This is a genomic window from Pseudomonas sp. GW821-FHT01A09, assembly GCF_058986725.1.
In genome coordinates, this window is the sequence record NZ_JBYSWB010000028.1 from 1 (window position 1) to 57,671 (window position 57,671).

Here is a 57,671-nt window from a genome sequence, read left to right on the forward strand (position 1 = left end):
CCCCCCCCCCCCCCCCCCCCCCCCCCCCCCCCCCCCCCCCCCCCCCCCCCCCCCCCCCCCCCCCCCCCCCTCGCTACGGTGGTGTGCATTGATCCGGAGTCGCTTCATCGTGCTTAAAACCCTGCTCAGCTCCATCGCCCTGCTCGCCTGCCTGGCCGGGCCGGCCGTGGCCGATACGCCGCGCGCCGGTGGCACCCTTACCGCCATCGTGCAGCCCGAACCTACGGCGATGACCAGCGCCATCAACAACACCTATGCCAACGGCGTGGTTTCGAGCAACATCTTCGACGGCCTGGTGACCTACGACGCGCAGTTCAACCCGCAGCCGTCACTGGCCACCTCGTGGGAAACCTCCACCGACGGCCTGACCATCACCTTCCACCTGCGCCACGGCGTGAAGTGGCACGACGGCCAGCCGTTCACCTCCGCCGACGTCAAGTTCAGCCTCGAAGAAGTCTGGAAAAAACTCCACGCCCGTGGCCGCGTGACCTTTGCCGCCGTGCGCGAAGTCGACACCCCGGACGACTACACGGTGATCCTCAAGCTCGATCATCCTTCACCGGTGATCTTCAGCGCGGTCAATGCCGTGGAGGCGCAGATTCTGCCTGAACACCTGTACGCCGGCACCGACATCGCCAACAGCCCCTACAACGTCAAGCCCATCGGCACCGGCCCGTTCCGCTTCAAGGAGTGGCAACGCGGGCAGTTCATCAGCCTGGAAAAGAACCCCGATTACTGGGACGCCGGCAAGCCGCTGGTGGACAAGCTGATATTCCGTATCATCCCCGATGCGGCCTCGCGCGCCGCCGCCCTGGAGACCGGCGAGGTGCTGTACGCGCCCTACAACCCGGTGCCGCTGGCCGATGTGCAACGGCTCAAGGCGCTGCCGGACCTGGCCGTCGACACCCATGGCTATGAATGGCAGGCGCCCTACTACTTCATCGAGTTCAACCTGCGCCGGCCCGAACTGGCCAACCTCAAGGTGCGCCAGGCCATCGCCCACGCCATCGATCGCCAGGGCCTGATCGATACCGTGTGGTACGGTTTCGGCAAGCCGGCGGACAGCCCGATCATCTCGGCGGTGACGCGCTTCCATGCCCCGGACCTGCCGCAGTACGGCTTCGATCCGGCGCTGGCGGAAAAACTCCTCGACCAGGCCGGTTACCCACGCCATGCCGACGGCGTGCGCTTCAAGATCACCCTCGATCACCAGCCGTTCAACGACACCTTCGCCAACACCGACGAGTACCTGCGCCAGAACCTCAAGCGCGTCGGCATCGAGGCCACGGTGCGCAACCAGGACCTGCCGAGCTTCCTGCGCAAGGTCTACGGCGAGTATGACTACGACATCGATGGCGGGCAGTTCTCGGGTTACTCCGATCCGCAGATGGGCGTGCTGCGCCAGTACTGGTCGAAGACCGCCAAGGCCGGGATTCCTTGGGTCAACGCCTCCAACTACCACAGCGCGCAGATGGATCAGGTGATCGAGGCGCTGCAGGTGCAAGGCGATGGCCCGCAGCGGGTGGCCAGCTTCCATGAATTCCAGCGTATCGCCCAGACCGATCTGCCAGTGCTGCCGCTGTTCGAGATGCAGAACTTTTCGGTGTATTCCAAGCGCCTGGGCGGCGTCTCGCAGGCCCCCGATGCGGCCTTGTCGTCGCTGAAGAACGTATGGATCAAGCCATGAAGACACTGGAGCGTACCTGCAATATCGACGACCTGCGGCGCCTGGCCAAGCAGCGCCTGCCGCGCGGGGTGTACGAGTTCGTCGCCCGCGGCACCGAGGACGAAGTGGGCCTGGGGCACAACCGCGCGGTGCTCGACAGCATCAAGATCAAGCCGCGGGTGCTCACCGATGTGAGCCGCCGCGACACCTCGACGACGCTGCTCGGCAGAGGGCAAAAACTGCCGCTGATCGTCGGCCCCACCGGCGCCGCCGGGCTGCTCTGGTACCAGGGCGAGGCGCAACTGGCGCGAGCTGCGGCGGCGGCCGGGGTGCCCTATGTGCTGGCGATGTCGTCGATCACGCCGCTGGAGGAGGTGCGTGCGGCCTGCGCTGGACAGCTGTGGTTCCAGCTGTACCTGTCGCCGGAACAGGAAATCAGCGATGCCATGATCGACCGCGCGCGGGCGGCCGGATTCGATGCGCTGGTGCTCACCGTCGACACCGTAGTGTCGCCCAACCGTGAATACAACTCGCGCAATGGCTTCAGCGTGCCGGTGACCGTCAACCGGCGCAATGTCTTCGACTTCGCGCTTCATCCGCGCTGGACTCTTGGGGTGATCGGCCGCTACCTGGCCAATGGCGGCATGCCGCGTTTCGAGAACTATCCGCAGGGCATGCGCAACAGCGTGGCCGGGCGCCAGAAGCAGCGCTGGGCGCCAGTCAAACGTGACGAGTCGGCGGACTGGCGCGCGGTCGCCCAGGTGCGCAAGCGCTGGTCCGGGCCGCTGATCATCAAGGGCATCGGTTGCGTCGAGGACGCCTTGGCTGCGGTGCAGGCCGGGGCGGACGCGATCATTGTCTCCAACCACGGGGGGCGCAACGTCGACAGCGCGGTGAGCCCCACGCAATTGCTGCCGCAGGTGGTGGCGGCCGTGGCCGGGCGTTGCCCGGTGTGGGTAGACAGCGGCTTTGTGCGCGGCAGCGATGTGTTCAAGGCACTGGCCCTGGGCGCCGAGGCAGTGCTGCTTGGCCGCGCCACGCTGTATGGCCTGGCAGCCGGTGGCGAAGCGGGAGGCTTGCGCAGCTTGACGTTTTTCCAGGAGGAGCTGGACCGCTGCATGGCGTTTGCCGGCACGCCGGATCTGGCGGCGATCAACGCCCATTGCCTGCAAGACTTCGGCTTGGTTTATCGATGATGGCGATCATGACTGCCCCTTCGCAGGCAAGCCTTGCTCCCACAGGTGTACCGCTCAATCCCGTGGGAGCCTGCCGCCGAAGCAGTGGCGCATAGGGGTGAGTGATTGAAACCAGCATCCTGTAGCGAGGGGGCTTGCCCCCGATGGCAGTGTGTCAGCCACATTGATTTATCTGACACACCGCGATCGGGGGCAAGCCCCCTCGCTACAGGGTTGCTTTTGTTCAGATGGCGGCGAAGCCGCGTTGCAGATCGGCAGTCAGTGAGGTCAGGTCTTCCAGGCCGATATGCAGGCGCACGACCGCCCCCTGTGTCGCTACCGCAAAGTGCCGGTCGCCCAGATCGGCGAGGGTCACCAGGCTCTCATACCCGCCCCACGAAGCCCCCAGTCCGAACACCTGCAGCGCGTCGATAAACGCCTCTGCCCGTGCCAGCCCCGGCTCGGCGAACTCGAATGACAGCAAGCCATTGCTGCCCGCGCAGTCACGTTTCCACAGCTCATGCCCCGGATGGGAGACCAGCGCCGGATGAAACACTCGGGCCACTTCCGGCCGTGCCTGCAGCCACTGAGCCACTTCCAGCCCCTGACGCTCATGCACCTCCATGCGACTGGCCAGGGTCCGCGCACCGCGCAGCACCAGCCAGGCGTCATCCGGGCTGACGGTATTGCCGAAGGTGTCGCTCATTCGCGACAACGGCGCAAACGCCGCTTCGGTGGTGCACACGCTGCCCATCACCACATCGCTGTGGCCAGCCAGGTACTTGGTCAACGCCATGATCGAAATGTCGGCGCCCAGCGCCAGCGGCTGATACAGGTAGCCGCTGCCCCAGGTGTTGTCCACTGCCAGCAAGGCGCCCTTGGCCTTGCACAGCGCCGCAATCGCCGGCAAGTCGGCCAGCTCGTACAGCAACGAACTCGGCGACTCGGCATAGACCATCCGCGTGTTGGCCTTGAACGCCTCGGCCAGCCCCTGCCCGTCGGCCCGGTAATAATCGACCTCGATGCCGAAGGGCAGCAGAAAATCCCGCGCCAGGCGCCGCACCGGTCCATACACGCCGTCGGTGATCAACACATGATCGCCAGGGCGCAGATAGGCCAGAAAGGCCTGAGCGATCGCCGCCAGGCCCGTGGCGAACAACTTGCTGCGATAGCCGCCTTCGAGATCCGTGACCAGGTCTTCCAGCGCATAGGCCGTGGGGTTGCCACGGGCGCCATAGCTGAGCACCCGCTCCTGATCGCGCCGGGCACGGGCGTCACGCATCTGCGCCAGGTTGTCGAACAGCACGGTGCTCAAGCGCACCAGCGGCGGGTTGACCCCTTGCGCACCGGCGCCGCGAGGCCCGCGACCGCCATGGATCAAACGCGTACGCAAGGGTTGCTCAGTCATGCTGCACCCCGTGAGCGGTTTGCAACGGTTTGAAGCTGGCGATTTCCTCGGCGGTCATCTGCGCGATCAGGCCGGTTTCCCATGCCAGATACTGGCGCGCAGCCTCTTTGTTGCCGGCATGCCGATCATGGACGAAGAAGAGAAAATCGATGCACTGCGCGTCAGTCAGCGACAGGTCGTTTTCGACCTGTGGCAGATCGAGTTTTTTCCAGCCCAGCAACAACCGTGCGCCCTCGCGCTGGGCCGCTGGCAGCTCGCTGGCGGCCAGTTGCGCTAGCCGTGGATCGTCCGCCAGCAGCACCAAGGGCCGCGACTCATCGGCGACCTGCTCGGCCAGCGAGGGACGAATCCCCCACTGCGCGCCCTGCAGGTGACGCTGGCGATAGTGTGTGCTGGGGCGCAGGTCGATGATCCGCGCGGCGCCCAGCTCGGCCGCCGACGCGATCGGCAGATCCACCGCCACATCAGCCGAAATCGGCAACGCCAGACCGCTATCGAGGCCAGCCTCCAGCACATAGGCTTCATGCCCCAATTGCCGCAGCCAGCTGGCCACCACCGGAGCTCGCACGCCATCACTGTCGAACAGCACGATGCGCGCCTTGCGCACCCCCACATACAGGTCAGTGCCCTGAATCAATTGCCCGCCCGGGGTGTGCTGAGCACCGGCGAGGCTGCCCGCCGCGAATTCCTCCGGCGTGCGCACGTCGCCGAGAAACAGACTGCGCTGGGCATCGTCGGCCCATTCACGCACCTGCTCGGCGCTCACCCACTGCACCCCGCTGCGCTCGCCCAGTTGCCGAGCACGCTGCAACTGCTCGACGGTCACGCCATCGCGTTGCGGGTAGTGCTGCTGATTGCCGTGTTCGAGCGTCTGATCCGCGAGAAACCAGCCTTGGGTGCCGTTTTCCAGGGCATAGACCGGGTTCTTGATGCCCAGGTTGAGCAGCGTCTGGGCGCCGATGATGCTGCGAGTGCGGCCGGCGCAGTTGATGACGATTGGCGTCTGCTGGTCACTGACCAGATCTTCGAGGCGATAGCTCAGCTCGCCGTTCGGGCAGCACACGGCGCCCGGGATGTTCATCTTGCGAAACTCGTCGAGCGGCCGGCCGTCGAGCACCACCAGCGGCATGCCCTGCTGCTGCCATTGCAACAGCTCGGGCGCGGTCACCCGGGGAGTGTGACAAGCATGCTCGACGATCTCGCCAAACGCCTTGGAAGGCAGGTGCACACCGGCGAACAGCTGATTGCCGGCAGCCTGCCAACCCTCGGCGCCGCCTTCCAGCGCCCAGCTGTTGTGGTAGCCGAGGCTGGCCAGGCGCGCCAACGCACGCTGGGCCAGCGCACCGCCGTCCTGGTCATAGACCACCAGCCGCACATTGACGTTGGGGGCCAGGCGCGGTGCTTCGATTTCCAGCCGGCTGTAGGGCAGATTAACGCCGTAGAACAGATGCGCTTCGCCGTACTGGCCGTGCTCGCGCACGTCGAACAGGGCGATTTCCTGTCCGTCGAACAGCCATTGCTTGAGTTGCGCGCAGGTAAGGGTCTGGCTCATGAAAGTACCGTCGAAACTGAATGGAAAAAATTGTTACTCAAGGACCAGCGAACGCTCGCCAGCCGCCACCGTGGCGCCACTGGCATAGGCACGCTGCACCGCTGGCCGCGCCTTGAGGCGCTCGCGCCAGGCGTGAATATGTGGGTACTCGGCCAGCGCGATGCCTTGGCGCGCCGGCTGGATCCACGGAAAGATCGCCATGTCGGCGATGGAATACTCGCCGGCCACGAATGGCTGCTCGGCCAGGCGCCGCTCCAGCACGCCGTACAAGCGCCTGGCCTCGCCTTGCAGCAGCTCGAGGGCAAACGGGATCGGCTCCGGCGCCTTTTCGCGAAACACCTGCAACTGGCTCAGGTACGGCGTCACGTGACCGACCTGCCAGAACAGCCACTCCTGCACGCGCTGGCGCGCGACGCTGCCGGCGGCTGGCACAAAGCGCCCGGCCTGCTCGGCCAGGTAGTTGAGAATGGCCCCGGACTCGAACAGGCTCAACGGCTCGCCCGCCGCCCCATGATCGACGATGGCCGGGATCCGGCCGTTGGCGCTGATGCGCTGAAAGCTGTCCTGACGCTGTTCGCCGGTGCGAATGTTGACCGGAATCAGGCGGTACTGCGCGCCCAGTTCTTCCAGCAGGATGCCGATTTTCAGGCCATTGGCGGTGGGCCAGTAGTAGAGGTCGATCACAGTCCGTAGGCCTCGATCGACGGGGTCATCTGCGACTTGTTGTAAAGCACCACGGTACCGTCGTCCTTGACCCCGTAGCGGTTTTCCAGCGACTCCAGCGGCCGACCGTACAGGTGGAAGTGCAAGGTCGCATGCTCACCGTCGACGCGGATGCCGTGCAGGTCTTCGCCGAGGAAGGAGATCGAGGTACCCGGCTGCACTATCACTTTTTGCTCCAGTTGCAGATCGGCGCGGGTCGGATCGCTGCCGTCGTCGGCGCGGCGGAAGACTTCGTTGAGTTCCTGGCCTTCGATCGCGACGATCACCGCCCAGGTCTCGTGGTTGTGGGGGATGGTGCTCTTGCCCGGCAGCAGCGAATTGACGTACAGGGTCGGGGTTTCGCCGTCGTCGTTGAGGCGATAGCGGAACTGCGTGGTGCCCTGCGCTTCGGTGGGCGCCGGGAAACGCTCGAAGTTGAAGAGTTCGCGGCGTGCGGCCAGGCCTTCGAGCAGGCTGACGATCTCTTTCAGCGCTTCGCGGTCGACGCCGCGTTGATGGATCACCCGGATTTTTTCAAGGAACGATTGCACAACGGAGTCAGCGGACATGATGAGGTCTCTTTTGGCAGGCTGTTGGTTGGAAACGCACGGTCAAACGGAGATGCTGTAGCGGCTCAGGTTGCTGAACACATCGGGCCCGGGCTTGGCGTGGCGACGGCCACTCTCGCCCAGGGCATGACGCAGAAACCCCTGAGTCCGCTCGTTTTGCGGGTACTGGAAAATCTGCTCGGCGCTGCCGAACTCGGTGATCAGGCCGTTTTCGGTGAAATACACCACGTCGCTGATCTCTTCGGCGAAGCGCATCTCGTGGGTGACCAGCACGCAGGTCATGCCCTCTTCGGTGAGCTCGCGGATCACCGTGAGCACCTCACCGACGGTCTCCGGGTCGAGCGCCGAGGTCACTTCGTCGAACAGGATAAGCTCCGGGCGCATGGCCAGGGCGCGGGCGATCGCGACCCGTTGCTGCTGTCCGCCGGACAATTGCCCTGGATAGGCATCGGCCTTGTGCTCCATGCGCACCTTGGCCAGCAGTTGCCGGGCTTCGCGCTCGGCGTCGGCGCGGTTGCGGCCGAGCACCTTGCGTGGCGCGATCACCAGGTTCTCGAGCACCGACAGGTGCGGGAACAGGTTGTATTGCTGGAAAACGAAACCGACCCGCTTGCGCAGGCTGATGAACTCGGCCTCGCTGCTCAGACTGTGCACTGCGGTGTCGGCGACCCGCAAGGTGCCGGCCTGGGGGCGCAGCAGGCCGGTGATGCAGCGCAGGATGGTCGACTTGCCCGAACCCGACGGACCGATGATCGACACCGCCTGGCCGCGCCGGACATCCAGATCGATGCCCTTGAGCACGCGGTTGTCGCCGAACGCCAGTTGCACGTCGCGCAGGCTGATCAGGGGTTCAGAAGGCATAGCGGCGCTCCAGGCGTTGGGTCAGTCGGGAAATCGGATAGCAGTACACGAAGAACAGCGCCAGCAGGCTGAAGTAGATCAGCACCGTGAAGCCGGTGAGGTTGACCGTATTGCTGGCGATCTGCGCGGTGTCGATGAGGTCGTGCACGCCCACCAGCGACGACAGCGCCGTGCCCATGGTGACCACCGCGTAGAGGTTCATCCACGGCGGCAGCATGCGCTTGAAGCACTGCGGCAGGATGATCGAACGGAAAATCTGACCGCGATCGAAGGCCAGCGAGCGCGCCGCTTCCCACTGGGTGCTGGGAATCGAGGCGATGGCGCCGCGGAAGATCTCGGCGACGTTGGCGCTGGCCGGCAGCGCCAGGCCGACGGTAACCTTGAGCCAGTCAGGGAACGGCAGGTACTGACCGGCCACGTGGATCTCGAAGGGGAACACGTAGGTGGTGAAGTAGATCAGCACCAGCCACGGCGCGTTGCGAAACACCTGCACCCAGACCTTGGCGGCCCAGCGCAGCGGTTTGAGCGGCGACATGGCCAGGGCACCGATCAGCAGCCCGGCCAGGGTGCCCAGGGCGATGGCGGTGATGCTGATGAGGATGTTCTGCAACAGGCCGATGCCCAGGGCCGGCGACCATTGCCACAGTGCGGCGAAGATTTCAGTGACCATAGCCAGGCATCCTCAGGCGTGTTTCCAGGGCGCGACCGACACAGTTGACCGCGAAGCTGAGCAAGCCGAAGAAGCCCAGCAGAAGGATCATCAGTTCGATGACGTTGTCGCTCTGGGTCCAGATCATGATCGAGGCGTAGGTGACGTCGTTGACGGCGATGGCCGAGGCCACGGCGGTCATCTTCACCAGGTCGATGAGGTTGTTGACCAGCGCCGGCAAGGCGAAGCGCAGCGCCAGCGGCAGCTGCACGTTCCACAGCAGCTGACGACGATCGAAGGCCAGCGAACTGGCGGCTTCGAGGGTCACCGCCGGCACCGCTTCGATGCCCGCGCGCAGGGATTCGGCATGGAACGCGCCCTTGTGCAAGGAGATGACGATCACCACCCAGGCGAACGGCGTCAGCGGGTTGGCCGCGCCCACGGCCTGGGTCAGCAGCATGTTCAATACCAGAAACGCGCAGTACAGCTGCACCAGCGTCGGGGTGTTGCGGGTCACTTCAATGAACACCCGCGCCGGCACTGCCAGCCAGCGCCGGCCGCTGGTCAACGCCGCCGCCAGGGCGACACCCACCAGCAGGCTGCCGATGATGGTCAGCAGGCACAGCCACAGCGAGGTTACCGCCCCCTCCACCAGGCTGCCGCGCTGGTAGGCGTCGAGCAAAAACTGATAGTTGAGGCCGAGCTTGGCGGCCCCATCGACGAACCCTTGCATCATGCAGCGGCCCCGCGCAGCCTGGCGCAGGCGCTGGCAATACGGTTGCCGGCCTCGACGACGCTGTCAGTCGCGGTCGCGATGGACAGGCGGAACCACGGCGACAGGCCGTACGCACTGCCCGCCACTGCGGCCACGCCCTCCTCCAGCAGCCAGTCGACCAGGTCGCCATCGCTGCCGATGAGCTGGCCGTCCGGGGTGCGGCGGCCGATCAAGTCGGCGCAGCGGATAAACACGAAGAAGCCGCCTTCGGGCTTGAGCACCTGCAAGCCTTCGACACCACTGAGCGCCTGCACCAGCAGGTCGCGGCGCTGACGATAGGCGGCCACTTGTGGCTGCAGGAAATCCAGTCCGCTCTCGAAAGCCGCCAAGGCCGCAGCCTGCCCCACCGACGAAGCCCCCGAGGCCGACTGCGACTGCACCACGGCCATGGCCTGGGTGAGTGTTTGCGGGCCGGCGCCGAAGCCGATGCGCCAGCCGGTCATGGCGTAGGTCTTGGAGACGCCACCGACCAGCAGGCTGCGCGCCTTGAAATCAGGGGCGACGTTGAGCAGGTTGAGCGGCTGGCCGCCGTCGAAGCGAATGTGTTCGTAGAGCTCGTCGAGCAGCACCAGCACCTGCGGATGACGGCGCAGCACCACCGCCAGCGCCTCCAGTTCGGCGGCACTGTAGACGGCGCCACTGGGGTTGCTCGGGCTGTTGAGGATCAGCCAGCGGGTGCGTGGGCCGATGGCGGCTTCGAGCTGCGCCGGGGTCAGTTTGCAGCCTTGCTCCAGCGGGCATTCCAGCAGGATCGGCACGCCGCCGTTGAAGCGCACGCTGTCCGGGAAGGTCGGCCAGTACGGCACCGGCACCAGCACTTCGTCGCCGTCATCCAGGGTCGCGGCGAAGGCGTTGAAGATGATGCCCTTGGCGCCGTTGGCGACGACGATCTGCCCCAGCTCATAGCTCAGGCCATTCTCGTCTTGCAGCTTGCGCTGGATGGCCAGGCGCAGGGCCTTGACGCCCGGCGTCGCGGTGTATTTGGTGGCGCCGCGCTCGATGGCGGCGTAGGCGGCCTGCTTGATGTGCTCGGGGGTGTCGAAATCCGGCTCGCCGGTGGTCAGGTCGAGGATGTCGCGACCCGCTTCGCGCAATTCGGTGACCCGCGATTTAGCCGCGGCGTTGGCCGACAGCGTCACCCGTCGGACCCGTTGGGACAGTTGCAGACTCATGAGGCCTCCAGCGGCAGCACTTTGCCGGGATTGAGCAGGTTGTGGGGATCGAGGGCCTGCTTGATGCGGCGCATCAGGTCGAGCTCTACCTGGCTTTTGTAGCGCGCCAGCAGGTCGCGCTTGCGCTGGCCGACGCCGTGCTCGGCGCTGATCGAGCCGCCAAAGGCGTGGGCGCTGTCGTGCACGTATTGGCTGAGTTCGGCGTAGTGAGCCATGTGCTCGGCAACGCTGGACGTCAGTGGATGAGCAACGTTGTAGTGCAGGTTGCCGTCGCCCAGATGGCCGAAGGTAAAGTTGCGCACGCCGGGAAAGTGCTGCTGCAGCAAGGCGTCGGTGTGCTGGACGAACTCGACGATGCGCGAGACCGGCAGCGAGATGTCGTGCTTCATGTTGCGTCCGGCCCGGGCCTGGGCCTCGCTCATGTTCTCGCGCAGCTGCCACATGGCCTCGCTTTGGGCCAGGCTCTGGGCGATCACCGCGTCTGCGATCAGTTCGCTTTCCAGCGCGCTGCCGAGCACTGCTTCAAACAGCGTGCGGGCGCTGTCTTCGGCTTGCGGATGGGACAGCTCGATCAGGGCGTACCAGGGCTGCGAGCGTTCACCGAACGGCAGCACCGCGTCGGGAAACTGCTGTTGCAGCAGGGTCAGGCAGGCCGCCGAGAGCAATTCGAACGCCGTCAGGCTGGCACCGAAACCACTGCGGGCATGGGACAGAAAGCCCACCGCCGCGGCCAGGTCCGGGAAGGCGACGAAGGCGGTGCAGCGCGATTCCGGCAGCGGAAACAGCTTGAGGGTGGCGGCGGTGATGACGCCCAGAGTGCCTTCGCTGCCGATGTACAGGTCGCGCAGGTCATAGCCGGTGTTGTCCTTGCGCAGACCACGCAGGCCGTGCCAGATCTGGCCTTCGGCGGTGACCACTTCCAGGCCCAGGGTCAGCTCGCGGGTGTTGCCATAGCGCAGCACCCCGGTGCCGCCGGCGTTGGTACCGAGGTTGCCACCGATGGTGCAGCTGCCTTCGGCGCCCAGGCTCAAGGGGAACAGGCGCCCGGCCGTGCGGGCGGCGGTCTGGACATTGGCGAGGATGCAACCGGCTTCGACGGTGAGCGTGTCGTTATCGGTATCGACCTCACGAATGCGGTTCATGCGGTCGAGCAACAGCAGCACCGAGCGGCCGCTGTCGTCCGGCGTGGCGCCGGCCATCAAGCCAGTGTTGCCGCCCTGCACCACCACCGGCGCCGAGTAGGCCACGCAAGCGCGGACCACGGCGGCCACCTCTTCGGTGGAGCCTGGATGGACGATGGCGGCGACCCGGCCATGGTACTGGCGGTGCTTGTCGCTCAGGACCGAGAAGCTGCTGTCGTCGGCTTGCACGTAGCGCTCGCCGAGCAGCGCTTGCAGGGTGGCGAACAAACTCATTGCGCAGCTGCCTGCAATGGCGCGGCGTCCTTGTATTTTTCGTGCAGGGCCAGCAGCGCCGCCGAAGGATGCATGCCGGTGCGGTTGCCCAGCTCGATCAGCCAGCCGGAGCGGTGCCAGTCACGCACGATGGCGTCGATCCGCGCCTGGGTGTCGTGCTCGCCCTTGCGCACCCAGATCACCGAGTCGGACGGAATCAGGTCGGTGGGCAGCGGGATTTCGTAATCGGCCCATTCGGCGTTGTCGAGCAGGCCATGCATGGTCGGGCTGACGTGCACCGCGGCCACGCAGCCGTTGCCGCGCAACGACAGCAGCGACTCGGACTGGCTACGGAAAGCCTTGATCTGCGCGCCGTACTGTTGTTGCAGCGGCTCGATGAAGTTGCTGCCCTGGGACACGCACACCGGCTTGCCCTTGAGGTCGGCCCAGCTCTTGATGCCGGCACCTTTGCGGATGATCGCGGCGCCGCCGACCTGCTCATAAGGGGTCGGGACGTAGTCGAGAATCTGCGCGCGCTCGTCGGTGTACTGCATGTTGGCGATCAGCACATCGACCTTGCCCTGCTGCAGAAACTGCACGCGGTTGGGGGCCAGCACCGAGACCGTCTCGGTGGCCACGCCCAGGCGCTTGCCCAACTCCTTGGCGAGTTCGACGTTGTAGCCTTCCTGCTCGCGGGTCTGCGGGTTGATGGTGCCGAATGGCGCGCCGGTGAGCATCACGCCCACGCTGATCTGCTGACGTTGCTGGATCTTGTCGAGGGTGGCATCGGCGTGGGCGACGCTCAGGCTCAGGCCGCAGAGCACTGCGAGGGCGGCGGCGATTGGGGTTTTCATCATCAGGTCCTTAAGGGAGTGATCAGGCGCCTTCGGCGCTCAGCTCTTTATGCAGCTTGACCAGCGTTGGCGAGGCCGGGGTGATGTGATTGCTGCTCTCGTGTTCGATCAGCCAGCCGCTGCGGTGCCAGCCTTTGACGATCGGGTCGAGGCGCGCCTGGGTGTCGGTTTCGCCGGGGCGGGTCCAAATCACCGAGGGGGCCGGGTTGAGCTCTGGGGTGATCGCGCGGTAGCCCTGCCATTCATCGCCACGGGCCAGCAGCGGGTTGATCAGCGTGGCGTCGTGAACGGCAGCCACGCAGTTGTTGCCGCGAAATGCCAGCAGCGATTCGGCCGAGCCCTTGAAGGCTTTGAGCTCGCCGCCCAGCTGGGTGATCGCCGGGATGTAGCTGCTGCCTTGGGAGATGCACACCGGCTGGCCCTTGAGGTCGGCCCAGGCGTGATACGGGCTGTCGGCGCGTACCAGTGCGGTACCGCCCACGGTGTAGAACGGCGTCGGCACATGGCCCAGAATCTTGTCGCGTTCGGCGGTCCATTCCATGTTGGCGATCAGCAGATCGACCTTGCCCTGTTGCAGGAACTGCACGCGGTTGGCCGGCAATACCGAGACCAGCTCGACCTCGACGCCCAGCTGGCGTGCCAGGTCGTTGGCCATGTCGACATTGAGCCCGACGGGCTTCTGGGTCGCGGGATCGATCGCCCCGAACGGCCCGCCCGAGAGCAGCACACCCACCACCACCTTGTGGCGCTCCTGGATCTTGTCCAGCGTGGCATCGGCATGGGCAGTCACGCTGACGCTCAGCGTCACGGCAGCGACCAGCGCACCCAACACCTGCGTACGAGCCTTGAACGGTAACGACATGATGAATTCCCCTTACCTGCCGCAAAAGGCGGCGCAATGGTGGGGCATGCTAGGGAGTTGGCGTGAGGTAAGGAAATTCAAATATCTAATATTGTTATAACTTAAAAATCAGCGGCCAGCGCGACTTGGCTTAAATCGACGTAAACACGGGACTCAATCTTTATCGCCAAGGCGCTTTACTTCGAAATACATAATGATTTTTAATGCTTTCGCTTGGAACCCTTAACCTTTGTGGTGCTTTGAACCGGCGTAGCGACAACGACCATGACCCAATCGACCCTTGAACTCGAACTCCTGCGAACCTTCGTCGCCGTGGCCGACCAAGCCAGTTTCGGCGCGGCCGGGCAGCACCTGGGGCGCACGCAATCGTCCGTTACCCAGCACATGCAACGCCTGGAACAGCAGATCGGCGTCAGCCTGTTCCATAAACAAGGCCGCCAGAAAGCTCTGACCGAGGCCGGCCGCCAGTTGCTGCGCCATGCCCGGCAGATGCTCGCGCTCAACGACGACATCCTCGATCGCCTGCGCGACAACAGCCTCAGCGGCATGCTGCGCATCGGCTCGCCCCACGACATCGCCGACACCATACTGCCGCCGATCCTCAGCCATATCGCCCGCTCGGCGCCCAACCTGCGGCTGGAAATCGACGTCGGGCGCAGCCCCTTCCTGATGGACGACCTGCACCGCGGCAAGGTCGACATGATCATCTCCACGCGCACCGATCCCGCCCTGCAGGGCTTCGCGCTGCGCACCTCGCCGGTGTGGTGGATCTGCGCGGCGCAGTATCAGCACGACCCACTGCAACCCCTGCCGCTGGTGCTGGTGGATGAACCGAGCATCTACCGGCGCATTGCGCTGGAGGCCCTGGAGGAACACGACATCGCCTGGCGCCAGGCGTATCTGGCGTCGAACCTGATCGGCATCAAGGCGGCGGTGCGGGCCGGGCTGGGCGTGACGGCACGGAGCATGGAGATGGTCGGCCCGGACATGCGCGTGCTCGGCGAGAGCGATGGCTTGCCGCGCCTGCCGGACGTGACTTATTACCTGTGGGTGCGGCGCAATGCGGTGAATCCGCTGGTGCAGAAGGCGTATGAGTTGATTCGGGGCAGTCAGGGTTTGTAGGCGTTGGATCGGCGGAGGTAATGCACACGAGCCCAAGGACATCAATGCCGTTAAGCCCTGGTGAGATTGGCAACGCAGGAAGACAGCATCATTAAAATATAAAAAACAATCACGCTCTTCCTGCCATCGTAGGTTCTTTTTCGCAGCCTGCATAACAGCCAATACAATCCGTGTAACACCGCTAAAGCAATCGCTATTCTAAAAGCGGTCAATAGCGCCTCATACCAATCATTAGACATAAGGAATCCACCTTTGACTGAAGCCACTGACGATTTTTTGCCGAGTTTCACCGGATGCTCTGGCTCGTCGGTTCGAGACAGCAAATAGTGGATAGCTCCTTATCCCATCCTGACCGTCCACAGTACCCCCTTCGGTAATCACACGGACTCCACCAGATACAATTCGCAGCATTCCGCTTTCGGGCATCATCACACCAACGACCTTCGCCTTTCGAGTGCAACCTTCCCAACACATAAAGGTCGCTGCCATTACAATTATTATCATTGCCACAAGAACAACCACAGGATACCCCAAGACCGATAATTCAAGACCCTGCCGTATTGAACATCATGCCGCCGTAGAATTTCAAGTTCAAAAAACAAGCTGTTTCGGATCAAATCCGTTGCCATATTATTTCTCTCTAAATCTATCGAACGCTCACAAGATTTCGCCACACGCCCGAGTAAGCTCCGATGCCGAAAGTTATCAAACCATGGAAAATCCGAAAGCATTAAAATGATAAAAAATATTTCCGCACCCAAATGATAGGCGTTTCGAACTGTGGATTTACACAACTTACGAATCAACCATCATCCAGTCTTTACATTACTTACAAATAAATCTATTGCAATATTGAAACTGCCTTTATTTTTGCTGGACCTGATCCGGTAAAGGTCCCAGATGGATAAAAGTGAACGCGCTGTTGCAGAAGGCCTATGAGTTGATTCGGGGCAGTCAGGGACTCTGAAGCCCTACCCCCATCCATGTGCCTCGGCAATGAAGTGCATCACCGCACTGGATCGCTCATCGATACGGGAAATCAGCGACAGCTCGCTGACCATCTCCGGCTGCGGCAGCTCGATGAAATGCACGCCCGGCATGCTCAGTTGCGCCAGGGTCTGGGGCACGATGCTGATGCCGATCCCCGCCGCCACCAGCCCGGGGATGCTCATCAGCGAAGGCACATGGAGGATGTCCTGAGGGTGCAGCTGATACTGTCGACACGCTTGCAGGGTATGGGAGGTCAGGCCGATGCCGGTCGGGTCCTGGAGGAACACGAAGCGCTCGCCACGCAGGCTCGCCAGCTCACCACTGAAGCCGTCCATCAGGCCATGGTTGTCCGGCACCAGCAGCACCAACGGGCACTGGCTGAACCTGTGGGTGCGCAGGCGTTCGGGCAGGTGATCCTTGAACACCCGGGCGAAGCCCAGGTCCAGCTCATGGCCCAGCAACTGCTCGAACTGCGCACGGATGCCAGCGTCCACCAGTGATACCTGCACCCCTGGGAACGCGGTGAAGTAATGGCGCAGCAGTTGCGGCAGGTTCGGCTCCAGCAAGGCGGAGTGATAGCCAAGCTTGATCTCGCCGACCTCACCTCGCCGGGCCTGGCGCGCTGCCGCCACCGCCAGATCGCTCGAGGCTATGGCCTGGCGGGCATGCGGGGCAAAGGCATGGCCCGCGGCCGTCAGCACCACGCCGCGGTTCTGGCGCTTGAACAGCACCAGCCCCAGTTCTTGCTCGAGGGTGCGGATCAATTGGCTCAGCGCAGGTTGCGCGACGCCGAGCTGCTCGGCGGCGCGGCTGAAATGCTGCAGCTCGGCCGCTGCGGTGAAGGCCTTCAGATGTCGTAGTTCCATGAGGCTCTGCTATAAGGCGGGCTTATCGATTTATCGGGTTTTCGATAATTATATTCTACTCTCGCAGGCGTACTGTCTACTCAGGTCGACAGCCCGCCCAGCGCCGCTATCGTCACCGTCATAACAACAATAACGAGGCCCAGCATGAGCACTTCGTCCGCAACACCCCACGACTCGCGCATGTCGCGCAAGGCCGTGACCGCCGCCACCCTCGGCACGGCCCTGGAGTGGTTCGACTTCACCCTCTACGGCGCCGTGTCCGCGACCATCCTGCCCAAGTTGTTCTTCCCGGCCATGGAGCCTACCGCCGGCCTGCTGGCCTCGCTCGCGACCTTCGGCGTCGGCCTGGCGGCGCGCCCCTTGGGGGCGATCACCTGCGGCTACCTGGGCGACAAACTCGGCCGTCGGCGCCTGATGCTCGCCACGGTGACGCTGATGGGCCTGGCCTCGGTGCTGATGGGCCTGTTGCCCACCTACAACCAGGTCGGCGTATGGGCTCCCATCCTGTTGGTGGTGCTGCGCATCATCCAGGGCTTCGCCCTCGGCGGCGAATCCACTGGCGCACAACTGATGGCGCTGGAACACGCCAGCCCTGATCGCCGCGGCCGCTACTCCGGGCTGCTGGGCATCTGCTCGCCGCTCAGCCAGATCCTCGCCAACGCCGTGCTGCTTACGCTGGCCGGGCTGCTCAGCGCCGAGCAGTTCGAGAGCTTCGGTTGGCGCATCCCCTTCGTGATGAGTTTCGTGCTGGTGCTGGTGGCCATCTTCATCCGCCTCAAGGTCGATGAAACTCCGGCCTTCGTGGCGCTCAAGCAAACCCCGATCAAGAAGGAACGCAGCCCGCTCAAGGCAGCGCTGGGCAGCCATCGCAAGGCCATCCTGCGCCTGATGTTGTTCTTCTGCTCGCCGGCGGCGCTGTTCTACTTGATCGTGATCTTCACCCTCAGCTACCTCACCAAGCACCTGGGCCTGAGCCAGTCGCTGGGCTTCAGCGCGCTGATGGTCGCCAACCTCTGCGCCATCGTCGGCGCCCTGGCCGGCGGCTACCTGTCGGACCGCTGGGGCCGGCGCAAAGCCTTGATGCTGGGCTCATGCATGACCCTGGCGATCATGCTGGTGTACTTCCCGATTCTCGACACCCGCAACACCGTCGCCATCATGGCGATCATGGGCCTGTTCCTCGGCTTCACCCAATTTCAGAGCGGCATCCAGCCGGTGGCCTTCGCCGAAGCCTTCCCCACCCAGGTGCGCTACTCCGGCTCGGCCCTGGCCTACACTGGCGCCAATCTGCTGGTCGGCGGGCCGATGCCGATGGTCGCGGTGTGGCTCATGAGCCAATCGGGCAACTCGCCCTGGCCGCTGGTGGGCCTGTGCGCGGTGATCAATCTGCTGTCCCTGGCGATGATCGCCATCGGCCCGGAAACCCGCGGCGTCGACCTTGATCGCGTCACCGAGCAGGCACCCGCCACCCCCCTGAACCTGTCCACCTCCACCATCGTCGAGCAGCCATGATGAAGACCGTGTACATCCTCAACGGCCCCAACCTCAACACCCTCGGACGCCGCGAGCCGCATATCTACGGCCACACCACCCTGGCGCAGATTCAGCAGCTGTGCGAGCGCACGGCCGATAGCCTGGACCTGAGCTGCGAATTCCGCCAGACCAATCACGAGGGCGTGATGGTCGACTGGATTCAGGAGGCGTTCGAATGCGGCGCGCCGCTGATCATCAATCCGGCGGGGTTGTCGTTTCATTCGATCCCGGTGCTGGATGCGCTGAAGCTGATAGAGGCGCCGGTGGTGGAGTTGCATTTGTCGAATATTCATGCAAGGGATGAACTGCATCGGCATTCGATCATGTCGACGGTGGTGGATGGGGTGATCTGCGGGATGGGGGCCAAGGGGTATGGGTTGGCGTTGCGGGCGGTGGCGGGGTTGTTGGAGGAGTGATGGAGAAACCAACAAGAAAATTAGTCATTCCGCGGGCAAGGTGGTGGGATTGGAACACCGCCCTGCCTTGGCTATGTAGAGACACTCGTGCTAGCAGCTGAAGGAATCGACCTATTTCATTGACTTTTATCCTTGTTGGAGGTCGATGCTCGGCGAGAGCGTGGACGAATTGTCCTTACAGGCCGTTCGCCAGGTTTGAGTTTGTAGCGGTCAGCGTTGGCGAGCAGCCGTTCGTGGGTTTCCGGTGGGTAGTCATCCAGCGTGGTCACGGGCGGGATGGGTTTGCCGGGCATTCCTGCTTCGCGGATGATCTTCGGCCAGCGTGGGCGCCAGCACAGCATCAAGCTGACCCAGTGCGCGGTGCCGATGATGACGAAGATGGGCGAGATCAACAGCAGCGCCAGTTTGATTGGCCACCTGCTGTTGCGGATGAAACGGCCGATGCCTTCGAATTGGGCGGAAAATGCCTGGATCGGGGATGGCAGATGAGTACTTATGCGCGGGCGGGGTATGGATTCAGGGCCGTCCTCCATATAGCGGCGGATGAACTCCCATTCGTCACGTAGCTCGCTGCCGCCTTGGCCCAGTTTGCCGACTAGTGCCATTTCCATGTGCGGGAGACCGGTGCGGCTCGGGTGCCACACCAGGCCTAATCGCATCCCATTGCTTAACGCGTCGTCAGCTGGATCAATGGCGGTGCTGCCCGTTGATTTCCATGGGAAGGTGACGATGCCACCGCAGTATTTTGGTCGGTGGAGGTGGACCTGCTGGGTTATTCTGTTAAAACGGATTAGAAGGTGACGACTGGTAAGTAATTCGAGGCGTGTAATGTGGAATCCATATTTTATGTACAAGTAAGAAACAACGGAACCTATCAATAGCATGAACATGGTTAGCATGATCGTTACCACGCTAAAGTCAGGTGCCCGGATAATATTTAGACACATGAATGTATAGGTTATGCTCATCCATGAATTTACCATGGGGACTAGTCCTGCGAGGACAAAAAAAGTAATGAACCCTCTTTTCTCTTCTGAGCCACCGCAGCGCATTTCCATGTATGCGTTATTTAGCGCAAATACAGGACCTCGCGCTTGAGGGCTATTACTTACAGAATTGAAGTGCTGTTCAGTATCCAGATCTCCTTCATAGATATCTTTCTCAAGGTGCTTGTTTCGTGGCGACGTCGTGGAGTCTGATTCCTCCCGCTCGGCAGCTGACATCCTCTGCAGCCACCACCAACCCCATTCCATGAGATACATTAGATGACCCCTTTCAATGCGGCAAAAAGCGTAGGTAGCTCTTCGTCTTCTGGGTAGATAGACATGCCACGATTTAGCCTATAAACAGACGCCTTGCACCATTTTTCCAGTGCGTCGTCGTCTAAAATCCAAATTATCAATGTGACGGTCAACCCGATCCAAAAAGCACCCAGTACGATTCGTGCAAGTATTAAACGTGCCACTTGAGTCCCTAGCTTTCCGCCAAGGTGGCTTAGGCCGGAGGCCAATACCTGAAAGAGTCTGGTCTTTGTTTTGTTTACCAGGTAATCAAAAAAAGGTTTGGCAATTGCTATGGCCGTCCCCATCTCCGCTAATGATAGCGTTACAGTTGCCATCGCACGGGCATAATATGCAGTTGCTAATGTTTCGGTACGGTTTGTAGGTTGGTTGTAACTAATATTTATGAGTTCTTTACGATGCCGCTCTCCATCCGCAAAATCCCACCAAGCAAAAACCATCCCTCCCACCCCCGCAAGCCCAGCTCCCCAAAGCTTCAACCGCCCCAATACGACCTCCGCCCCTCTACCCGTCAAGTTATTCGCCCCCGACCGCGCGATCACCTGATCCACATAGCTTGCGCCTAACTCGAAACCGGCCCCTGCCATCGTGAAGCCCATTGCCGTCAGTTCGCTGATCATTCGGGCGTCGCCCTCGGGCAGCTTGCGAGCCTTGAATGCGATCAGCATTCCCTCGAGCAGGCACAGCAACGCAGATACCCGAACCTTGTAAAAATCACTCTTGTGAGCGCCCATCACGCTTTGCGCCCACGCCTTGTCCAGAAAGTAGGTGGCCTGGCGATGGGTGCGATTCGAGTTCAAGATCTTGTCACTGCGGGCGGCGTCGGTCAGGCGCACACCGACCGCCTTTTCGCTGACCGAGGCGATCAGCATCCACCGCAGCCCGTGATGCAGCACGCGGTCCATGCTGTTGGGGGCAGCTGTACGCAGCACTTGTCTGCCGAGCACGGTGTACCACGCATACAGGCCGATACTGGGCGTTGCACTTTGGCTTTGCAGATGTTCATAAAGGGTGTTGATACGACCGAACGCATTTGCTGCGGCGTGCATTCTACCGTCGACGAAAGCGGTCGGTTCATTGGCTGGCTACCTTCTTTGCCTTCGGCACCCGACGAAATCCTGAGCGAGTTTCCTTAACGGGACGTTCGCCAGGTTTGAGTTTGTAGCGGTCTGCGTTGGCGAGCAGCCGTTCGTGGGTTTCCGATGGGTAGTCATCCAGCGTGGTCACGGGGGGGATGGGTTTGCCGGGCATTCCTGCTTCGCGGATGATCTTCGGCCAGCGGGGGCGCCAGCACAGCATCAAGCTAACCCAGTGCGCGGTGCCGATGATGACGAAGATGGGCGAGATCAACAGCAGCGCCAGTTTCATTGGCCGTCCGCTGTTGCGGACGAAACGGCCGATCCCTTCGAACTGGGCGGAGAATGCTTGGATGGGCGATGGCAGGTGAGTACTGATGCGCGGGCGGGGTATGGATTCAGGGCCGTCCTCCATGTAACGGCGGATGAACTCCCATTCGTCACGTAGTTCGCTGCCGCCTTGGCCCAGTTTGCCGACTAATGCCATTTCCATGTGCGGGAGACCGGTGCGGCTCGGGTGCCACACCAGGCCCAATCGCATTCCGGCGCTTAGCGCATCTTCGGCGGGATCAATGGCGGTGCTGCCCGTTGCTTTCCATGGGAAGGTGACGATGCCGCCGCAGTATTTTGGTCGGTGGAGGTGGACTTGCTGGGTTATTCGATTGAAGCGAATCAGGAGGTGGCGACTGGTAAATAATTCGAGACGGGTAAATTTTAAGCCATACTTGGTATAAAGATAAGCAATTGCCGCCCCTATAGATAACATATACAGAGTAAGTAGAAGCGATACTAGCGATCGGATATCGGGCTGTATGATATCCTCATGAATAAAGCTGTAGGTGATCTGTCCCCATGCGTTGGCTATTGGACCAAGCCCACCAAGGGTCATCAAGGTTATTAACCCCCGTTTTTCCTCTGAGCCTCCGCAGCGCATCTCCATGTGAATGTCATTGAGCAGAAACACACAGCCCCGTGTGCGAGGATTATCGCTCACTGAGATAAAGTGCTGCTCAACCTCAAAATCGCCCTCATAGAAATCTTCTTCGAGAAGTTTGTTGGTCGGAGAGGTCGCAGCATCTGACTTCTCTATTTCGACCGCAGACATTTTCTGAAGCTGCCACCACCCCCACTCCATTAAATACATCAAGCCACCCCGCTCAATGCGGCGAAAAGTTCTGGCAACTCGTTTTCCTCGGGATGCGGATCTACGCCGAGGCCAAGCCTATAAGTAGAGCGCTTGCACCATCTCTCTAAAACATCATCATCCAAAATCCAAATAATAAAGCTAAGGGTAAGTCCAACCCAGAAAGCCCCGAAGACTATTCGAGCGAGAATCAGTCTAGCAACTTGAGTGCCTAAACTGCCGGCAACCCGGCTCATCCCCAAGACGAGGCGACGTACAAATGGGGTACCGGCGCTTTTCGCCATGTGATCGAACAACGGTTTAGCTATAGCTATCGCAGTCCCAATCTCCGCGGCAGACAGCGCTACAGTTGCTATTGCTCGGGTGAAATATGCTGAACTCAATGTTTTTGACCGATGTTTATTGCCTCCTTGCGGTTGTCGGCGGTGCTGAATTCCGTCTGTTAAATCCCACCAGGCCAAGATCATGCCACCTACCCCTGCGAAGGTAGCGCCCCAGAGCTTTAACCGCCCTAAAACGACTTCCGCCCCTCTGCCGGTTACGCTATTCGGCCCATAACGAGTAAGCGCCTGCTCAACATAGGTGGCGCCAAGTTCGATGCCGGCAGCCACTGTGGTCAGACCCGCCGCGACCATTTGGGCTTTGACCCTCGCATCGCCGTTCGGTAGTTCCGTTGACTTGAACGCGGCCAACATCCCTTCGAGCAGCAAGACCAGCGCGGCGGCTCGGACTTTATAGAAATCACTGGTGTGAGCCTGCATCAGCGCTTGTGCCCAGGCTTGATCCAAATAACGCGCAACGGGTCTGCCGACACGCTGCCGATCCGGCATCTGGCCAGCCAGCGCAGCTTCGGACAAGCGTACGTCCAGCGCGTTTTTATGCACCGTAGCCATCAGTATGCAACGTAGCCCATGGTGCAAAACATGATCCATGCTATTGGGCGCCGAAGTGCGCAAGACCTGGCGGCCTAACGCGGTATACCACGCATATAAACCAACGCTGGCCGATGCATTTTGGCTTTGCAGTTGTTCATACAGGGTATTGATACGTCCGAATGCACTCGCCACGGCATGTGCCCGACCGGTAATCGCTGCTGGAATTTCCACTGACGAACTCTTAACCGGCTGCGTTTTCGCCGTCTCGATCAAGGCCGCTACTTCCTCCCGAATATCATCCTGATTGGCCGTGATCCCGCGCATCGCCAGATTATTCGGACTGGCCGGATCGCCGCGCCACCATTGATCCAGCAAGGTCGAACCCGCTACACACAGTTCCATGCCGATGATGCAGCGGCCGGTCTGTTCGGCGAACGCCAGGCCGCTGATCAGGTCGGTGCTGTCGTAATGCTCCAGCGCTCTGAGCAAGCGCTCGCTGCGTGCCCAATAGACATGGTCGCTGGCCCGGGTGTCCGCGAGGGCTTCAGCTTGTGTCAGGACCTGGTCGAAGTAGTCGAGTTGATCGTGCATGCCTTTGATATCGACCAGCGTGCCGTACTTCTTGTCGAACTTGTCCTTGAACTCCCCGGCCTTCAGACGAGCTTCTACGTGTTTTCTGGTCTCGCGCTCGAATTGCTCCAGGTGCGGCTTCATGCGTGCGTCGTGTTCTTCGTCGGCCTTTCGCGCTATATCGGAAAAAGCATATATCTCCAGCGGCATCTGCGGTTGCAGGCGAATGGTTTCGGCCATGACCTGACGTTTGACGATCTGCTCTGAGACCATCTCCGGGTACATCTTTTCCACTTCGAGAAAAGACTGCGCGACCAGCAACTTGCGTTCATTGTCGACGCCGGGCTCCACCGAACGTTGCAGCCACTGTGTGCGTACGTCGTCGATCGCCGCGTTGCGCCAGGCATTGAGTTCCTGAGTGATGCCGATTGCATCCTCGATCACGATGGCGGCGCCGCGCGGCTTGATCTTGCCGACCTCGGGCATCAACGCGTGATGGGAGGCGCTCATCGAAACGATCTGGTCGGTGTTGAAGGGTTGCGAGCCGAGCAGAACCTGCAGCGGCGCATCGTTTTGCGCTTTGAAATCGGCGATCCACGACAGCTGATCGTGCTTGAGCACATGAGGCTGCGGCGGTGCATCGGAGGGTTGGATGAATCGTTCGATGTCGATCGACTGCAAGGTTGAGCGGTAGCCATCGTCGAGCAGACGATAATTGTCGAGCATGCGTGCCGTCAGGGGTGACGGACTATAGAGCGGACGCAGTTCTTCGATGTCGTCCAGGTCGTACAGTGTGATGGTCCAGCCTTGGCCGCGAATGATCTCGTCCAGGGTCGCCGCGCTTGGCACCGGTTCCCAGGGCTGATCGGGGCTGATGTACAGGAGCGAGCCGTTCGGGGCGATACGCCAGGCACTGTGCCATTGGTGGGCGGGTTCGCTTCTGCGTTTGACCAGCAGATAGAGGAAGCCTTCGCGCAATGGGCGGATGGCGTAGCTCGACTCGGTCAGCTCGCCGACGTCCTGAAAGGGTTTCAAATGGCCAGGCAGCTGCGGCAGGCGGGCGCGCAAGGCCGGGCTGCCGCCGATGGCGGCGTAGCGTAGCGGTAAGAGCTCGAAGCGGCGGGTGCAATCGACGGCGGGGCTGTTGCTCAGCGCGGGTTTGTAGCTGGCGTTGAGTCGTTTGCATAGTTCGAGGGTTTCGAAAAGATCATTCATGAGAAAGTCTCAATGGTGGGTGCGCATGAAACGTAGATATGGCTGACGTCGCATGGCCGTTTCTATCCTTGTAGAGATGTACGACTGGGCGATCTGGACCGCATAAATCATGGCAAGGGTGTTGTTATGAACGGCGGCGCACAGGGGCGCGATTCCGAGGGAGGGGATGGTAAATGCAGAGGAGAAGACCGGAAACGATAACACTTATTGCAGTTGTAAAAACGGATTAAAAACCTTTTAAATCATTGAGTTAAATTTATTTCAGAATGCGACATCGGTCAGATCTTTCCTACACTGCACCGTCTTCCTGAAATGAGGTTTCGTCAAAGTGGATGAGTCTGTTCAACATCGGTTCAGGGCCATACGCTGATCAATACGCAGCCAGATCATCACCTCAAATCCATAAATCGCAAGCTTTGCGGCCTGAACCATACCCTTTGATCTCCCTCCTCATCCCGCGTGACGTCCCCGACCACCAGTCACTCAACGACCAGATTTGACAGCATGCGAAATTCGGGCGGACGAGCACCTAAATCACCATAGCGAGCGTTTTTTTGGGGGCGCATTGCCATTTTGGCGGCTATGTGCGAGAGACCTTGGTTTGCAGTTTTTCTTGATTCACGTTCCGCTAACCTGCGCACCGCGGCCCCTATTCGTAGAGCCGCGAACCGCTGCAACTCGCTAAGTAGTCTCGCACTCGCCCACTCAAGCAACATGCTCACCCGCCACGCCCAGCAGCTGCAGCGGCTCGACATTCGCCGCCCCGGCAAAGACAAAATTGTCCGCGCCCAGATGCTCCTTCAAATCCCCGCTCAAGCGCACCTCGAACAACCGCCCCTGCGCATCCGCATCCAGATCGCGCAAAAAGGTGCGGCCGGAATCCTGCACCAGCTTCAACGTATCGCCGTGCCCAGCGCCGAGCCCGGTATAGCCCATCGCGGAAAAATCCAGGCGGTCGTCGTACACCGAAAACCCATTGATGGTGTCGGCGAACACCGAGCTGCCCTGGCGAAAGCTGTCACTGACGTGGGTATAGGCGAAGGTGTCGTCACCAGTGTCGCCGTTCATGACATCCGCGCCACCACCGCCGATCAACGTATCGTCGCCGACACCGCCATCGAGGTGGTCGTTACCCTCCCCTGCGCGAATCCAGTTGTCGGCGGAGTCACCGGTGAGAGTATCGCGGCCAGCGGTGCCATAGAGATTGTGATCGAGCCAGGTCGGCAGCACGCTGGGCAGGGTACCCAAGGGCTGAGCGAAGAGGATGCTGTCCTGGGACAGCTCGAACTGATGATCCCCCGACAGCAGGATCTCGAAATGCTCGCCTTGCGGGTTCTGCTCCAGGGACTTGAGCACGGTCTTCTCGCCGTCGGCACTGACGCTGACCTTGAGCGTGTGCCCGTGGCCGTCGCCCAGGCCAGTGAAGCCCAGCGCCGAAACGTCGAGCTGATCGCCCAGACTGGCATCGAAATCCGTCACGGTATCGCGCCCTGCAGTGCCGCCAGCGGCGCTGGAGCGCAGGCTGTCGCTCAGCTCGCGATAGACGAAGGTATCGGCACCGGTGCCGCCCTGCAGACGGTCGCCACCACCGTCGCCATACAGCCGGTCATCGCCGCCAAGGCCCTGCAACGTGTCGCGTCCGCCAGCGCCGTAAAGGGAATCGGCGAGCGTCGAACAGCTCAGTGAATCGGCCGCCGCCGTGCCTTCGGACAGTTGCTGCAGATTGGCCTCGGTGAAGTCGCGATGATCTCCGAGCAGCACCACTTCGAAGCGATTGCCCGCCGCGTCGACGTCCAGATGCTTGAGATAGGTGCGATCCAGCGCCTGGTCGTAGCTCAGGCGCAGGGTATCGCCATGGCCGTTGCCCAGGTGGCTGAAGCCCAGGGCCGTGAGATCGAGACGGTCGCTGGTGACGTCGAAGTCGGTGATTCGGTCGGCGTAGCTGTGGCTGGCATCGCGGTAGCTGTCGGTCAGGGCGGCGAAGCGCACCACGTCGGCGCCGCCACCGGTGGTCAGCAGGTCTATGCCGCGGCCACCATCGAGCACATCGGCGCCGGCGCCGGCGTTCAGCTGGTCATTGCCAGCGCCAGCAACGAGTTGGTCGCGGGCTACGCTGCCGTTGAGGGTGTCGGCATGGTCGGTGCCATACAGGCGGACGAAGGCGACGTTATTGCCTTTGACGCTGTGTTCGCCGACCACCACGACCGGCAGGACGGTCTGGCTGATGATGTTATCGGTCACGGCGTTGTAATCACCGGTGTCGACCGCGACGGTGATGCCGTAATAGCTGTTGTGGCCGCCGGTCACCACGTTGTGGCGGACGGTCACGTTGTTCGCCGTGGTGACGGGGTTGCCCGTCCAGCCACTGATCTCGATTTCGGAATAGGAAAACTCGTCGTAGTCGTTGCCGTACACCTGGTTCGAGATAATCACACCGTCGCTGCTTGCATCGCTGAGGATGCCGTCAACGAGGTTGTCGTGAATGTCCATCGCGCTGATCTGGAAGCCATGCACCAGCACCGCGTCGACACCATTGTTGGTGTTGCCCACGGCGCTGCCGCCATCGATGAGGATACGGCTGGTGGCAGCGGCGCTGCTATCGCCCTCGCGCAGGACGTAGCCGTCCACGCCGTTGGCGATGGCATCGCTGTCGAGCACCTTGAGCTCGCCGCCCAGGTCGTAACCGCTTTCGCTATTGCCGGACGCAAGGGAATCATGGATGAAGCTGTCGACCTGGCCATCGGCGCGAAAGCCTGCGCCCCAGTTCAAGCGGGCGATGCTGTCGCTCACGCTGAATCGATGCCCCACGCTGCGCAGATCGAATCCATCGCCACTGGCATTGACCACCTCGACAGCGCTCAGGGTCACGCCGTCGCTGTCGCCACTGACCCAGCCCTGCACCGTGCCGCTGTTGTGGGCGCGATTACCGTCGATGGTCAAGCCGCTGACGCCGATGGCATCACCCGCGCCCTGCACCACCGAGGTCGCCCCAGCGGAGCCATTGGCGAGCTTGATGATCGTCTGGCCGATGCCATCGCCGGCCAGCGCGGTCAAGGCCTTGAGCTGCAGGGCACTGCCGGCCGCGGTAGCGCTGACGTTGTACGTACCACTGGACAGGTACACCTGCCCGCCTGCGCTGGCTGCCGCCGCGTCGATGGCGGCCTGGATCGCCGCCGTGTCGTTGCTGCTGCCGTCGCCTTTGGCGCCGTAGTCTTTCACGTTGTAGACAGCCATGCCGGTCTCCTTCCCGCACGGTGTTCTGATGGGGGAAAGGCGAACGGTGGGCGGGTGTTTCAGGCTAGTTCAGTCTTGGCCGGTGAAGGGCACGGACGCTTGAGATGTGATCAACGGTCTGCCCGCACTCACCCGGCGGGCGCCATATTCGCCAGAATCAACAACGCCCCCATCACCGTGATCGCCCCACCGATACGCGTCGATATCTGCGCATACGGCAGCAGCTGCATGCGATTGGCCGCCGTCAGGATGGCGATATCCCCGGTGCCGCCCAGGCCGCTGTGGCAACCGTTGACGATGGCGGTATCGATGGGGTACATGTTCAGCCGCCGCGCCACCACCAACCCGGTCAGCACCAGGGTCAACACCGTGGTGGCGATGGTCAGCACATTGCCGATATGCAGCGCCGCGGTAAGCTCGCTCCAGTGGGTGACGGCAATGGAGTTGGCGAACAACAACGGGTAGGTCACGCAGGTGGTGAAGAACTGGAACAGCACACGCGCGCCGCTTTCCAACGACGCTGGAATGATGTTGGCCAGTTTGAGCAGCACGGCGAGGAACAGCATGCACACCGGCCCCGGCAGCCCGAACAGTGCATGCAGCAGCACCCCGGCCAGATACAGGGTGATGGCGCACATGCCAGCGGCGATCACTTGATTGACCGTATGGCCGTCGAACTGCGCTTGGGTCGGTTCGTCGGCAGGTTGGATGTCGGCGTTTTCCGCCATCTGCAAGCGACCATTGCCGGTCAGCGCCGGATAACGCTTGCCCAGCAGATCCAGCGCGCCGCACGCGAGGATGGCGCAGAGGTTGCCCAGCAGGATGATCGGCAGCAGCTGCGCAAGGATCTTGCCGGAGTCCATGCCGAGGATTTCGCCATAGCCGACCGACAGCGGAATCGCGCCCTCGCCCAGCCCGCCACCCATCACCGGCACGATCACGAAAAACAGCACCTGGCGCAGCTCCAGCCCGCACAGCAGCCCGACCGCGACACCGGCGATCAGCGCCAGCACCGAACCCAGCAGCAAGGGCACGAAGATCTTGGCGAAGCCTTTGACGATGAGGTTGCGGTCCATGGTGAAGATGCTGCCGACCACCACCGCCGAAACGAACAGGTAAATGAAGTTGCTCGACTTGGTGAACGAGGTGACTGGCGTGATGATCTCCTGGGGCACCCAGCCCAGGCTAACCAGGTACGACGGCAGGAACGCCGAGACGATGGCCGCGCCGCCGATCTTGCCGAAGAAGGGCAGGCGCTTGCCGATCTCGCCGCAGGTGGCGCCGCCCAGACCGATGATGGCGATCATGGTCGGCAGGTCGGGCTTGAGCTCGTGCTCGATCAGCAGGCCGACGACCAGGCCGACCAGTACCAGGTAGACCGGCAAGGGGATGAAGCTGATGCGGATGTTCATCAGCCGTTCGAACAGCGCAGCCTGTGGCGGCGCGGCGGCCAGGGTGTCGACGTTGTGCATGGGAACCTCATCTTATTGTTGTAGAAGGTGCGGGTAGTGCTTCAGTGCGACAACAGCCCCGCATGCCGTGCTTGTGCCAGGAGCATCTGGGCGCGACGCACGAACGGCGCGTCGATCATCTGGCCGTCCACCTGGTAGGCGCCCACGCCAGCACGCTCTGCGTCAGCGGCGGCGGCCACGACGCGCTGCGCCTTGGCGATTTCATCGGCATTGGGCACGAAGGCTGCGTTGGCCAGGGCGATCTGCGAGGGGTGAATGCACGACTTGCCCGCGAAGCCCAGGCGTCGGGCATAGGCGGCTTCGTCACGATACCCCTCGGGGTGATTGATGGCCGCGTAGGCGGCGTCATAGGCGGCGACGCCGGCCTCGCCGGCCGCCAGGCGCACGCTGAGCTGGATCTGCTGGATGACGCTGACGGCATGGCGGTCGATCCCGAGGGGCTCCAGCAGGTCGGCGAAGCCCAACTGCAAGCCCATGACCCGGGGATGGGCGGCGGCGATGGCGGCGGCCTGACGCAGGCCGCGAGGGGATTCGATATTGGCCAGAATGCTCAGCGGCACCTGGCGGTCAGTCTGGCGTTCAAGCTGCTGCAAGGTATCGGCCAGCTTGAGGATCTGCTCGGGGTCTTCTGCCTTGGGAAGGTTGATGATCTGCACATGGGTGGCGACCAGCGCCTCGAGGTCCGCCAGGTAGTGGCGTGAGTCCTGGGCGTTGATGCGCACCACCAATTGCTTGCCGGCGCTCGGCGCCTGGCTCAGGTAGCGCGCCAGCTGAGCCCGGGCATCGGCCTTGGCGCTTTCGGCCACGGCGTCTTCGAGGTCGAAGCTGATGCCGTCGGCAGCCGAAGCCATGGCCTTGGCGAACAACTCGGGGCGTGAGCCCGGGACGAACAATTTACTGCGCATGGGGCACCTGTGTTTTCGACGGCGCCCCCTCAAGCCTGGGTGGCACCGCGCCTGGCGATGGGCGCTGCGCCCCCATACCCGGCATTGTTCTTGGAAACCGCGGAACGGGGTCCGGCGGCAGGAGCCATAGTGCAAAAGCTTAAAAGTTAGTTAAAGTGCGTATTTCTAGGTTCAGAATCCAGAATTTATTCACTATGGACACACGCTATCTCGACAGTTTCCTGCACGTGGCACAGCTCGGCTCCACGGCGGCCGCCGCGCGCAAGCTCAACCTCACACCCACCGCCGTAGCCCAACGCATCAAGGCGCTGGAGCATGAGCTGGGCCAGACTCTGCTCAGCCGTGCCGGGCGCAACATGCAGCTCACCGCCGCCGGCGCCGCCCTGCTGGGCCCGGCTGGCGAACTGTTGCAGCGCACCCGCGACCTGCGCGCCATCGCCGCCCTTGACAGCGTGGTCGGCGAACTGCGCATCGGCTGCATCAGCTCGGCCATGGCCTATGTGGTGCCCGGAGTGCTGGCCAACCTGATCGACAACTACGAGCACCTGCATCCGCATGTCGAGCCCGCCGTGTCGACCGAGCTGTACCGCAGAGTAGTGGCGGGTGATATCGATATCGCCCTGCTGGTGCTGCCGCAATTCGACCTGCCCAAGGAGTTCATCTGGCGGCCGCTGCGCAACGAGCCGTTCGTGGTGCTGGCACCACTCGCGCTGGCGCAGCAGGACGCGCACGAGGTGCTGCGCCGCGAGCCGTTCATTCGCTACCACCGCAGCTCCTGGGGCGGCGTGATGGCCGACCGTTACCTGTTGCAGAACGGTATCCAGCCCCGGGAACGCTTCGAGATCGACACCCTGGACGCCATCGCCGCCATGGTCCGTGGCCAGCTGGGCGTGTCCCTGGTGCCGCAATGGCGGCCCCTGCACGGTCAGCTCGACGGCCTGGCGCAGATCGCCCTGCCTGGCGCCGGACTGCACCGCCCGATCGGCCTGGTGTGGAAGCGCAATTCGGCCAAGGAGCGGTTGATCGAGGTGTTCTGTGAGGTGCTGTTCGCGGAATCGACCGCCTGATAAGTCCAGTTTTTATGGACTCTCAAACCAGTAAAAAACGTTTTTAATTCCTTCTTGCGCCTCACAGAATGACCCGACGTAGCGCTGCGACCTTTTCGCTGCAGCGCTGATAACAAGATCGGAGATTCTCCATGCCTTCAGCTGTTCAGTCTGCATCCGGCCCCCTGGCCGGCATCACCGTTCTCGACCTCAGCGCCTACATCGCCGGCCCCTACGGCTGCTCGCTGCTGGCCGATCAGGGCGCCCGGGTGATCAAGGTCGAGCCGCCCAGTGGCGACAATCTGCGCAAGTACCCTTCGACCCTGACCAGCGAAAGCCGCGCCTTCCTCGGGGTCAATCGCAGCAAGGACGGCGTCGCCCTCGATCTAAAGAATCCCGGCGGCTTGCAGGCACTGCTGCGGCTGGTACGCGAAGCCGATGTGCTGGTGCACAATTTTCGCCCCGGCGTGCCACAGCGTCTGGGCATCGGCTATGCCGACCTGCAGGCCCTCAACCCGCGGCTGATTTACTGCGCCGTCACCGGTTACGGTGAAAACGGCCCGCTCAAGGCCAAGGCCGGCTACGACCAGGTGCTGCAGACCATGACCGGCATGTGCGCGGCCCAGGCCAAACCCGGCGGCGCGCCGGAGGTGCTGTACGGCTCGGTGGTGGATTACTATGCGGCGGCCATGGTCGCCAGCGGTGTGGCCTCGGCGCTGTATGAACGCGAGCGCACCGGGCTGGGCCAGGAAGTCGGCGTGTCGTTGCTGCGCAGCGCCCTGGCGATGCAATCGGCGCGACTGGTATGGGCCGACAGCGAACCCCGCGAGCTCGACCGGGACATGCGCTCGGGCGGTATCACCGGTATTCACCCAACCCGCGAAGGCTATCTGTACCTGTCCGCCAACACTCCGCACTTCTGGAAGGCCTTGTGCGAGAAGACCGGGCTGGGGCACCTGGCCGTCGACGAACGCTTCGACAGCGTGCGCAAGCGCGCCGAGCAGCATCAGGTGATAGTCCCGCAGTTGCACGAAGCACTGCAGCAGCACAGCGCGCTGGAATGGGAGAAGATCTTTGGCGAAGCGGTCCCCTGCGCCGCCGCGCGCCGGGTCGATGACATGTTCGATGACCCGCAGTGCCTGGCCGAAGACCTGATTGCCGAATTCGAGCATCCGCTGGTGGGCAAATACCGTGGCTTCACCCGTGCCATCGACTTCGGTCGCACACCCGGGCCACGGCCTTTCGCCGCCCCGGTGTTCGGCGCCGACTCGGACCGGGTCATGGCGCAATACGGCTTCAGTGCCGCCCAGATCACCGAGTTGCGGGCCAACGGCGCGCTGCTCTGATTCAACGTTTGCCTGCTGCAACGCTGTAACCGCCAGGGCGACCTGGCGTGCCCTGACAAACACAATAAAAGGGATAACCCTATGCACAGCACCGCCCCCGTGGGCCTCTCTGGAGGCCATCGGACCCTGCGCACACGCTTCACCGAAAACACCATCGCACTGTTCGAGCGGACCATCCCCGATCCCTTCGTGCTGGCCATGTTCATCACCTTCGTGGTCGCCGCGGTGGCCTGGCTGGTCGCGCCGACCTTCAGCCTCGAGGGCCTGCTCGGCGGCTGGTACAAGGGCTTCTTCAACATCTTCACCTTTGCCTTGCAGATCACCCTGGTGCTGGTGCTGGGCAATGCCATGGCCCATGCGCCAGTGGTGCAGCGCTTCTTCACTCGGGTGATCGCCCTGGCACGCACGCCGGCCCAGGCCGGGGCGATGATCTTTCTCTGCGTGGCCATCACCTCGTTCTTCAACTGGGGCTTCGGCCTGGTGCTCAGCGCCCTGCTCGCCCGGGAAATCGCCAAACGCATGCGCGTCGACTTCGCCTGGCTGGTGGCGGCCGGCTTCTCCGGCTGGGTGGTGTGGGCGGGCGGTCTGTCGAGCTCCATCGTGCTGGCGCAGACCAGCTCCGGCAACCCGATGAACGTGGTGGAGAAAGTCACCGGCCAGGTGCTGAGCATCAACGACATGGTGTTCACCGCCTTCAACATGGTGCCGACCCTGGCATTGCTGGTGATCATGCCCTTTGTGCTGGCCGCCTTGCGTCCCCGTGACGAAGACGCGGTGGTGCTCGACACCAGCCGCTATCCGGACCCTGCCCCCAGCGTCAAACCCCACGGCCCGCGCAGCTTCGCCAGATTTCTCGAATACTCGCCCCTGGGCAGCCTGCTGATGGGCGCGCTGGGCATCGGAGTGATCGCCGCGTCGTGGTTCGGCAAGGTGCAGCTGTCAGGCGTCAACGGCGTGATCACGGTGATGTTCACCGCCGGCGTGCTGCTGCATGGCTACCCGTTGGCCTACGCCGAAGCGGTCAAGGGCGCGGCGCGGCAAAGCGGCTCCATGCTGGTCCAGTACCCGCTGTACGGCGGCATCATGGGCATGATGGAAGCCACCGGGTTGCCGGGGGTGATCGCCAAGGGCTTCGTGGCGATTTCCAGTGCGCACACGCTGCCGTTCTGGAGCTACGTGTGCTCGCTGCTGGTGACCTTTCTGATCCCCAGCGGTGGTGGTCACTGGGCCGTGCAGGGGCCGTTCGCGATTCCTGCGGCCGTGACCCTGCATGCCTCGCTGCCGGCGACTACCATGGCCGTGGCCATGGGCGAGCAAGTGTCGAACATGATGCAGCCGTTCTGGGCCGCGCCGGTGGTGGCGATGGCCGGCGTCGGCGTGCAGCGGGTGCTGGGCTTCACCTTCGTGACCTTTCTGGTCGCGGCATTCGCCTATGGCGCAGCCTTGCTGCTGCTGGTGTGAGTCTTTGCAAGCGAGAACAGAGTGATGACGACAATCCATTGGCCCCTCCCGACAAACGCCTGCGACGCGCACCTGCATATCTACGATCGCCGTTTCACCGCAGCCCACGCGGACAGTCACGTACCCAGCGGGCGCAGCCTCGCGGACTATCGCCAGGTGCAACGGCGCCTCGGCTTGCAGCGCGCGGTGATCGTCCAGGCGAAAGTCTATGGCACCGATAACCGCTGCCTGCTCGACGCCCTCGCGCAATTGCAGGGTCAGGGGCGTGGCATCGCCGTGGTTGACCCATCCATCAGCGACGACGCGTTGCAGCATCTGCATGCCGGTGGCGTGCGCGGCCTGCGTTTCAGCCTGTGGAAGGCCGCCGACCAGGTGGTGCAGGTCGAGCACATCGCCCCGCTGGCAGCGCGTATCGCGCAGTGGGGCTGGCATGTGCAGATCCATATGAGCGCCGAGCAGATCGTCGCCGAGCGCCAATTGCTGGCCAACCTACCGGTGCCGGTGGTGTTCGATCACCTCGGTCGCCTGCCGCCGGGCAGCGATGACCGCCATCCGGCGTTCGGATTTATCGCTGACCTGGTCGAGGCTGACAGAGCCTGGGTCAAGCTCAGCGGCGCTTATTTGAATACCGCCATCGGCGGCCCGGATTACCCCGATGCCTCGGTGATCGCCCGTGCCTTCGCGCAGCGGGCGCCGCAGCGGCTGGTGTGGGGCAGCGATTGGCCGCACGTGACCGAAGCCCATGCGCCGGACGACGCTCGACTGCTCGAACTGCTCGGTGACTGGGTCGGAGGTGAAGCGGCGCGCAACGCCGTGCTGGTGGACAATCCGGTGCAGCTGTATGGATTTAACTGATCTATTACACGGCCCCAATCGCCCGTTGCACAGACTTGCCAGACCTGTAGCGAGGGGGCTTGCCCCCGAAAAAATCGCACCGGAACTACCCATCCCCCTGACCCACCGTATCGGGGGCAAGCCCCCTCGCTACAGGTGTGACGGGGCGTCAGCGGCCGAAATGGCCAAAGCGCCCGGCGAAGCCCTTGGCCAACGGATACGCCAGATCGCCATGCTTGCTGGTCCCCAGCCCCAGCTCAACGAGCGCTTCAGCCAGCTTGACCGCCGCCGCCACGCCATCGATCACCGGCAGCCCTACCCGTTCGCTGACCCGCGCCGGCAGATCGGCCATGCCGCCGCAGCCCAGTACGATGGCGCCGGCACCTTGCCGATCCCGCGCCTCTAGCGCCTGCTCGGCGATGCGCGCCACCAGCAGGTCCTCACCCAGCGCCTCAAGCTCCAGCACAGCGATATCGACGCAGCGCACCGAGGTGCAATGCTCGGTCATGCCGTAATTGCGCAGCAGATGCTCGGCGATGATGCGCGTGCGGCTCAACGTGGTGACCACCGCAAAGCGCGTGCAGATCAGGCTGGCGACATGGAAGGCCGCTTCGGCGATACCGATCACCGGGCCCCGCGCCAGCTCCCTCGCCGCCAGCAGCCCGGGGTCGCCAAAGCAGGCGATCACATGGGCATCGACGCCCGCCGCCATGCCTTTGCGCACCTCCTCCAGCACCCCGACCGCAGCAATGGCCTCGTCGAAATGCCCCTCGATGGATTCCGGGCCGTCCTGCGGGCAGCAGGCGATGATTTCGGTTTCGGGCCGGGCGACGGCCATGGCGGCACGGCCAATGCTGGCGGTCATGCTGCGGCTGGTGTTGGGGTTGATGACCTGGATTTTCATGGGCGGCCCGGGCAGTGAGTCAGCGTTTGAAAAGGGTTTTGAAATCCGGCTCGACCGGCGTTTGCGGGTCGACGTGCAAGCTTGCGCGGATACTGCTCAGGTGCTCGCCCATCCACTTCGCCGCCCCGCTGCCATCGCCGCGCTCCAGCAACTCGACCAGTTCGAGATGGTCGCCGCAGTCGCAGCCGACACTGCGCCGCGAACCATAGACGGCGATGATCAGCGATGAGCGGGTGGTCAGGCTGGCGACCTGCTCGCTGAACACCTGATTGTCCGCCAGCGTCACCAATTGCACGTGAAAGCGCGCCGAGAGCTGAATCGCGCGGCTTTGCAGCCCTTCACGCTGCGCCTGGTGTTCTTCATCCACCAGCGCGCGCAATTGTTTGAGCTGAGCGGCATCGGCATTGGCGACCACGGCAGGCATCACCGCCGGCTCGATCAACTGACGCGCCGCGAACACATCCTGAGCTTCCTTGGCCGTGGGCTGCGCCACTTCCGCGCCGCGATGCAGACGCAGCGTCACCAGACGCTCCAGCGCCAGGCGCTGCAACACCTTGCGAATACCGGTGCGGCTGATATCGAACGCTTCGGCAAGGGCATCCTCCGGCAAGCGCACGCCGGGCAATAGCCGGTGCTCGACGATGGCATCGAGGATTTCCTGGTAGATGTGCTCGTCGCGGCTGCGGCTGGCGGTGGGAGCGATCGGAAACAGGTGGGCGTTCATAGGTTCGCTGACGGAGTGATGTTGCGCTGATCGTATACAACTTCATTGCCCGTTGCCATCGCCGGATCCGTTGCACCATCTCCGCGCAATAGCGCACTTATAGGGAGCAAAACGAAAATTTTTGCTTGGTAGCCAAATGATAGCAACGAAGCCAAAACTCTTTCTGTATCAAACGCCGCAGCGGGTTAGCCGCGAATGGCACGCATCCTGCCTAAATGATCGTATACAACAAAGCCTCCATCCGTATGCAATGCGCGGAGCGGCGTCTACCCAGGAGAGTGCGCACGATGAATCCACAGCTTCCCAAGGGCTACAGCCCGCGCTTGTACAACGAAGATCTCGGCCCGGTGCGGCAGGACTGGAACTGGTACAACATCTTCGCCTTCTGGATGAGCGACGTGCACAGCGTCGGCGGCTATGTGTTCGCCGCCAGTCTGTTCGCCCTCGGCCTGGCCAGCTGGCAGGTGCTGATCGCCTTGATCGTCGGTATCTGCATCATCCAGGTCATCGCCAACCTGCTGGCCAAGCCCAGCCAGCAGGCGGCCGTGCCCTACCCCGTCATCTGCCGACTCGCCTTCGGGGTGTTCGGCGCGAATATCCCTGCGGTGATCCGCGGGTTGATCGCCGTGGCCTGGTATGGCGTGCAGACCTACCTGGCCTCCAGCGCCCTGATCATCGTGGTGCTGCGCTTCTTCCCGTCGATGCAGCAGTACGCCGAGGTGTCTTTCGCCGGGCTGTCGTACCTGGGCTGGATGGGCTTTGTGCTGCTGTGGGTGGTGCAGGCCGCGGTGTTCTGGTCCGGCATGAACTCCATCCGCCGCTTTATCGACTGGGCAGGCCCAGTGGTCTACGCGGTGATGTTCCTGCTGGCGGGCTGGATCGTCTGGAAAGCCGGTTGGAGCCACATCAGCTTCACCCTTTCGGAAAAATCCCTGAGCGGCTGGGAAGCCTTCGGCCAGATCGTCATGGCCACCGCCCTGGTGGTCTCGTACTTTTCCGGTCCGACCTTGAATTTCGGTGACTTCAGCCGCTATTGCCGCAGCATGGCCGACGTCAGGCGCGGCAACTTCTGGGGTCTGCCGGTGAACTTCCTGGCGTTCTCGCTGGTGACCGTGGTGATCGTTTCCGGCACCCTGCCGGTGTTTGGCGAAATGCTTCACGACCCGATCGCCACCGTTGCCCGCATCGATAACAGCGTCGCCGTACTGCTCGGTGCCTTCGCCTTCGTTACCGCGACAATCGGCATCAACATCGTCGCCAACTTCGTTTCCCCGGCGTTCGACTTCGCCAACTGTGCGCCGAGCAAGATCAGCTGGCGTGCCGGCGGGATGATCGCGGCGGTGGCGTCGATCTTCATCACGCCGTGGAACCTGTTCAACAACCCTGAGGTGATCCACTACACGCTGGATGTGCTGGCGGCGTTTATCGGGCCGCTGTTCGGGATTCTGCTGGTGGATTACTACCTGGTGAAAAAACAGCAGATCGATGTGGACGCGCTGTTCGACGATTCACCGAGCGGGCGTTATTGGTACCACAACGGCTTCAACCCGACGGCGATCAAGGCGCTGATCGCGGCAACGGTGATCGGCATACTGTTCACCTTCATTCCGTGGTTCAAGCCGATCGCGAATTTCGCCTGGTTTACCGGGTGCTTTTTGGGTGGATGCTTCTACTGGGTGCTGGCCCGCAAGCAGGTGAAATCGATAGCGGCGCCGGCAATGGCTTGACCTTGTTCCCTTCACTTGCGCCCCGGACATTGGCATCTCGATGGCACCCGGGGCGCAGCTCACCGCGGCGCCTCTGGTGGGCTGGTTACTGCCCCTCACCGCTATAACCAAATTCCGATTCAATCTAGGCACGCAAAAATCCATAGCCTTATGATCTAAGTCGAGCCTTCTTCCGTAGCCCTCCCGTGAAGCAGTACCGCCATGATCACTAGCCATCGCCAAGCCCACCCTTCGCGCCTCTATCCCGGCGAGTGGCCCACCTGGATCGTCCTCGTCGCCGTCTACAGCGGCTGGACCGGCATCCTTGCCAGCTACCGTGCCGAGCTGCTGAACCTGCCGGTCGCCACTCTGCTGCTGGCGGTCTGGGTGGCCTGGTTCATGTCCCTGCAGCACGAGCTGATCCACGGTCACCCCACTCGCCGTCCATGGCTGAACGCGCTGTTCGGCTACGCGCCGCTGTCAGTCTGGTACCCCTTTGCGCTGTACCGCGATTCGCACCTGCTGCACCACACCGACAGCAGCCTGACGTTGCCGGACATCGATCCGGAGAGCACCTACATTTCCCAGGCCCATTGGGCCCAGGCCGGCCCGTTCAAGCGTCGCCTGCTGCGCATCCGCAAGACGTTCCTCGGCCGCCTGTTGCTGGGTCCGCCCTGGGGCGTATTGGCGCTGCTGGTCAGCGAATACAAGACGATCGCCGCCGGCGACCGGCGCCGCGCACCGATGTGGCTCGGCCACGGCCTGCTGTGCGTGGTCATGCTCTATGCCATCCAGCGCTTTGCCGGGATCCCGGCCTGGTACTACCTGCTCGCCGTGACCTGGCCGGCGTTGGCGCTGGCCTCGGTGCGTTCGTTCTACGAACACCGGGCCCAGCCCATGGTGCCCGAGCGCACGGTGATCAACGAAGGCGGCTGGTTCACCCGCCTGCTGTTCCTCAACAACAACCTGCATGCCGTGCACCACGCGCGCCCGGATGTGCCCTGGTATTCACTGCCGGCCTTCTACCGCGCGCAGCGCGAAAGCTTTCTCAGCGCCAATGGCAACTTCCACGTACCGGGCGGTTATCTGCAACTGCTGCGCCAGTACGCAGTGCGCCCGGTGGATGATCCTGCGCACCCTGCCGTCGAACCGCGCGTTGAAGTGGAAGAAGCCGCCTGATGACCCACTGGAAAGTCTCGCTGCCCATGTACGGGATCACCCCGCATTTGCGTGAGGCGAACAACGCCTTGCTCGAGGTTTTTTCAACCGCACTCAAAGGGCTGGGCTGGAGCGCACCGATCACCCTGGTCGACGCTGATTTCGCCCACATCGACGATCACTGGCTGGACCCGCACCTGCTGTTATCACAGACCTGCGGCTACCCGCTGATGACCCGTCTGCAGGGCAAGGTCAGCCTGCTGGGTCTGCCCCGCTACCGCGCCGAAGGCTTCAACGATGGGCAGTACAGCAGTCGGCTGATCGTCGCCGAGCACAGCCGCTTCACCACCTTGGCCGACCTGCTCGGGGCCGTTGCGGTGATCAACGGCACGGACTCCCACAGCGGCATGAACGCCTTGCGCCATGGGGTGGCGCCTTTGGCGGTGAATGGCGAGTTCTTTCGCCAAGTGGTCGTGTCCGGTGGCCATGTCAACAGCATCGAGTTCGTGCGCAGCGGCCAGGCTGATATCGCCGCTATAGATCCGGTGACCTGGGCGCATCTGACTGACCAGCAGCCCGAACGGCTTGCCGGAATCCGCACCCTTGGCTGGTCCGCGCCCGCCCCGGGCTTGCCGCTGATCGGCTCGCGGGCCTTGCACACCGAGCAAATCGCTCTGGTCCGCACGGCGCTGTCGGCGAGCTTGCGACAGGCGCCGGAGCTCGCCACGGTGCTGCGTATCGAGGACGTTATCCAGGCGCAGTGGCCAAGCTATCAGCGGATCATTCAGATGCAGCGCCCCCTGGCAGGGCTGCCTGGCTAAAGCCTCGATCCAGGCAAAAGCGTCACCTTCTCGTGCCGCATGGCCCCCTTTCATCCCCGGCACTGACCTGCAAATCCCCGTTTTCCACCTGCCCCATTCAGGGGCAAAAGTCCTTTCGCCCCCCGAAAACCGCAGTTTCATGCACCCTCGTGGCGCCCACAAAAACAAATAAACCCCAAATCCAACATAATCAACAAAACCCACTTGACTCTGTTTTTGCTGCTGACTTTAAATGCCCGGGCGCTCGAACATTCACCCAGCACCTGCGGGACAGCCAATGAACACGGATCAACAGCCATCGTCCATGCCCAGCGTCACCGAGGCGGTCTCGCGCATCCGTGCAGGCCGACTGACGCCCGTGCAATTGGTCGAAGCCAGCCTGCTGGCCATCGAAACCCACAATTCCACACTCAATGCCTTTGGCGACGTCTACGCCGAAGCCGCGCTGGAACAGGCCCGGGTCATGAGCGCCGAGGCCCGGGACGGGTACTTTCGCGGCCCGCTGCATGGCGTGCCCTTCGGTATCAAGGACCTGTTTTCCACCGCCGGGCTGCGCACCACCAGAGGCTCGCTGACTGGTCTCGACAACGTGCCGACCCAGGACGCGCCGATCATTCGCCGTCTCAAGGACGCCGGGGCAATCATCCTCGGCAAGACCGCCACCACCGAATTCGGCTGGACCGGCGCCAGCACCTCGCGGGTGTTCGGCAATGGCCGCAATCCGTGGAACCCGCAGCTCACCAGCGGCGGCTCCAGTTCCGGTTCGGCAATTGCCGTGGCGGCGCGCATGGTGCCCGCCACGCTGGGTTCGGACGGCGGCGGTTCGGTGCGTATCCCCGGCGCCTTCTGTGGCGCCTTCGCCCTGAAGGGTTCGCTGGGGCGAATACCCACCTGGCCCTGGTCGGCCACGGAAATGCTCAGCCACGCCGGGCCTATCACCCGCACCGTGCGGGACAGCGCCTTGCTGTTCGACATCCTGTCCGGCCCCGACCCGCTGGACCACCAGGCGCTGCCAGCGCTGTCCGAATCCTGTCTGGCACGCTGCGAGCAACCCTTGCGCCCGTTGCGCATCGCCTACTGCCCGACCTTGTTCGAGACGCCGGTCGATCCGGCCATCGCCGCTGCGGTCGAAGCGGCCGTGGAGCAGATCGCGCAGGCCTTGCCGGTGAGCATCAGCACCCTCAGCCTGGACTGGCAAGACCCATTGGCCACCTTCGAAACCCTGTGGGTCGGCGGCCGTGGCATCGCCTACGGCAAGGCCCTGGCCGATCGGATGGACCTGCTCGATCCAGGCTTCGCCGAGCTGATCAAGCGCTCGGCCGATTACGATCTGGCCGGCTACCTCAACGCCGTGCAACAGCGCGCCGCCTTCGCCAACCGGGTGCATGGACTGTTCAGCGAATTCGATCTGCTGTTGCTGCCGACACTGCCGATCCTGCCGTTCGCCGCCGACGACGTCGCCCCGCCAGGCTACATCGGCCAGGAGGGCGCAGTGCCCTGGGCACGCTGGACGCCCTTTACCTACCCGTTCAACATCACGGGCAACCCGGCGGCCAGCGTGCCCTGCGGCTTGAGCCCCAGCGGTTTGCCCATCGGCCTGCAAGTGGTCGGCCCACGTTTCGCCGATGCCGATGTGCTGCAGTTCTGCGCGGCGTTCGAGACCATCGCCCCCTGGGATCAGCACTTGCCAGCGCTGCTGACCCGGTAGTTGCAGGACTCGGAGTGGGCTCGAACGAAGCCCGCCCGATGCTTCACCCCTTTGCTCATGACTGCCCTTTCACCACGATTCGAGTGAGAGGTACCTGTGCTCCGGTCAAACATGGCATCAACGTGCAGCGTGCTCCGCGGTTCGGCCTTTGCCGCACCCGTGGCCGCGCGCGCGACCATACCCCGCAGGCCAGGTCACGCACGCACACCGAGCCACACCCCGCGCCGGTACACTGGCAGTTTCAACTCGCAGCGGAACTTCTACCCCATGCTCAATCAGCCTCGCCTGGACGAAATCATGCGCCTGCTGGCGCAGCACCAACGCGTGAAAGCCTCGGACCTCGCGCAATCGCTGTACGTCAGCGAAGAAACCATCCGCCGGGATTTCAAGTACCTCGAAGACGCTGGCAAGTTGCGGCGCATTCATGGCGGCGCGATCCTGCCCCGGCCCAATGCAGAGCAACCCCTGCAAGTGCGCACTCGCATCAAGACCCAGGCCAAGGCCAAGCTGGCGGCGCGCGCTGCGCAGCTGGTCAGTGAAGGCATGGCGATCTTCCTCGACACCGGCACCTCGACCCTGGCGTTGGCGCAACAGCTGACCCGCTTCAGCCAGCTGAAAATCATCACCAACTCGCTGGACATTGCCCAACTGATCACCCAGCACAGCGATAACGCGGTGCTGGTGGCGCCCGGCGATGTGCGCCGCAACGACAACGCCCTGATCGGCGCCCACACCCTGGAATTCGCCCGGCAGTTCCACTACGACATCGCCTTCATGGGCATCGGTGCGGTGGACCTGAGCCTCGGCTTCATGGATTACGAAGAGCCCGAGGCGCTGTTGCGTCGCACCTTGGCCAGGCACTGCCTGCGCAGTGTGGTGCTGGCCGACGATGCCAAGTTCGGGCATCGGACCTTCATCAATACGCTGCCGTTTGCAGCTATTACCACCGTGGTCACCAATCGCCCGCTAGCGGCCGATTTCACGACCTGCCTGGAGCAAGATAATGTCGAAATCCTTTACCCCTGAACCGCTGTTGCCGACCGCAGCCGACCTCGCAGCATTCGAGGCGCTGTTTCGGCAGAGTTCAGCCATCGGCGCCACACCCGCCGGTGGCCTGCATCGACTCTCGGCCTCGGCCGAGGACGGCCAGGTCCGCGATCTGTTCTGCGCCTGGTTGAGCGCGCACGGCTTTGAAGTGCGTATCGATGCGGTGGGTAATATCTTTGGCCTGATCACCTTCGACCCGGCGGCGCCCTTCATCATTTGCGGCTCCCATCTGGACAGCCAGCCCAGCGCTGGGCGTTTCGACGGCATCTATGGGGTGCTGGCCGGCGCGGTGGCCATTGCCAGCCTGGCGCGGCAGATGCACGAACGCGGCGAGACGCCGGCCTGCAACCTGGCGGTGGTCAACTGGACCAACGAAGAAGGCGCGCGCTTTCAGCCCAGCCTGATCGGCAGCAGCGTGTTCACCGGTGCCATGGGCCTGGACGAAGCCTGGGCCTGCCGTGACGGCGACGGCGTGACGCTCGAGGACGCCTTGCGCGCCATCGGCTATCTGGGTGAGGGCCTGGTGGATTTGCCGGTGGCCGGTTACGTCGAGATCCATGTCGAGCAAGGCCCGCAGCTCGAAAGCCAGGGCCTGGCCATCGGCGTGGTGCGCGAAACCTGGGCGGCGCTGAAAAACCGCGTGCGCTTCGACGGCGAACAGAACCACACCGGCCCTACCCCGATGGCCGCCCGGCGCGATGCCCTGTTGGCTGCCGCCCACGCCATCACCGCAGTACGCGCCGAAGTCGAGCTGCACGGCCTGGCGCTGCACAGCTCGGTGGGGCGCCTGGAAATCTATCCCAACTCGCCCAATGTAGTGCCCTCCAAGGTCACTGCGCTGATCGAATACCGCTCCCAGGACGTCGACCTGCTGGCCGCCGCCGGTGAACGTCTGCACGCCCTGCTCGACGCCATCGCCGTCAAGACCAACACCGGCTTCGAGATCGAGAGCAGCGTGCTGCGCGAGCCGGCGCAACTGCACCGAGGCTTTGCCGAACTGGCCTACCGCGTCGGCCAGGAACTGGGGCTGCCGATCGGCAACAGCATCACCGTCTCCGGTCACGACGCCATCAGCCTGAACCGCAAATACCCCGCTTGCCTGGTGTTCATCCCCAGCAGCAACGGCGTGTCCCACAACGAAGCGGAATACACCCGTGACGAGGACATGCTCACCGGTGTGCGCATGCTCACGGCGCTGCTGTACCGCGCTTGTTCCTCACCCGCATCGTTCAATTGAGGGCCGATCATGTCGAACCCAACCCCTGAACTGTCGCGGCTGCTCAAGGCGCTGAACGCCGCCGGCTGGGCTGACGATGTGCAGGTCAGCCCCGCAACCGCCGGGATCGCCTCACCGATACGGGTGGCCACCGAATGGGCCGGCTTTCGGGTCAGCAGCGTCAAGGGCGATTACTACGCAAAGGTGCTGCACGCCGACATGGCCGAGCTGATCGATGTTCAGCGCAGCGCGCAGGCCAGTGAATGCGCGGCGCAAAGCGGCGCGACGCCCGCGCTGGTGCTTGCCGATGTCGCCAACGGCGTGTTGTTGTTCGACGCCTTGCCGGCGCCAGACTGGCGTTGGGCGCGCCTTGACGAGCTGACCTCGGCGTCGCGACTGCAGGCGCTGTGGGCCCTGAAAAAACGCGTGCACGGCGGCCCGCTGCCGGACTTCGAGCGCTCGCCCATGGCCGACCTGCAAAGATTGCGACAGCTGTGCCGGCGCGACGCCGTGTCGATGCCGGCGGATCAGGCCTGGATCGACACCTGCATCGACCTGGCGTGGCAAGCGCTGCAACACCAGCCCGCAGCCAGCGTGCCGCTGCATGGCGACGGCGTGGCCTGCGACGTGATGGTCGGACCCGGCGGCGAGCTGCGGTTGATCGACTTCGACCATGGCGGTTGTTTCGATCCCTGGTACGACGTGGCCATCACGCTCAACGAGCTGTATCCGTTCGAAAGCCAATGGCGCGCCGGGATCAGCGCCTGGGCCGGCCAGTGCCTTGAAGTGGATTACGCCCGCTGCCGCCTGTATGCCCTGCTCGACGATTGGTATTGGACCTTGTGGGGCCTGTGGGCCGGCGCAACATCGCACCGCGGCCTGGAGTTCTCGAAGGTCGGGCAATGGACCTTGCTGCGCTGCCGCCAAGGCATTCAGGACGCCCGCTTCGAAAGCTGGCTGCGCCATGTTCAGGGGGATCAAGCATGAAATCATTGGGCCAGGCGGCCAGCGCCGCAGAACAGCAACTGGAAGCTGCCGTGCGCAGCGTCGAGCGCTGGAATGGCCGTGCCATTAGCTACCAGCCGGTCAGCGGAGGCATTTCCAACACCAACTGGCGCGTCGAAGTGCAAGGCGCCGACACGGCCTATTTCTTCAAGGTTCCCGGAGCAGGCACCGAGATGTTCATCGACCGCCGCACGGCCCACGATGCCAGCGTCAAGGCCGCCCAGACCGGCTACGGCGCCCCGGTGTTTGCCTTTCTCGAAGAGCATGGCGTCGAAGTCTTCGAGTTCATGGAAGGCTGGCGCGCGTCGTCCAACCATGATTTTTTGCAACGGGACGTGCGCCATAACGCCCTGCATGCGCTCAAGGCGTTCAACCAGCAACCGTTGCTGATCCAGACCAAGACGGCCTTCGACATGATCACCGAGCATCAGGCCCAGGTCGCCGAACTCAAGGGCTGCACGCCGCCTGACCATGCCTGGCAGTGCCGCCAGTTCGAGCGTGCCTGGCAAGCGCTGCAAGCCTCGGGCATCGATCTGGTGCCGTGCATGAACGACACCCTGGCCGGCAACTTCATGCTCAACGATGCCCGGCAGATCCGCCTGGTGGACTTCGAATACGCCTCCAACAACGACCGCCATTACGAACTGGCGCTGTGGTTCGGCGAGATGTTCTTCACCGATGAGATGGAACTGGCGCTGATCGAAGACTACTTCGGCCAGGTCACCGCGCAGACCCTGGCGCGGATCAAATTGAACAAGGCGCTGGCGGACCTCAAATGGTCGACCTGGGCCATGGTCCAGCATGCCGTGTCGCAGTTGGACTTCGACTTCTACAAGTACGGCGTCTGGAAGCACATGCGCGCCCGCAGCGTGTTCCACGATTCACACTGGGAAACCTGGCTGAGACAGGCCTGAGCCTGCACCCAGGGCACGGAGGCCCACCACAGAACAACAACCTAGCGGCGTGTTCCGCAGTCTTTTTTCACTGCTTGAGTTTTATCCGATCGCACAGCAACCAGATCCAGAATTCAAGGAGCACACCTCATGCACAGCAATCCCTCTCTGGCGCCGCCGGGGCGCCTCAAGGCCCTGGTCTTCGGCCTCTACTTTCTTGCGATGTTGCTGATGGCGCTATTTCCGCCGTTCTACCTGAGCATCAGCAGCAGCGCGGTGATCGTTCTCGGCATCCCGCTGCCGATCTTCTACTGGATCGCCATCGCCACCCTTACCGGGCTCGGCTTGTGGGTGCTGTATATCGTCGAATCCGCGACGGGCGAGATACCTGAAGAGGGGGATCTGCAATGATCGGCACCACCATAGGTTCCAACCTGTTCATTACCTTCGGCCTGATCGGGCTGTTTCTCGCGGGCATGATCGCCGTGCTGTACGCGACCAACCGCAAGAGCAACAGCTTTTCCGACTATGCCGTGGGCGGCCGCTCCTACGGGCCCTGGTACATCGCCATGTGCTACACCAACTCGTGGTGGCCGGGGGCGACCTTTACCGCATTCTTCGCTCTCTCGGTGGGCGGCGCGCTGGGCTTCTACGGCATGGTCTACGCCACCCTCGGCGTCACCGCCATGTACCTGATGGCCAATCGCGCCTGGACCTGGGGCAAGCGCTTCAACCTGACCACCCAGCCCGACCTGCTCGGCATGCGCTTCGACAGCCCGGCGGTCAAGCGCATCGCCTCGATCATCGGCATCATCTCGGTGTTCCCGTGGGTGGTGATGGGCATCCAGGCGCTGGCCACGCTGTTCCAGTTCGCCAGCTTCGGGCGCTGGGGCGTGACCACCTGCCTGATGGTGGGGGTCGGCGTGGTCCTGGTGCGTCAGTACTGGACCGTGAGCATGGGCATGCGGGGGCTGATCATGACCGACATGTATCAGGGCCTGATCGCCTATGTGCTGTGCGCGGCGTTGTGCGTGTATCTGATGTTCGGGGAGTCGGCGTCCTTCGCTCACTTGGCGCAATTGCCCGCGAGCATGCTGGTGATTCCCGGCGGCAGCGGCAGCACCTATGGGCCGATGTACATGTTCAGCCTGATCTTCACCGGGGTCATCGGCTCGATGTGCTGGCCGATGAGCTTCCAGCGTATCTACACCGCCAGCGGCGTGCGTGCGGTGAAAAAAGGCACCCTGTTGACCATCCTGCTGGTGGCCGGCTTCTACGGCATTCTCATGCTGTTCGCCGCGGCCATCAGCCAGGACCCTGCCGTGGCCGCGCACCCGCAGAACGGCTGGTTCCTTTCGCTGTTCGACATCGGCGGTCCCTGGTTGCTGGCGCTGGCCATCGTCATCGTGCTGGCGGCCAGCATCGGCCACGTCGACGGCTGCGTGCAGGTATGCGGCACCCAGTTCGCCAACGACCTGGCGACCTGGAACAAGCCCCGCACCGATCGCGAGAAGACCGTGCTGGCCAAATCCGGCATGGTGGTGTTCATCGCCGCCGCCTCGCTGCTAGCCTATCTGACGTTCGACTATGCGCGGTTGCAGTTGCTGGCGCAGATCTCCTATCAGGGCATCATTCAGCTGGCGGTGCCGTTGTTCTTCGGGATCTTCAGTCGTCGCGGCAACAAGCAGGGGGCCATCGCCGGGATGCTGGTGGGGATCTTCATCGCTATCGTGCTGACCGTCATCTACCCGGATGACATTCCGGCGCTGGGCTCCTTGACCAGCGGCATCATCGGCGTGATCTTCAACGCCTTGGTGTTCGTCGGCTTTGCCTTCGCCATCAAGCCCAGCCAAGCGGAAATCGACCGCGTCGACGATCTGTTCGCCAGCGTGTCGGCGCAGCGCGCGCCGCTCGGCGTAACGCCGGTCATGAGCTGAGCCATACCTACCGCGCCAGCGACACGGCTGGCGCGGTGGCTGCGCTCCCGTCCCCCAAGCCCCTACCCCTCGCTACGGGCGGGGCGTCATGACTGATCGCTATACGCGTGCAAGAACTTATCTGTTTACCAATCGGCCGCTGGGGCAAATACTCGAGGCATTCAACCCATCCTCGAGTCCATCCATGCAAGAGCTATCATGGGCAAGCCCCGGCGTTCGTCAGTCCTTGGCGGCGCTCAAAAAATCTCCTCCTTTCGTCTACGGCCTGACCAACTACGTTGCCGCCAACCTCAGCGCCAACCTGCTGCTGGCCGTCGGTGCCGGGCCGGCCATCGGTAGCGCGATGGACTGGCCACAGTGTTTCGCCGCCGCTGCCAATGCCATGTGGATCAACACCGCCGCGCTGATGAGCAGCGGCCCGGAGGCGTTGTGGAGCGCCGCCGAATCCGCCGCGCAGGCCGGTACGCCCTGGGTGCTGGACCCGGTGGCGATGGGTGCCGGTGCGCCGGGTTACGATGCGGCGGTACGCAAACTGCTGGACTTCCACCCCAGGGTCATCCGCGGCAACGCCAGTGAGCTGATCGCCTTGGCCGGCGGCAGCGGCGGTGGCAAAGGGGTCGAGACCACCGCCAGCTCCGACGACGCCCTGGTTTCTGTCAGGGAGCTGGCGCAGCGCACCGGAGCCATCGTCGCGGTCAGCGGGCCGGTGGACTACATCACCGACGGCGCCACGGTATATGCGGTCAAGGGCGGTGATGTGCGCCTGACTCAGGTCACCGGTGCCGGTTGTGGCCTGGGCGCGTTGATCGCGGCGCTGCTGGCCAACACCGAGGACGCCTTGTTGGCCACCGCTGCGGCCCACGCGGTGTATGCCGTGGCGGCCGAACGTGCATCCGCGGCGATCGGCACGGCGTCGTTCGCCACGGCGTTCGTCGATCAGTTGTCGCTGCTCGAGCCCGCTGAATGAACTGCCAAAGATCCCCCGCAATGACGAGGCGGCCCATGCGCCTTGCCGCTTGGATGAACGAGGTAAGGCTATGAGCAACGTCGATCCACGCGTGTCGGCGACCTGGTTGCGCGAGCACGCTGACGACCCGGATGTGGTGGTGCTGGACGCCCGCATCCACAAGGGTGCCGACGCTGAAGGCGCAAGGCTTTACAGCAGTGGCCGCGAGGACTTCGAGCAGGCGGGGCACATTCCGGGTGCGCGATTCGCCGATCTGTTCGGTGGTTTTTCCGACCCTGGCGGGCGTTTTCTGTTTACCCGTCCGCCGGCCGCGCAATTGCAGGCCGAGCTGCAACGCCTGGGGGTAAATGAACACAGCCACATAGTGGTGTATGACTCGCTCAATGGCGTGTGGGCGGCGCGGGTCTGGTGGTTGCTGCTGGCGTATGGGCAGGCGCGAGTCAGCGTGCTCGACGGTGGCCTGGCGCGCTGGCAGGCCGTCGGCGGCGAGCTGGCGTTCGGCCCGGCGGCGCCGACTGCACCGGGCAACGCCCAGGCTGCGGCAATCGGCGGACGCTTCGTCGATCTCGCCGAGGTCAAGCACTGGCTCGATCATCCCGGCGCCGTGCTACTGGTCTGCGGCCTGCGCGCCGATGTCTACAACGCCGGGCATATCCCGGGCAGCCTCAGCCTGCCCTATGCCGACTGGCTCGATGGGCAGGGCCTGTTGAACCTGGAGCAGGTGCACCGCAGCACCGCCGCGCTGCAGATCGAACCCGACACGGAACTCACCCTGTACTGTGGCGGCGGCGTCAACGCCTGCGGCCTGGCCCTTGGCCTGATCGCCGCCGGCCACCCGACCGAACAACTGCACGTATTCGACGGCTCGCTGCGCGAGTGGCGCGCCCACCCCGACTTGCCGCTGGTACAGGGTACGCAGCCATGAGCGAAGCCGAACGGCTGCGCCTGGAGGCCACGTCACTGGCCCGCGGCTGTGCCGAGGGCTCTGTCGGTGGGAAGCCACCTCGCTACAGAGGCCGGGGGTGGGGTTAAGGTTTGCCTAACCATTGATAGGAGCAAATGCTGGTTTCGTGATGCGCGCGGCGATGTGAAGCTGCAGGCTTCAATCATTGCGCTATCAGCTGTCAGAAAGGGGCTCCGTCCATGGCCGAAATCACTTGCATCGAAGACCTGCGCCAGCTCGCGCGCAAGCGGGTGCCGCGCATGTTCTATGACTACGTCGATGGCGGCTCCTGGACCGAGTACACCTATCGCGCCAACGAGGCGGATTTCCAGCGCATCGAATTGCGCCAGCGCGTGGCCTTCGACATCACTCAGCGCAGCACCGCCACGACCATGATCGGCCAGCCGGTGAGCATGCCGGTGGCCATCGCGCCCACCGGCCTGACCGGCATGCAGCACGCCGACGGCGAGATTCTCGCGGCCCGTGCAGCGCAAAAGTTCGGCATCCCCTTCACCCTGTCGACCATGAGCATCTGCTCGATCGAGGCGGTGGCCCAGGCCACGCAACGGCATCCGTTCTGGTTTCAGGTCTATGTGACCCGCGACCGCAGCTTCGTCGAAGACCTGATTGAACGCGCCCGCACCGCCAACTGCTCGGCGCTGGTGGTGACCATGGACCTGCAGGTGTTCGGCCAGCGCCACAAGGACAAGCGCAACGGCCTGTCGATTCCGCCCAGGCCAACCCTGCGCAACCTCGCCAATCTGGCCAGCAAGCCGCGCTGGTGCCTGAACATGCTGCGCACGCGCAATCGCCAGTTCGGCAACATCGTCGGCCACGCCAAGGGCGTCGACAACATCGGCTCGCTGGTGGACTGGACCCGCGAGCAGTTCGACCCGCGCCTGTCCTGGCAGGACGTGGCGTGGATCAAGCAGCGCTGGGGCGGCAAGTTGATCGTCAAGGGCATCCAGGACCCGGACGACGCGCGCCTGGCGGTGGAGCACGGCGCCGATGCGGTGATCGTTTCCAACCATGGAGGGCGGCAGCTGGATGGTGCCGGCTCTTCGATTTCGGCGTTGCCAGGGATCGTCGAGGCGATCGGTCGGTACGCTGAAGTGCACCTGGATGGCGGGATTCGTTCGGGGCAGGATGTGCTCAAGGCCGTGGCTTTGGGAGCCAAGGGCACCTATATCGGCCGCGCCATGCTTTATGGGCTGGGAGCGATGGGTGAGCACGGGGTGAGTACGGCGCTGGAGGTGATCAGGAACGAGCTGGACCTGTCCATGGCCTTTTGTGGCCGCACGGATATCCGGGATGTAGACAGCGGGATCCTGCTGCCGCGCCGTCACTGAAAAAACGCCGCTCTCCCTGTAGCGAGGGGGCTTGCCCCCGATACGGTGTGTCAGTCAGCTCATCGGTGCCTGACACTCCCCATCGGGAGCAAGCCCCCTCACCACAGAGGAATGGCTGAGGACTTTGTGATGTCTGGCGATGTTGGATTTCTTCAACCCAGTGCAGAGGGTAGCTGCGCCATGGCTCTGCTCACCCTGTGGTGAGGGGGCTTGCTCCCGATAGAGTGTGTCAGTCAGCTCATCTGTGGCTGACACTCCGTATCGGGAGCAAGCCCCCTCGCCACAGGTTAAGTGCATACCGGGATCAATCCAGCACAGATGGATCCGCTTCGATCATCAGTTCTTTCATCTCTTCAAAATGCCGGCGCGAGAAGTCGGTGATGCCTTCCCAACCCCGAGCCGTCTTCTCCGCCACATCATCCGACAACACACGCAGCGGCTGACCGGTCGACCAGGCCGTCACCAGAATCTGGCACGCGCGTTCCAGCGTCCAGATATCATCGAAGGCTTCGCCGATGTTCGGCGCGATCACCATCACCCCGTGATTGCCCATCAGCAGCCGCGTCTTGCCGTCCAGCAGCCCGGCCAGGCGCGCGCCTTCGGCTTCGGTTTCGGCCATGCCACCGTACATCTCGTCGATCGCGATGCGGTTGAAATAGCGCGCGGTGTTCTGGTCGATCGGCGGCACATGGGGGTTGGCCATGCAGGCCACGGCGGTGGTGTAGACCGGGTGCAGATGCAGCACCGCACGAGCTTGCGGCAGGCGCTGGTGAATCTGCCCGTGAATCGCCCAGGCCGTCGCGTCGACGTCCGGATGCCTGGCGTTCTCGGCATTGTCGGCGTCGAGCAACAGCAGGTCACTGGCGCGAATACGCGAGAAGTGCTTCCACTTCGGGTTGATCAGGAATTTCTTGCCATCGGCCGAAACGGCCGCGCTGAAGTGGTTGGCCACCGCTTCGTGCATCCCAAGATGGGCGACGATGCGGAAGGTCGCCGCGAGGTCGATGCGGGCCTGTTCTTCGATTGTCAGAGCCATGAGGCGTTCTCCATGCAACGCGGCCGCATCGAGGTGCGGCCGCGTCATTAGGTGGCTATCAGGGTTTAGGCATCAGCTCGGCGATGTCGGCGTCGGTCGGTGCCTCAAAGCTGTATTTCTTCAGCAGTGCGGTGTATTCCGGGGTGGTGCGGTATTTGGCCAGCGCGTCGACCAGAGCCTTCTTGACCTCGTCGTTGCCCTTCTTCACGCCCCAACCGTTGAGCACCGGGTAGATCAGCGTATCGGAGGAAATCACCACGCGACCGCCCAACTTCTCGACCACACCGTGGGCCACCGCGGCGTCGGTGATCTGCGCTTCGACCGCGTGGGCCAGCATGGCCTGAGTGGTCTGCGGATCGGTGGCGTATTCGCTGATGGCGATCGGCGGCAGGTTGTTCTTCACGCAGTAGTCATCTGACAGCTTGTGCATCTGCGCCAACCAGGAAGTCGCCGCCATCGAACCGATCTTGTGACCGCAGAACTCTTCCGGCTTCTTGGGCTGGAACGCACCGCCCTTGAGCGCCAGGATCGATTCGCCGCTTTTCAGGTAAGGGATCATGTCGATGACCTTGACCCGCTCGGCGGTGATGTACATCGACGAGTTGGTGACATCGAAGCGGCCGCCTTGCAGGCCGGTGATCAGATTAGGGAAGCGCGTGTCGACGGTCTCGACCTTGCGCCCCATGACCTTGCCCAGGCCATCGAGGAATTCGATATCGAAGCCCGCTGGCTTGTTGTTGTCCATGTACTCGTAGGGGAAGAAGGTCACGTCGGAGCCGGCGATGATCTTGCCATCCTGCTGGAATGCCGAAGCCGCCAATGAGGTCATTGCCACCGCTGCGCCAACCAGGCTCAGGGCGATAGGGCGAACAATCTTGTGCAACGCTGTCATGGTAAATCCCTGCAAGGTTTTAAGGAGGTTAGGCAGTGGCTTGGTCTAGACCGGCCTGTTGCACGAAGAAAGAGGCGCCGCGAGGCTTCTGCGGCAAGCGCAGCTGATTGGCCGTGGAGCGCACGAGGCCGCTTTCCTGACCGGCCACCATCTGACCGGAGTGCTGGCTGGGCAATGGGTTTTCGCCGAATGGCAGCGCGTCTTCAGCGGCGTAGACGCTGATGAACAGAGTGCGCGGCAGTTCGGTCTCGTTAGGGCTTGAAGCGTGCAGCAAACGGGTATGCATGAAACACACGGAACCGGCCGGGCCGAAGCAGGCGACCGGGGTCTGGCATTGCTCGGCGACCACCTCGTCGGCCACCGCGCCAGTGAAGCGCTGGTCGTGCCAGTGCGACCACAGCGGGCCTTTATGGCTGCCGGGGATGACGTTGAGCGGGCCGTTTTCCGGGGTCACTTCACTGATCATCAGCAAGGCGGTGACCAGGTCATCGTTGCTGTGCGGCGTGAAGGGAAAGTCCTGGTGCCACTTCACCTGGGTGGCGGTGTGCGGCAGCTTGGAGTTGATCTTGCTGTGGTGAAAGCGCGTGCCGTTGCCGCCGATCAACTGCGCGGAAATCTGCGCCATGCGCGACTGCATCGCCACTTGCAGGTAGGTCGGCGAAATCTCGGTGGGCGAACTCACCCGACGCAGCGAAGGATGATCGGCGCGATGGTCGCCTTCGAGGTCGAAGCGCGCGCGGCCATCGATGGTTTCGCCCCAGCCTTGAGCGTGGCTGCGGCTCTCTTCGACCCACTGATCGAAGTCGTGCTGCAACGCCGCCACCTCTTCAGCGCTCAAGACCCCTTCCACCACCAGGAAACCATCGCGGTGGAACTGTTCGATGTGCCATTGCTCGATCATTTTTATCCTTCCTGCGGTTGAATGTTGAAACCCAGAATTGTTCATCCCTGTAGCGGGGGGGCTTGCCCCCGAAAGATTGCCGTCATCCTGCAACATCGACGTGAAGCGCAGATCTTTCGGGGGCAAGCCCCCTCGCTACAGAATCACGCCAGCGAAACATCCTTGAGGAAGGCTTCGACGCGTGGGTTGTGGCCGCTGCGCAGCACCTGGGGCTTGTCGTCGCAGACGATGCGGCCCTTCTCCATGAAGACGATGCGGTCGGACACCTTGAAGGCGAAATTCATCTCGTGGGTGACGATCACCATGGTGATGCCCTCCTTGGCCAAGGCTTCGATGACCTGCAGCACTTCATTGACCTTCTCCGGATCGAGCGCCGAGGTCGGCTCGTCGAACAGCATGATCTGCGGGCGCATCATCAGGGCCCGGGCGATCGCCACGCGCTGCTGCTGACCACCGGATAACTGATGCGGGTACTTCCAGGCGTGATCGAGCATACCCACCTTGTGCAGCAAGGCGTAGGCCTGCTGCTTGAGCTCGGCGACAGGACCCAGGCCGTGGTAACGCGGCGCCATCAGCAGGTTGTCGAGCACGGTCAGGTGCGGGAACAGGTTGAAGCTCTGGAACACCATGCCGATGTTCAGGCGATGTTCGGCGTGCTCGACATACTGCGGCTTCTGCGCGCCCTGCCTGTTCAGGTGAATGAACGGTTGGCCGTTGATCTGGATGTCACCGTTGTCGATCTGCTCCAGGCCGTTGAGCAAGCGGATCAGGGTGGTCTTGCCCGAACCCGACGGGCCGATCACCGACACCACTTCACCCGGCTGGATCTGCAGGCTCACCGCACCCAGCACCTCGACGTCGTTGAAAGCCTTGTGCAAGCGCGTGGCCTGCAGCGCCGGCGTGCCGGGCGCGGCGTTGACCGCACGTTGGGCCATGACGGTGCGTTGCGTGGCCAGCGCCAGCACTTCGGCGTCGGGCACCCGTGAGACGTTGCGCTGGTTGACGTCGAGGAACTTCTCGAGGCGCTTGAGCAGGAAGTCGAACACCGTGACGATCAGCACGTAATAGAACGCCACCGCCGCCATGGTTTCCATCACCAGGAAGTTCTGCGAGTACAGGCGCTGGCCGACCATGAGGATTTCGGTCAGCGAGATCACCGACACCAGCGAGCTGAGCTTGACGATGGAGATGTATTCGTTGGCCAGCGACGGCAAGGCCACCCGCAGGGCCTGGGGAATGACCACCCGCCACTGGGTACCGAGAAACTTCAGCCCCAGGGCCCGCGCTGCCTCGGCCTGGCCCTTGTGAATCGACATCAGCCCGCCGCGGTGGATCTCCGCGACATAAGCGGTTTCGCACAGGACCATGGCCAGCAGGCCGGCCCAGAACGGATCGCTCAGCACCACCGATGCGGCGGGGAATGCCTGGGGGATGTTGTAGACGAAAATCAGCAACACCAGCAGTGGCAGGCTGCGGAACAGCCAGATGTAGGCCCGCGCCGGAGCACTGAGCAAGGGTTGCTTGGACTGCTTGGCCAGGGCCACGAAGAACCCCAGGGCGATACTCACCACCCAGGTCACGAAACTCAGCTTGATAACGGTCCAGGTCGCTCGCCAGAACTCGGCATCGAACAGCAAACCAAACATGTAATTCCAGTCGAATGTCATCGTCGCTGCGCTCAACAAATAAATCAGAATGTGCAACCGGGCGCCTCGTTCGAACGCGCCTCACGGTGTGCACCGATGAAACGAGATTCGTGGAGAGAGGCACTCGCGGTCAATTAGGATTAACCGGACCACTGAATAGGCAGATCCGATGCAGCCCTTTGAAGCGTACTTACCGACCTGTAGCGAGGGGGCTTGCCCCCGAAAACTCCGTCCGCCCGTACAAGTCGTCCGAGGGATCTTTCGGGGGCAAGCCCCCTCGCTACAGGGAGCGCACCAGAATGGCTCTGGTAGTAATGCACTCTTCGAAAAGTGCTTTGTTTTGGTGCGATATCAGTGAGCTGATCCTTTGGCTCACTTCACAGCTGAAGTCTGCAGGTACGGCGGCGGCGGATAAATTCGTTTCTGGTTCACACCTGGGGCGAGCAAATCCGAAGCAGCGTTGAAGCAGACCCATGGTCGACAGTGGTGCAGTCACTCACTCGCCGTCGGTAATGGCACGCACCGCATGCGGGTCGAAGAAGCTCGGCGCCGCCATGCCGGGGATGTACTGGTCGGACACGAACATGCGGCAACGCTCGGTAAACGCCGACACCACCCGCGACATCTGCGCGTTGGCGGCGGTCGCGTAGCCCAACTGCAAGGGTTGCAAGCCGCCGGCCAGACGAATGCGGATCAGGCGCTTGCCGTCCTGGGACAGGTTGCCCTTGGGCCGGGCGTTGGCGATGGTATAGCCGACGCCGTTGCCGACCATGGCGCGCACGGTCTCCAGGTTGCTGGAGCGCATGACGATGTTAGGCGTGGTGCCCGCCTGAATGAACAGACTGAGGAAATACTCGCGGCTCCAGGGAATATCCAGCAGCACGAAGGGGTAGGTTTCCAGGTCCTGCATGCTGACGGCCGGCAGATGGGCAAGGGGATGGTAGTCGCCGACCATTACATAAGGCGGCAACTTGGCCAGGGGCTGGAAGTCGATGTCCGGACTGCTGGCCAGGTCGTAGGTCAAGGCGATATCGATCTCGGCACTGCGCAGTTTTTCCAGCAATTGCTCGTGGTCGCCCTCGATCTGGGTGATGCGCACACCGGGAAAAGCCCGGCCGAAGCCGAACACCAGCTCGGGGGTGATCATCGGCGCCAGCGAGTGCAGACAGCCCACTCGCAGTGGCCCGCGTACGGTATTGAGCGACTCGGAGGCGATCGTATAAAGGTTGCTCATCTGCTCCAGGATCAGCTTGGCCTCTTGCATCACCTGACGCCCCACGGCGGTGAGCGAAACCCCTTGGGCGTGATGACGAATGAACAGCTGAATCCCTAGCTCCGCCTCCATGTGAGTGATCGCCGCCGAGATGGAGGGCGACGACACGTGAATGCGCTCCGAAGCCGCGCTGATACTGCCGGCCTCCCCGGAAGCGACGAAATATTCCAGCTGGCGCTGAGTGATACGACTGAGCATTACGCCCTCCACAACTAAAACGAACAAGCGAACTGCTGCTGATGGAACCAGCACCACTCGATGATGGTGACGTTGCACGGTTCATGCCGGGACCCACGCCAAGCGCCAGCCTGCGACAAGGTGCCATCATCCAATGGGGTACAGCATAGCGGGGTTCGGTTTTTCCTAAGCTCTACGTTCAAAAAGCAGAATTCCTATAAGTTCGTCGCTTGATCACACTGGGGCCGTAGATGAATGAAGTCTCTAAGGCGCCATGCCTTCGCGACGTGCTGTCGGTGCCTCGGCGTCGGCGAACCCGATCA

Annotated in this window: 46 protein-coding genes and 1 pseudogene; 22 read left to right on the forward strand and 25 right to left on the reverse strand. The window is 62.9% G+C overall.

What is annotated here, in order from left to right; translation table 11 throughout:
- Positions 1–109: 109 nt before the first annotated feature.
- The gene (locus AC3WJP_RS23895; RefSeq protein ID WP_493723004.1) at positions 110–1,687 is read left to right on the forward strand and encodes an ABC transporter substrate-binding protein; all 1,578 of its coding nucleotides are present in this window, start codon (positions 110–112) and stop codon (positions 1,685–1,687) included.
- Positions 1,684–2,862, forward strand: coding sequence for an alpha-hydroxy acid oxidase (locus AC3WJP_RS23900; RefSeq protein WP_493723005.1), 1,179 nt, complete (start codon positions 1,684–1,686; stop codon positions 2,860–2,862). The genes AC3WJP_RS23895 and AC3WJP_RS23900 overlap by 4 nt, the downstream gene beginning before the upstream one ends.
- Before the next feature lie 223 nt (positions 2,863–3,085).
- On the opposite strand, the pseudogene metC reads toward AC3WJP_RS23900, so the two are convergent.
- From metC to AC3WJP_RS23950, 10 genes and pseudogenes are all read right to left on the reverse strand, one after another.
- Positions 3,086–5,801, reverse strand: a pseudogene (metC, locus tag AC3WJP_RS23905) (cystathionine beta-lyase).
- Between the two features lie 33 nt (positions 5,802–5,834).
- On the reverse strand, positions 5,835–6,485 hold the full coding sequence (locus AC3WJP_RS23910) for a glutathione S-transferase family protein (protein ID WP_493723006.1): 651 nt from the start codon (positions 6,483–6,485) through the stop codon (positions 5,835–5,837).
- Positions 6,482–7,072 (reverse strand): cysteine dioxygenase family protein, encoded by a 591-nt coding sequence (locus AC3WJP_RS23915; protein ID WP_493723007.1) that lies wholly within the window; start codon positions 7,070–7,072, stop codon positions 6,482–6,484. The genes AC3WJP_RS23910 and AC3WJP_RS23915 overlap by 4 nt, the downstream gene beginning before the upstream one ends.
- Positions 7,073–7,114: 42 nt before the next feature.
- Positions 7,115–7,933: an amino acid ABC transporter ATP-binding protein gene (locus AC3WJP_RS23920; protein ID WP_493723008.1), complete on the reverse strand. Its 819-nt coding sequence runs from the start codon at positions 7,931–7,933 to the stop codon at positions 7,115–7,117.
- Complete coding sequence (locus AC3WJP_RS23925) at positions 7,923–8,603, reverse strand: amino acid ABC transporter permease (protein ID WP_493723009.1); 681 nt, start codon at positions 8,601–8,603, stop codon at positions 7,923–7,925. The genes AC3WJP_RS23920 and AC3WJP_RS23925 overlap by 11 nt, the downstream gene beginning before the upstream one ends.
- Positions 8,593–9,318 carry an amino acid ABC transporter permease gene (locus tag AC3WJP_RS23930; RefSeq protein WP_493723010.1) on the reverse strand — a complete coding sequence of 242 codons (726 nt, stop codon included), beginning with the start codon at positions 9,316–9,318 and terminating at the stop codon, positions 8,593–8,595. Before AC3WJP_RS23930 ends, AC3WJP_RS23925 begins: the two co-directional genes overlap by 11 nt.
- Complete coding sequence (locus tag AC3WJP_RS23935) at positions 9,315–10,529, reverse strand: aminotransferase class I/II-fold pyridoxal phosphate-dependent enzyme (protein WP_493723011.1); 1,215 nt, start codon at positions 10,527–10,529, stop codon at positions 9,315–9,317. The genes AC3WJP_RS23930 and AC3WJP_RS23935 overlap by 4 nt, the downstream gene beginning before the upstream one ends.
- Positions 10,526–11,944: an FAD-binding oxidoreductase gene (locus AC3WJP_RS23940; protein WP_493723012.1), complete on the reverse strand. Its 1,419-nt coding sequence runs from the start codon at positions 11,942–11,944 to the stop codon at positions 10,526–10,528. The genes AC3WJP_RS23935 and AC3WJP_RS23940 overlap by 4 nt, the downstream gene beginning before the upstream one ends.
- Positions 11,941–12,777, reverse strand: coding sequence for a transporter substrate-binding domain-containing protein (locus AC3WJP_RS23945; protein WP_493723013.1), 837 nt, complete (start codon positions 12,775–12,777; stop codon positions 11,941–11,943). Before AC3WJP_RS23945 ends, AC3WJP_RS23940 begins: the two co-directional genes overlap by 4 nt.
- Positions 12,778–12,799: 22 nt before the next feature.
- Positions 12,800–13,639 (reverse strand): transporter substrate-binding domain-containing protein, encoded by an 840-nt coding sequence (locus tag AC3WJP_RS23950; RefSeq protein WP_493723014.1) that lies wholly within the window; start codon positions 13,637–13,639, stop codon positions 12,800–12,802.
- 264 nt (positions 13,640–13,903) lie between these two features.
- Here AC3WJP_RS23950 and AC3WJP_RS23955 point away from each other — a divergent pair, with 264 nt between their 5' ends.
- Positions 13,904–14,761, forward strand: coding sequence for a LysR substrate-binding domain-containing protein (locus tag AC3WJP_RS23955; protein ID WP_493723015.1), 858 nt, complete (start codon positions 13,904–13,906; stop codon positions 14,759–14,761).
- A 971-nt stretch (positions 14,762–15,732) separates the two neighbouring features.
- Here the strand turns inward: AC3WJP_RS23955 and AC3WJP_RS23960 are convergent.
- Positions 15,733–16,617 (reverse strand): LysR family transcriptional regulator, encoded by an 885-nt coding sequence (locus tag AC3WJP_RS23960; protein ID WP_493723016.1) that lies wholly within the window; start codon positions 16,615–16,617, stop codon positions 15,733–15,735.
- A gap of 144 nt (positions 16,618–16,761) precedes the next feature.
- On the opposite strand from AC3WJP_RS23960, the gene AC3WJP_RS23965 reads away from it, so the two are divergent.
- Together AC3WJP_RS23965 and AC3WJP_RS23970 are read left to right on the forward strand one after the other, a co-directional pair.
- Positions 16,762–18,129 (forward strand): MFS transporter, encoded by a 1,368-nt coding sequence (locus AC3WJP_RS23965; RefSeq protein WP_493723017.1) that lies wholly within the window; start codon positions 16,762–16,764, stop codon positions 18,127–18,129.
- The gene (locus tag AC3WJP_RS23970) at positions 18,126–18,566 is read left to right on the forward strand and encodes a type II 3-dehydroquinate dehydratase (protein WP_493723018.1); all 441 of its coding nucleotides are present in this window, start codon (positions 18,126–18,128) and stop codon (positions 18,564–18,566) included. Before AC3WJP_RS23965 ends, AC3WJP_RS23970 begins: the two co-directional genes overlap by 4 nt.
- A 116-nt stretch (positions 18,567–18,682) precedes the next feature.
- Here AC3WJP_RS23970 and AC3WJP_RS23975 read toward each other — a convergent pair whose 3' ends face one another.
- The 7 genes from AC3WJP_RS23975 to AC3WJP_RS24005 all read right to left on the reverse strand — a co-directional run bounded on the left by AC3WJP_RS23975 (position 18,683) and on the right by AC3WJP_RS24005 (position 30,358).
- Positions 18,683–19,828: a DUF6708 domain-containing protein gene (locus tag AC3WJP_RS23975; protein ID WP_493723019.1), complete on the reverse strand. Its 1,146-nt coding sequence runs from the start codon at positions 19,826–19,828 to the stop codon at positions 18,683–18,685.
- On the reverse strand, positions 19,828–20,916 hold the full coding sequence (locus tag AC3WJP_RS23980) for a hypothetical protein (protein WP_493723020.1): 1,089 nt from the start codon (positions 20,914–20,916) through the stop codon (positions 19,828–19,830). Before AC3WJP_RS23980 ends, AC3WJP_RS23975 begins: the two co-directional genes overlap by 1 nt.
- A gap of 25 nt (positions 20,917–20,941) precedes the next feature.
- On the reverse strand, positions 20,942–22,087 hold the full coding sequence (locus AC3WJP_RS23985) for a DUF6708 domain-containing protein (RefSeq protein WP_493723021.1): 1,146 nt from the start codon (positions 22,085–22,087) through the stop codon (positions 20,942–20,944).
- Positions 22,087–24,747, reverse strand: a complete 2,661-nt coding sequence (locus AC3WJP_RS23990) for a T6SS effector BTH_I2691 family protein (RefSeq protein ID WP_493723022.1) — start codon at positions 24,745–24,747, stop codon at positions 22,087–22,089. The genes AC3WJP_RS23985 and AC3WJP_RS23990 overlap by 1 nt, the downstream gene beginning before the upstream one ends.
- 705 nt (positions 24,748–25,452) lie before the next feature.
- A complete protein-coding gene (locus tag AC3WJP_RS23995) occupies positions 25,453–27,981 on the reverse strand; it encodes a glycosyl hydrolase family 28-related protein (RefSeq protein ID WP_493723023.1) in 2,529 nt (842 codons plus the stop codon).
- 128 nt (positions 27,982–28,109) lie between these two features.
- Positions 28,110–29,453, reverse strand: a complete 1,344-nt coding sequence (locus tag AC3WJP_RS24000) for a 2-hydroxycarboxylate transporter family protein (RefSeq protein WP_493723024.1) — start codon at positions 29,451–29,453, stop codon at positions 28,110–28,112.
- 41 nt (positions 29,454–29,494) lie between these two features.
- Complete coding sequence (locus AC3WJP_RS24005) at positions 29,495–30,358, reverse strand: HpcH/HpaI aldolase/citrate lyase family protein (RefSeq protein ID WP_493723025.1); 864 nt, start codon at positions 30,356–30,358, stop codon at positions 29,495–29,497.
- A 194-nt stretch (positions 30,359–30,552) separates the two neighbouring features.
- Here AC3WJP_RS24005 and AC3WJP_RS24010 point away from each other — a divergent pair, with 194 nt between their 5' ends.
- The 4 genes from AC3WJP_RS24010 to AC3WJP_RS24025 all read left to right on the forward strand — a co-directional run bounded on the left by AC3WJP_RS24010 (position 30,553) and on the right by AC3WJP_RS24025 (position 35,066).
- Complete coding sequence (locus AC3WJP_RS24010) at positions 30,553–31,425, forward strand: LysR family transcriptional regulator (protein WP_493723026.1); 873 nt, start codon at positions 30,553–30,555, stop codon at positions 31,423–31,425.
- Between the two features lie 131 nt (positions 31,426–31,556).
- Positions 31,557–32,750, forward strand: a complete 1,194-nt coding sequence (locus AC3WJP_RS24015; RefSeq protein ID WP_493723027.1) for a CaiB/BaiF CoA transferase family protein — start codon at positions 31,557–31,559, stop codon at positions 32,748–32,750.
- 81 nt (positions 32,751–32,831) lie between these two features.
- Entirely contained in the window at positions 32,832–34,211 is a 1,380-nt protein-coding gene (locus tag AC3WJP_RS24020; RefSeq protein ID WP_493723028.1) for a TIGR00366 family protein, read from the forward strand.
- A 24-nt stretch (positions 34,212–34,235) separates the two neighbouring features.
- The gene (locus tag AC3WJP_RS24025) at positions 34,236–35,066 is read left to right on the forward strand and encodes an amidohydrolase family protein (protein WP_493723029.1); all 831 of its coding nucleotides are present in this window, start codon (positions 34,236–34,238) and stop codon (positions 35,064–35,066) included.
- 148 nt (positions 35,067–35,214) lie between these two features.
- On the opposite strand, the gene AC3WJP_RS24030 is transcribed toward AC3WJP_RS24025, so the two are convergent.
- Together AC3WJP_RS24030 and AC3WJP_RS24035 are read right to left on the reverse strand one after the other, a co-directional pair.
- The gene (locus tag AC3WJP_RS24030) at positions 35,215–35,949 is read right to left on the reverse strand and encodes an aspartate/glutamate racemase family protein (protein ID WP_493723030.1); all 735 of its coding nucleotides are present in this window, start codon (positions 35,947–35,949) and stop codon (positions 35,215–35,217) included.
- Positions 35,950–35,968: 19 nt separating this feature from the next.
- Positions 35,969–36,673, reverse strand: coding sequence for a GntR family transcriptional regulator (locus tag AC3WJP_RS24035; protein ID WP_493723031.1), 705 nt, complete (start codon positions 36,671–36,673; stop codon positions 35,969–35,971).
- Between the two features lie 287 nt (positions 36,674–36,960).
- Between AC3WJP_RS24035 and AC3WJP_RS24040 the strand changes: the two genes are divergently transcribed.
- The 13 genes from AC3WJP_RS24040 to AC3WJP_RS24100 all read left to right on the forward strand — a co-directional run bounded on the left by AC3WJP_RS24040 (position 36,961) and on the right by AC3WJP_RS24100 (position 51,423).
- The gene (locus AC3WJP_RS24040; RefSeq protein ID WP_493723032.1) at positions 36,961–38,400 is read left to right on the forward strand and encodes an NCS1 family nucleobase:cation symporter-1; all 1,440 of its coding nucleotides are present in this window, start codon (positions 36,961–36,963) and stop codon (positions 38,398–38,400) included.
- A gap of 201 nt (positions 38,401–38,601) precedes the next feature.
- The gene (locus AC3WJP_RS24045; RefSeq protein WP_493723033.1) at positions 38,602–39,558 is read left to right on the forward strand and encodes a fatty acid desaturase; all 957 of its coding nucleotides are present in this window, start codon (positions 38,602–38,604) and stop codon (positions 39,556–39,558) included.
- Positions 39,558–40,358, forward strand: a complete 801-nt coding sequence (locus AC3WJP_RS24050; RefSeq protein WP_493723034.1) for a phosphate/phosphite/phosphonate ABC transporter substrate-binding protein — start codon at positions 39,558–39,560, stop codon at positions 40,356–40,358. The genes AC3WJP_RS24045 and AC3WJP_RS24050 overlap by 1 nt, the downstream gene beginning before the upstream one ends.
- 304 nt (positions 40,359–40,662) lie before the next feature.
- Positions 40,663–42,066 (forward strand): amidase, encoded by a 1,404-nt coding sequence (locus tag AC3WJP_RS24055; RefSeq protein WP_493723075.1) that lies wholly within the window; start codon positions 40,663–40,665, stop codon positions 42,064–42,066.
- Positions 42,067–42,333: 267 nt separating this feature from the next.
- Positions 42,334–43,092, forward strand: coding sequence for a DeoR/GlpR family DNA-binding transcription regulator (locus AC3WJP_RS24060; RefSeq protein ID WP_493723035.1), 759 nt, complete (start codon positions 42,334–42,336; stop codon positions 43,090–43,092).
- Complete coding sequence (locus AC3WJP_RS24065) at positions 43,070–44,350, forward strand: Zn-dependent hydrolase (RefSeq protein ID WP_493723036.1); 1,281 nt, start codon at positions 43,070–43,072, stop codon at positions 44,348–44,350. The genes AC3WJP_RS24060 and AC3WJP_RS24065 overlap by 23 nt, the downstream gene beginning before the upstream one ends.
- Before the next feature lie 9 nt (positions 44,351–44,359).
- The gene (locus tag AC3WJP_RS24070; RefSeq protein WP_493723037.1) at positions 44,360–45,316 is read left to right on the forward strand and encodes a phosphotransferase; all 957 of its coding nucleotides are present in this window, start codon (positions 44,360–44,362) and stop codon (positions 45,314–45,316) included.
- Entirely contained in the window at positions 45,313–46,248 is a 936-nt protein-coding gene (locus tag AC3WJP_RS24075) for a phosphotransferase (protein WP_493723038.1), read from the forward strand. Before AC3WJP_RS24070 ends, AC3WJP_RS24075 begins: the two co-directional genes overlap by 4 nt.
- Positions 46,249–46,377: 129 nt before the next feature.
- A complete protein-coding gene (locus AC3WJP_RS24080; protein ID WP_493723039.1) occupies positions 46,378–46,638 on the forward strand; it encodes a hypothetical protein in 261 nt (86 codons plus the stop codon).
- On the forward strand, positions 46,635–48,164 hold the full coding sequence (locus tag AC3WJP_RS24085) for a sodium:solute symporter family protein (RefSeq protein ID WP_493723040.1): 1,530 nt from the start codon (positions 46,635–46,637) through the stop codon (positions 48,162–48,164). Before AC3WJP_RS24080 ends, AC3WJP_RS24085 begins: the two co-directional genes overlap by 4 nt.
- 184 nt (positions 48,165–48,348) lie before the next feature.
- Entirely contained in the window at positions 48,349–49,131 is a 783-nt protein-coding gene (gene thiM / locus AC3WJP_RS24090) for a hydroxyethylthiazole kinase (RefSeq protein ID WP_493723041.1), read from the forward strand.
- 70 nt (positions 49,132–49,201) lie between these two features.
- The gene (locus AC3WJP_RS24095; protein WP_493723042.1) at positions 49,202–50,056 is read left to right on the forward strand and encodes a sulfurtransferase; all 855 of its coding nucleotides are present in this window, start codon (positions 49,202–49,204) and stop codon (positions 50,054–50,056) included.
- 218 nt (positions 50,057–50,274) lie between these two features.
- Entirely contained in the window at positions 50,275–51,423 is a 1,149-nt protein-coding gene (locus AC3WJP_RS24100; protein WP_493723043.1) for an alpha-hydroxy acid oxidase, read from the forward strand.
- Between the two features lie 304 nt (positions 51,424–51,727).
- Here the strand turns inward: AC3WJP_RS24100 and AC3WJP_RS24105 are convergent, their stop codons facing one another.
- The 5 genes from AC3WJP_RS24105 to AC3WJP_RS24125 form a co-directional block, all read right to left on the reverse strand.
- Complete coding sequence (locus tag AC3WJP_RS24105; protein WP_493723044.1) at positions 51,728–52,459, reverse strand: class II aldolase and adducin N-terminal domain-containing protein; 732 nt, start codon at positions 52,457–52,459, stop codon at positions 51,728–51,730.
- A 58-nt stretch (positions 52,460–52,517) separates the two neighbouring features.
- Positions 52,518–53,351 (reverse strand): transporter substrate-binding domain-containing protein, encoded by an 834-nt coding sequence (locus tag AC3WJP_RS24110; RefSeq protein ID WP_493723045.1) that lies wholly within the window; start codon positions 53,349–53,351, stop codon positions 52,518–52,520.
- A 28-nt stretch (positions 53,352–53,379) separates the two neighbouring features.
- The gene (locus AC3WJP_RS24115) at positions 53,380–54,252 is read right to left on the reverse strand and encodes a phytanoyl-CoA dioxygenase family protein (protein WP_493723046.1); all 873 of its coding nucleotides are present in this window, start codon (positions 54,250–54,252) and stop codon (positions 53,380–53,382) included.
- 143 nt (positions 54,253–54,395) lie between these two features.
- Positions 54,396–55,919: an amino acid ABC transporter permease/ATP-binding protein gene (locus AC3WJP_RS24120; RefSeq protein WP_493723076.1), complete on the reverse strand. Its 1,524-nt coding sequence runs from the start codon at positions 55,917–55,919 to the stop codon at positions 54,396–54,398.
- 475 nt (positions 55,920–56,394) lie between these two features.
- Positions 56,395–57,369, reverse strand: a complete 975-nt coding sequence (locus AC3WJP_RS24125) for a LysR family transcriptional regulator (protein ID WP_493723047.1) — start codon at positions 57,367–57,369, stop codon at positions 56,395–56,397.
- Positions 57,370–57,671: the final 302 nt, after the last annotated feature.

What these genes read in the sequence shown, in the direction of transcription:
- AC3WJP_RS23900 (WP_493723005.1), top strand. Translation starts at nt 1,684, where the DNA reads ATGAAGACACTGGAGCGTACCTGCAATATCGACGACCTGCGGCGCCTG.
- AC3WJP_RS23915 (WP_493723007.1), bottom strand. Translation starts at nt 7,072, where the DNA reads ATGTCCGCTGACTCCGTTGTGCAATCGTTCCTTGAAAAAATCCGGGTG.
- AC3WJP_RS23920 (WP_493723008.1), bottom strand. Translation starts at nt 7,933, where the DNA reads ATGCCTTCTGAACCCCTGATCAGCCTGCGCGACGTGCAACTGGCGTTC.
- AC3WJP_RS23925 (WP_493723009.1), bottom strand. Translation starts at nt 8,603, where the DNA reads ATGGTCACTGAAATCTTCGCCGCACTGTGGCAATGGTCGCCGGCCCTG.
- AC3WJP_RS23930 (WP_493723010.1), bottom strand. Translation starts at nt 9,318, where the DNA reads ATGATGCAAGGGTTCGTCGATGGGGCCGCCAAGCTCGGCCTCAACTAT.
- AC3WJP_RS23935 (WP_493723011.1), bottom strand. Translation starts at nt 10,529, where the DNA reads ATGAGTCTGCAACTGTCCCAACGGGTCCGACGGGTGACGCTGTCGGCC.
- AC3WJP_RS23940 (WP_493723012.1), bottom strand. Translation starts at nt 11,944, where the DNA reads ATGAGTTTGTTCGCCACCCTGCAAGCGCTGCTCGGCGAGCGCTACGTG.
- AC3WJP_RS23945 (WP_493723013.1), bottom strand. Translation starts at nt 12,777, where the DNA reads ATGAAAACCCCAATCGCCGCCGCCCTCGCAGTGCTCTGCGGCCTGAGC.
- AC3WJP_RS23950 (WP_493723014.1), bottom strand. Translation starts at nt 13,639, where the DNA reads ATGTCGTTACCGTTCAAGGCTCGTACGCAGGTGTTGGGTGCGCTGGTC.
- AC3WJP_RS23955 (WP_493723015.1), top strand. Translation starts at nt 13,904, where the DNA reads ATGACCCAATCGACCCTTGAACTCGAACTCCTGCGAACCTTCGTCGCC.
- AC3WJP_RS23960 (WP_493723016.1), bottom strand. Translation starts at nt 16,617, where the DNA reads ATGGAACTACGACATCTGAAGGCCTTCACCGCAGCGGCCGAGCTGCAG.
- AC3WJP_RS23965 (WP_493723017.1), top strand. Translation starts at nt 16,762, where the DNA reads ATGAGCACTTCGTCCGCAACACCCCACGACTCGCGCATGTCGCGCAAG.
- AC3WJP_RS23970 (WP_493723018.1), top strand. Translation starts at nt 18,126, where the DNA reads ATGATGAAGACCGTGTACATCCTCAACGGCCCCAACCTCAACACCCTC.
- AC3WJP_RS23975 (WP_493723019.1), bottom strand. Translation starts at nt 19,828, where the DNA reads ATGTATCTCATGGAATGGGGTTGGTGGTGGCTGCAGAGGATGTCAGCT.
- AC3WJP_RS23980 (WP_493723020.1), bottom strand. Translation starts at nt 20,916, where the DNA reads ATGCACGCCGCAGCAAATGCGTTCGGTCGTATCAACACCCTTTATGAA.
- AC3WJP_RS23985 (WP_493723021.1), bottom strand. Translation starts at nt 22,087, where the DNA reads ATGTATTTAATGGAGTGGGGGTGGTGGCAGCTTCAGAAAATGTCTGCG.
- AC3WJP_RS23990 (WP_493723022.1), bottom strand. Translation starts at nt 24,747, where the DNA reads ATGAATGATCTTTTCGAAACCCTCGAACTATGCAAACGACTCAACGCC.
- AC3WJP_RS23995 (WP_493723023.1), bottom strand. Translation starts at nt 27,981, where the DNA reads ATGGCTGTCTACAACGTGAAAGACTACGGCGCCAAAGGCGACGGCAGC.
- AC3WJP_RS24000 (WP_493723024.1), bottom strand. Translation starts at nt 29,453, where the DNA reads ATGCACAACGTCGACACCCTGGCCGCCGCGCCGCCACAGGCTGCGCTG.
- AC3WJP_RS24005 (WP_493723025.1), bottom strand. Translation starts at nt 30,358, where the DNA reads ATGCGCAGTAAATTGTTCGTCCCGGGCTCACGCCCCGAGTTGTTCGCC.
- AC3WJP_RS24010 (WP_493723026.1), top strand. Translation starts at nt 30,553, where the DNA reads ATGGACACACGCTATCTCGACAGTTTCCTGCACGTGGCACAGCTCGGC.
- AC3WJP_RS24015 (WP_493723027.1), top strand. Translation starts at nt 31,557, where the DNA reads ATGCCTTCAGCTGTTCAGTCTGCATCCGGCCCCCTGGCCGGCATCACC.
- AC3WJP_RS24020 (WP_493723028.1), top strand. Translation starts at nt 32,832, where the DNA reads ATGCACAGCACCGCCCCCGTGGGCCTCTCTGGAGGCCATCGGACCCTG.
- AC3WJP_RS24025 (WP_493723029.1), top strand. Translation starts at nt 34,236, where the DNA reads ATGACGACAATCCATTGGCCCCTCCCGACAAACGCCTGCGACGCGCAC.
- AC3WJP_RS24030 (WP_493723030.1), bottom strand. Translation starts at nt 35,949, where the DNA reads ATGAAAATCCAGGTCATCAACCCCAACACCAGCCGCAGCATGACCGCC.
- AC3WJP_RS24035 (WP_493723031.1), bottom strand. Translation starts at nt 36,673, where the DNA reads ATGAACGCCCACCTGTTTCCGATCGCTCCCACCGCCAGCCGCAGCCGC.
- AC3WJP_RS24040 (WP_493723032.1), top strand. Translation starts at nt 36,961, where the DNA reads ATGAATCCACAGCTTCCCAAGGGCTACAGCCCGCGCTTGTACAACGAA.
- AC3WJP_RS24045 (WP_493723033.1), top strand. Translation starts at nt 38,602, where the DNA reads ATGATCACTAGCCATCGCCAAGCCCACCCTTCGCGCCTCTATCCCGGC.
- AC3WJP_RS24050 (WP_493723034.1), top strand. Translation starts at nt 39,558, where the DNA reads ATGACCCACTGGAAAGTCTCGCTGCCCATGTACGGGATCACCCCGCAT.
- AC3WJP_RS24055 (WP_493723075.1), top strand. Translation starts at nt 40,663, where the DNA reads ATGCCCAGCGTCACCGAGGCGGTCTCGCGCATCCGTGCAGGCCGACTG.
- AC3WJP_RS24060 (WP_493723035.1), top strand. Translation starts at nt 42,334, where the DNA reads ATGCTCAATCAGCCTCGCCTGGACGAAATCATGCGCCTGCTGGCGCAG.
- AC3WJP_RS24065 (WP_493723036.1), top strand. Translation starts at nt 43,070, where the DNA reads ATGTCGAAATCCTTTACCCCTGAACCGCTGTTGCCGACCGCAGCCGAC.
- AC3WJP_RS24070 (WP_493723037.1), top strand. Translation starts at nt 44,360, where the DNA reads ATGTCGAACCCAACCCCTGAACTGTCGCGGCTGCTCAAGGCGCTGAAC.
- AC3WJP_RS24075 (WP_493723038.1), top strand. Translation starts at nt 45,313, where the DNA reads ATGAAATCATTGGGCCAGGCGGCCAGCGCCGCAGAACAGCAACTGGAA.
- AC3WJP_RS24080 (WP_493723039.1), top strand. Translation starts at nt 46,378, where the DNA reads ATGCACAGCAATCCCTCTCTGGCGCCGCCGGGGCGCCTCAAGGCCCTG.
- AC3WJP_RS24085 (WP_493723040.1), top strand. Translation starts at nt 46,635, where the DNA reads ATGATCGGCACCACCATAGGTTCCAACCTGTTCATTACCTTCGGCCTG.
- thiM (WP_493723041.1), top strand. Translation starts at nt 48,349, where the DNA reads ATGCAAGAGCTATCATGGGCAAGCCCCGGCGTTCGTCAGTCCTTGGCG.
- AC3WJP_RS24095 (WP_493723042.1), top strand. Translation starts at nt 49,202, where the DNA reads ATGAGCAACGTCGATCCACGCGTGTCGGCGACCTGGTTGCGCGAGCAC.
- AC3WJP_RS24100 (WP_493723043.1), top strand. Translation starts at nt 50,275, where the DNA reads ATGGCCGAAATCACTTGCATCGAAGACCTGCGCCAGCTCGCGCGCAAG.
- AC3WJP_RS24105 (WP_493723044.1), bottom strand. Translation starts at nt 52,459, where the DNA reads ATGGCTCTGACAATCGAAGAACAGGCCCGCATCGACCTCGCGGCGACC.
- AC3WJP_RS24110 (WP_493723045.1), bottom strand. Translation starts at nt 53,351, where the DNA reads ATGACAGCGTTGCACAAGATTGTTCGCCCTATCGCCCTGAGCCTGGTT.
- AC3WJP_RS24115 (WP_493723046.1), bottom strand. Translation starts at nt 54,252, where the DNA reads ATGATCGAGCAATGGCACATCGAACAGTTCCACCGCGATGGTTTCCTG.
- AC3WJP_RS24120 (WP_493723076.1), bottom strand. Translation starts at nt 55,919, where the DNA reads ATGACATTCGACTGGAATTACATGTTTGGTTTGCTGTTCGATGCCGAG.
- AC3WJP_RS24125 (WP_493723047.1), bottom strand. Translation starts at nt 57,369, where the DNA reads ATGCTCAGTCGTATCACTCAGCGCCAGCTGGAATATTTCGTCGCTTCC.